The organism is Acetobacterium sp. (assembly GCF_030652775.1).
Classification (GTDB): Bacteria; Bacillota; Clostridia; order Eubacteriales; family Eubacteriaceae; genus Acetobacterium.
Map to the genome: position 1 here is coordinate 1 of NZ_JAUSPS010000056.1, position 57671 is coordinate 57671.

Consider the following 57671-nt stretch of genomic DNA (forward strand, 5'->3'; position numbering starts at 1 on the left):
TTGCGTCCTATGAAGGCATGATTGTTGGTTTGTGGCAAGCAAAAGCATATACAAACATGAAAAACGTTGTCAATCCAAAAGATGATGGAGTGCTATTGTTTGATGAAATAAAAAGTTATCAAGATGTTAATGTGACGAATGATTTCACTCGTTACAAGTATTTTATTCATGATTTAAATCTGGTCAATAAAGTGACGAAAAGTGTTAAGGGTCTTGGTTTTATCGCGATTACAACCCAAGAAAACTGTCCCAGACCAGAAGAAATCGACTTTAAAAATGGAGGAGTCAATATTTATGTAGCACTTGAAGATGCTGACATTGAATGGCGTGATGGTGACATACGCGTAACCGTTGATAAAAGCAACGAGATGAATATCTTAGGCATCGATCGCTTTGAAAATGGTGAATTTGCAGTTTATCAATCATTTAACCATTTATATGAAGAGAAAAACGCAGAAGATAAAAAATACTCAGTTCAAGAATTATATGATTATTCACTCGAAGATCAAGCATCAAAAAAGAGAAAATTCTTAGCAACACTTTTAGAAGAGTTAGGGACAAAGGGTTTTTTAAGAGTAACAAGTACGATTAGCTTGTATGACAATTTACTAGTTGGGCGAAAAAAAACAGTATCAACAAAAACTATCAGTCCAGTTGCACCAAATAATCCTCAAGTTTTAACAGGTGATATCGGGGAAAATGACTTCGAAGAAAATGAGCAATATGAAGAAATTGCAAGCTTGCTCAATTTTAATCCAAATATTATTTTGTATGGCCCCCCAGGAACAGGCAAAACATTTGCAACACAGCGTATCATTGATTGCTATGAGAAGAAATACTACAATTCAAATGGTAGCTACTATTCAGCCGAAACGGATGGTCGGGTCAAGTCGGTAACCTTTCATCAATCGTATTCTTATGAAGAATTTATTGAAGGGATTCGTCCGGTACTTAATGATGACGATGGCAGCAAGGTTGGGTATCGGTTAGAGAATGGTCTTTTTAAAGAGCTCTGCATTAATGCAGAAAAAGAACTCATAAAAAATAAAGATAATGCAAAGTATGTGGATCTGATTCATTCAGAAAGTACCATTTGGAATATTTTTTTGGGTGAAAGAAAATCAGATTCCATATTTGAAGAGTGCATGAAAACAAGCGACATCGCTATTAACTGGCTGCCAGATAAAGACCTAGGTGCTTCAACTTATGAAGATATTTTAGAAGCATTAGGTGATAATAGTGCTTTTGGGAATAAACCCATTCAAAATGCAAATTCAATTAATGCGTTTGTCAATGAAATGTCTACCGGAGATATTGTTCTTGTTTATGATGGTCAACAAACTATTCGAATGATTGGTGTCATAAAAGAAGGATATCGTTACGATCAAAAAGATTCCTTTCGCCATCGACGAAGCGTTGAGTGGTTTAGGGATTTAGATTATCCCATAAATATTCATCATTACAATGGTTATAAAAATCTCACTATGAAAACAATTTATCAGCTTTCAAGAATGTCGATTTCTGATGTGCTGGAAATGATAACCACACGAAGATTTAAGAAGCAGAGTTCTGAGGACAAAAAAGAAATAAAGCCATACTATATGATTGTTGATGAAATCAATCGGGGTAACATCGCAAAAATTTTTGGTGAATTGATTACGCTAATCGAGCAGGATAAGCGTGGTAAGTTTAAGGTTGTATTACCCTATTCAAAAAAGGTCTTTTCAGTTCCGCCCAATCTTGTAGTTATCGGTACAATGAATACCGCCGATCGATCGATTGCAGCTATCGACACAGCACTGCGAAGACGATTTACTTTCGTTGAATTAGAACCTGATGCAAGTATAATTACGAAGTATGACAATCCTATTGTCAATGACAGCATTGATTTAATAAAACTACTTAATGCCCTTAATGAAAAGATAATGATTCACTTTGATCGAGATCATCGCATCGGTCATGCTTACTTTATGGGTATAGACTCACTAAGCAATTTTTATCAAATATGGTATTATAAAGTATTGCCGTTGTTGAGTGAGTATTTTTATAACGATGTTGAGACTATTAGTGCAATTGTCGGTAAAAGTTTCATTGACAACCACGGTAATTTTATTAAATTACAAAAAGATATAAGTGAAAATGGGCTGTCTGCATTTGAAGAGAACATCATCAAAATTTATAAGGTCAGTCATGTTATCTGAAATCAAAATCATCAGAGTGTTTGAAGATCGTCAGCAAAAAGTAACCTTGAGCCCAAAAAACATGGAAGACCTCACGGGTATGCGGGATATTATTGGTGAAAATAATCTGATCATTCAGGCGGATGGTAAATTATTAATCAGACATTATGTTGGTTATGTACAATTAAATAAAACGAGGTTATTGGTTTATCCAAAGGTTGCTGCAGGTCTTGAAATGGATGGAGAGTTTAATCGTTCATTTGAAATCCTGCTTAAAATGCTCGTCTTTTCGGGATTTTGCGGTGTTAAAAAAATACCGGAAGAACAAAATATATCAAAATTTCAAAATGATATATTGGAGTTTTATATTGGAATGTTTGCAGACGAGCTGCGGACACAATTTCAAAGAGATATCAACCGCGGATATAATAATCAACTAGAAAACCAAAGCTTTATTAAGGGCAAGGTGGATTTTAATGAAACGGTTAAACATAATAGTTTTAAAAGACACCTTCATTATGTCAGATACGATGAATTTGATGAGAAGACACTGCTTAATCAAATTTTTAAAACCATCATTCAAATTTTGATAAAAAAAACGCGAGTAAAACACAATAAGATTAACCTAAAACAATTGCAAATGTGGCTTGAAGATGTCGAAACAATAAATATCGCAGAGGATACTTGGAAAGGCGTCAACTTTACTCGGCAAAATAAAAAATATGAAACCGCTTTTAATATGGCGAAATTGTTTTATAATCAGGCCAGCCCGAGGATTATCGATGGTAATACAACTGTTCTCAGTTTTCTGATACCAGTAAATCAATTATTTGAAACTTATCTCTATAAATTGTTAGAAAAAAGTATCAATTCAGATTATTTGCTCAAGTACCAGGGACCGATTGATTATTTAGCCGATTTAAACGGTAAGAGATTCCTTCAAATGAAGCCAGACATAACTGTATTGAAATACGGCAAAGTCGTTCAAATTATTGATGCAAAGTATAAAATTATTACCGATGATGATGACCATTTACTACTATCGCAAGGTGATGTTTATCAAATGTTGGCTTATAGCATCAGGTACCAATGTAATAATATTCTACTGATTTATCCCAAGAAATTAAATGATACTCAGACTGGGTTAGTTTCTTCTTTTTCAATCAAGAACTATGAGCAAACAGTTACTATAAATTTGATTAAGGTAAGCTTAGAAGCAGATCCGCTCAAAGTATCCCAAGAGTTATTTGAATTCATGAAACTTCAATAATAATGCTTGATCATCAGTTTTGAAAAAAGGTCAAGAAATATCAAAGGTAGAATTACTGAAGTTGAATGTGTTTACAATACCGGTATCATAGATGGAGAGCGTTATCTTTCATTTTCGACTTATGGTTCAAAGAATCGCGAATTTACTGGGTCAGCAAGTCAGGTTCTACATTTTAATAAAGAAAATGCCGAAGAGATGATACGTATTTTAAAGCAAGAATTCAATCTTTAATAATAAAAGTGATATGTTGAACTTTATCGAGGTTAGAACATGTTATATGAGGGGGGATCAAATGAAAAAACAACTAATCGCCGCAGTAATTAATAACAAGGACAGGATCTCGTACATTAATTTAAACGAAGACGCTCAATATCTGGGCTGGACTCATGATTTTAATATCATTTTTCCCGATGGGGTTAAGATGGGTCTCGATTTAAACAAGGAAGAAGATTTATTTCTTCTTTTCGTTTTGGCATCTGCTTGGTCGCGAACAGGTCAATGGGAAAATGCTGCATTTTTTACGACCTATCTAAAAACCAGAAAAAAATATCATCGCAACCAATGGCTTGATGACGATTTTGTAAAGAATGAAATGGCCGAAAAAGATAAAAATGCAGCTTGGATTGTTTCAGAATGTAGTGGAGTTGTTCCACGGAAAAAAGTTTGCTTTCGAAAAGACATTTATGCAAGTGTCATCGTCATTGCTAAAAATTGGAACATAATTAAGGAAAAACTTGAGCTTGCCGAGTGTTTAAACGATTATTCATTGTTCATTGACTATCTTGCTAGCCTTGATGGCTTGGGGACTGGTCAAAAACGCATGCGCATAAAGATTCCATTAATTCTCAGAGAACTCCGTTGTCAGGGTATTTATCCAAGTATCCCTGGTGAGTTTTGTTGCGTTCCAGATGAGCGTGTAAAAGCGGCTTCAAAAGAATTGGGAATTGTGCTGCCAACGATCAATTCGATCGACAGTCTATTTAAGGCATCCGCTATCATTTATCAGCAGTTTGGGGAGCTTTATGATATCCCTCTCTTTGCCTATAAAGATTTGCAAGTGTTTGGCGCATTTAAAACTGATAATTAGGTCAAACAATTGGTTGAAGAAGAAGAGGTTTTTAAATTCCCACATCGAAAATAGCAGTAGCAACATTAAGTTTGGGATGGTTTCAAGTACCAAACAATCACGGCCAAAACGGCTTTTATTCTAGTCCAATAAGCTGGTAGTGGATTTAACAAGGAGGATTATTTTGAATAATATTGAATTAACAGATCGTATTTTAACTGCATTAAATCAAGGTATGATTTATCAGAATCCCCAGAAGGGAACATCAAGAATAGCAAGTATAACACCAGAAAAAATTGTTTATATTCGTGGCAATTCAAGGATTACCCTCAATTTAGAAGCTATTCAAATCTGACGGTGCTTGACATCAATTTATAAACTTATTAAATTCGCAGAAAAAAAAGGGGGATAGTGAGCGGTCACCGTATTTGAAATTACAAATAATAAAGATCGCACGCTAAAACTGAACTGCGGGAAGTTTCAGGCTTTGACCCGGTTAAGAATGATTGCTGCATACCCACGCAGGTTATCCCGGATATCAATGAATTCCTTTGAAAGCAGGTAAAAATGAAAATCAATAAAATGCAATTATTCAAGATCGCCGCAGTTATAGTTTATCTGTTGTTTTTTTTACTGATGCAGGAGCTGTTTACCAACCTTGAAAATTCACCCTATACGATGATGACTTTGGACGTAAATTTTTATCGGCTATTAACGTTGAAGCTTGCGCTGACACATTTTTTCCAATGGTTCTTGTTGGGGGTGCTGCTGGCTTTTCTTAATCTCAATGATCGTCCCAGCTTTCATTTTACAAAGGCTCTTTTTCTGATTGCCATGGCCTGGATGGTTCTGGCTTTTATGGGATTGTATCCGAATGTTGTTATTATGAGTTTCCCGCACTCAAAATTTCTGGAATTATTGCGTAATGTGGTACCGATTTTTTCCGGTTTCTTTCTTTTTAAAAGCTTGTTTGACGAAGAAAAGATCACCTGTCCTGATCGGAACTAGATTGATGGTGCCTGAAATTAATTTATTTGAGCCTGATCTTTTGTTTAGAATTGAGTCGATAGCTGATGTCGCGGCACTTATCAAAGGCTAGGATTGACAGCCTAATAGAGATTGGAATGAAATTTCCCCATTATGCCGCTCTTCAATGAAAGAGGCGGTACGATAGGGAAACGAATATAGCTGGTGGCGGGGTAAGGAAAAATTATCTTGAAATTGGTTACTAAATCATCTACAATAAGTGTATCAAATAATAGATGATAAAATTTATATCGATAATTTAGTGGTGAATTATGAAAAACGAAAGACGTGAAAAAATAATAAAAGTGTTTCAGGTAAATGATTCAGTTGTGAGAACAAAGACACTGCGGGAACATAAAATATCCAGTCGTGATCTTTACGAACTCATCACGATGGGGGAGGTTGTTAAGGTCAAAACCGGCTACTATGCTCTGAATACGTCATTGGCAAAACTGACTGACTTTGAATGGGTTCATCAGCTGATCCCCAATGGCATTATCAGCGTATTTTCAGCGGCATCAGTTTATGAATTGACAACCGTTAATCCGATGGCGATCAGTGTAACCATCTCATCAAATATGATTAAACCATCGCTGCCAGACTATCCGCCGATTGAATTTTTCTTTTCTTCTGAAGCCAATCTCTTGATGGGAGTCAGTGATTTTCAAATGGATGGTAAATCGGTGACCATGTATAACCGGGAACGAACTGTTTGCGATTTTTTTAAATATAGTGCCAGAGTGGGCAATGATTTGGCATTGGAAGTACTCAAAAACTATATGGCCGGGAAAGAGAAGAATCTTTCGCTGCTGTTTGAATATGCGGTAAAACTCAGGGTTAAAAAATACATCAAACCTTATGTGGAGGCGTTGTTATGAGCAAAGCGGATAGTGTGAAAGCCAGACTGAAAAATCTGGCGATAAAGGAAGGCAAGCAGTTTGATTATTATATCATGCTATATTTTATTGAGCGTTTGCTTTATCGTTTATCTTTATCAAATTACACGGATACTTTTGTATTAAAGGGTGGTCTTTTACTATATACGATTTTAGATGAAAATGCCAGAGCGACTAAAGATGTCGATATGCTGGCAAAAACATACCGTGCCTGACATTAATTTATTAACTTATTATTCATCGTGTCAAACCCAGAACACCATCTATTGAAAAAGGAGGCCCCGCCCATGCTAACCACCCCCGCAACCCCAGCAATGATTGCCGAGTGGCAATCGGTTTTTAAAGCATATCAGTCCCGTCTGGCGCCTAATCGAAAAAGCGTTGATCAGGTGATTGCTTATCTGGCGGAGAAATATCCGCTGACCGCCTTGGACACCGCCGCCGCCCTGGCGGTGGTCACCGGCAACATTACCGGCAACCGGCCCTTTGCCGAAAAATGTCCCGCAGGACGGCCATTACAACCGCTTGTCTTTACCATCCCCCGACAGGGTGGCGGCGCCCTGCTGTATGCACAGCGGGAGGCCTTTTACGGTGACACGCCGATTATGGTCGGACTGGAGCACGAAACGGCCTTTGTGATGGTGGAAGGCAGCGGCGAGTTGGCGGATGAACTGGTGGCCTTTGCCGGTCTGGATGAAGTCGATCTGAACAACTACTATCTGGTTGCCAACTACATTGCCTGCATGGAAAAATTTAATTTAATAGACCAGATCATCCCAATCCCCAAGTAAGTACCAATTGATAACGTTTAATTTGAAAAGGAGAAACCTGATGAAAAGAAAAATGTTTATGGGTATGCTGTTGTTATTGGTCGTGTTGGGGGCGTTTACCGCCATCCCACTAGGGGTGCTGGCTGAGACCCCGCTAAATTCGGAGGCGCAGACAACCGGTGGCGCTGATAATCTGGTACCATTGCCAGAAGCGGTGAGCGTTGCGAATACCAGTGTGTCAGAGATGCAAACCTGTGTTTATCAGACCCACGTTCAAAACCAGGGCTGGCAGGATTGGCGGGCGGATGGAGTCATGAGTGGCACCGAAGGTTTGTCCTATCGGCTTGAGGGTATCCACATTAAAACCAATCTGGAAAATCTTGGGGTGACCTACCAGACCCATATCGAAAATATCGGTTGGGAAGCGGATACCGAACGGGGTTGGAAAAACGATGGCCAAATGTCCGGCACCGAGGGCTTATCGTATCGCCTGGAAGCGATTCAAATTAAACTGACCGGGGCTCAGGCGGCCAACTATGATATCTGGTATCAGGTCCATGCCCAGAATATCGGCTGGATGGGATGGGCTCAAAATGGCGAAAGTTCAGGAACAGCCGGTTTCGGGTATCGTTTGGAGGGGATCCGCATTGTGATCTTGCCAAAGGGGACAGCGGCACCGGGTTCTACGGACAGCGCCTTTAGCGAAAAATTACAGGTACCGATCATGGTGACCTATCAGGATGGCATCTATGACCCGGCTTACAATTATAAAACGGTTAACTTTAATTATCAGCGCCCGGTTTTTCCCGAAACCACCCCGGCCTTAGCCAATATCAATGCGACTTATGATGGGCTGGAAAACGAATGGCAAGCTAAAATTCCGACGTTTACAACAAAAGCGCTTGACTATTGGAATAACGACTCGACTACCCAAAAAAATTCGCATATAAAATATAACGCCCGCAGTCAGATGGAGGTAACCTGTAAAGAGGTTTACAACAAAAATTACCTGTTATCACTGCAACAGGATGTTTATTCAAACTATGTCGGTTCAACTCACGGCTATCACGAACTCACCGCCCATACCTTTAATACCAAAACCGGGACAGAATTACTGCTGGGGGATATCTTAAGTATTGATCAATCACAAATTAAGTCAAAACTGACCAATGAATTTGCCAAACTTAATCGGGATGATATCTACCTGGATGATGTTTACGAACAATTGGGACCGGCGGCCAAATATTATTTGACGGATGCTGGTGTTTGCGTCTACTTCAATCAGTATGAAGTTGCCTGTTATGCATCTGGTCGCCCGACCATCACCATTCCTTATTCGCGCACGGATTTACTAAAACCAATTGAAACGATGATCCCATAAGCTGAAAATGTTCGGTGGTGATCATCGCAACATTAACCATCACTAATTTATATGAAAGCGGATTCCATTAAGGCGAAACTAAAAATCCAGGCCACGGGTTGTGGCCAGTTTTATAAGGAATTTTTAGAAAATTAGGAGATCAGACGATGCGACGAATAATTATTTTGGTGGTAGCGGTTATCGCAGTTGGGATCACCGTTTACCTTGTCAGTACGATGAACTTATTTTCAGAAAATAACAATAATAAGCAAGATGCTGTTTCCCAGGCGACGGCTAGCCGCTATCAGGAACTGGAAATTCGTGAATATCAGGGGGTTCAACTGGATCCGGCCATCGGCCCCAGAGATAATTCAATCTCCGGGATTCAAGCGGTCGATCTTAATAGCTATCAGCTGCAACTAACCGGTCTGGTCGAGAATCCCATAAGCTACAGCTATCAACAGGTATTGGCAAAAGAACCGGCACAGCGCCTGATTACGCTGTATTGTGTCGAAGGATGGCAGGCCACGGTGCTCTGGGAAGGGGTGCGCATCACCGATCTGCTGGCTGATGCCGGGATTAAAGACGATGCCACCATCGTGATCTTTCACTGTGTCGATGGCTATACCACCTCGATACCCTTGGCAACTATTAAAGACAAAGATATGTTATTAGCCTATTCGGCCAACGACCTGCCATTGCCAGCGTCCATGGGTTTTCCTTTTATCGTTGTGGCCGAAGATAAATTGGGATACAAGTGGGCCCGGTGGGTGAATGAAATCGAACTGTCCAGTGATGAAAGCTACGAAGGTTACTGGGAAAAGCGTGGCTATTCCAACGATGCCACCGTGAATTGAAACGACGACCGGCGGAAAAAAACGCTTTAAATCAGGTTATATTTGTATAAAAAAATCGAAAGAGGTAAAAAAGATGAAGCAAGAAAAAAATCCCAAAAGCAATTCATTAAAGCCGGCGGCGCCGCTGTTACTCCATCTTGAATTGATCAACAGCTGGAGTACCAAGGAAGAAACCCAGTTGCTGATGCAGTATGCCGGTGCCACCAGGCGTGGAACCATCACCAGAGATATTCTGATTCCCGCCGAGATGACCCTGCATCAGTTGCATTATGCCATTCAGCGGCTTTTTGGTTGGCAGAACGCCCATCTGCGGGCGTTTCGTCTTGATGAAAAAGATTATGATCGGTTGACCCAAAAACGTTTCCGGGAATGGTCGGAGTTGGTGGGGGTACTGTTTCGGGGAATCGTCAATGATTTTGAAGATCAGTTCTGGGATGATGATTATTCCGGCGGCAGCCTGAAAACCTGGCTCCGAAAAAAGTATACCGGCCCCGCTGTCGATGGCAGTTACAGCGAAGATTTTGAGATCGCCCAGGACAGTGTGCGGCAACTGATTTCGCGCTTTCCGGAAATCGCCGTCAAAGAATCCTTTCATGACTATTATGAACGGATCAAGGATCACAAAGAGCGCCACGAGGAAAAACTCCAAACGATTCGGACAGCCCCGATTCTGGATCTCACCATCGCTGAGTTGGAGACCGCCATTTCATTTGATTCCGGCTTTGATGAACTGCTCGAACGCCTGGCCGTGAAAACGATACTGGGTACTAAAAGCCAGCGCCTGGCCGAGTACGATGAACTGACCCAAACCGCCACCGGCTCGATCACCCGACCGGTGACAAAAAAACTGGTTTATAATTATGATTTTGGTGATAACTGGATCGTTGAAATCACCCGACACCCATCCGTCAATACCCTGCCCGAACAGGATGACCTGAATGAAGCCTGGATCGCTGAAGCGATGACCATCGTCAACGAAAAACACCGTCCGGTCTGCATTCAGCAAAAAGGTGGTTATGTCATGGATGACGTTGGCGGCATCGGGAGCTTTGCTGCTTTTCTCGCCACCATCAATCAATCGCCTGACGCCGATGAACGACAAGAATTCCGTACCTGGGCAACATCCATGGGCTGGAGTAACCGCAGAATCGATCTACCTAAAATGCTGTGATGATAAAATGAGTTGTCAATTTGATTGCTGTTGTTTTTTTATATGTTCCATTTTTTATAAGCAGGTAAGCGGAAACATCGCTGCCTGTTTTTTTATGTCCATCACTATCAAAGAAGCCCAGCCCGTTGAGGGTTAAAAATAGGGCCCGTACCTGACATTAATTGAGTAGGGTAAATTAATTACTGCAAAAACAACGTATCGGTCAGAGTCTTTATCAAATTTTGGGGTATGTAATAAAGCATGTAGCATTTTAATTATATTTGACTGACTAACGGCAACTTATGCCAGTAAGCGAGGAGATATTATGCAGATTGTCATGGCACATGGATATTTTTTAAAGGGTACCGGCAGCAACCTTTTTGTCGAGAATAGCTGTCGGGAATTATGCAAAATGGGCCATCAGGTGAATCTTTTCTGTCAGGAAAATGAACCTGATAAATTTGATTTTATCGAAAAAGCCTTCGATTTTAATGATGAAAACAGTGAGAGTTGGATCGTTTACCAGAACGAAACACCCTATCCGGGAAAATGCCACCTGTATCGACCCAACCTGAATGGCTTTCTACCGGTTTATGTTTATGATGAATATGAAGGGTATCAGGTGAAAACCTTTACCAACTGCAACAAAATAGAAATTGAGACCTATCTTGAATACAACCGTCGGGCGATCAATACGGCGCTGATCAACAGCCAAACCGATATGGTTTGGACCAACCATACGATTATGCAGCCGGTTTATGTCGCCCGAAGTCATTTGGGTCAGGGTCAATGTCATCATGTCATGACGGTTCATGGCAGCTGTTTGAATTTTTCGGTCAGAAACAGTGCCCTGCTTCAGGATTACGCCCGGGAAGCCATCGCCAATGCGGACCGTATTGCTTTTGTCAGCCATTTTTCGAAAAATGAGTTTCTGGAATTTTTTGATAATGATGTTTGCATCAAAGAAAAATCAATAGCCATTCCCGGCGGCGTGGATCTGGAAAAATTCATGACGCTCTCTGATAGCAGTGAAAAACAACCGGTAATTGACAGCCTTGTGAATGATCTGAAAACTGCCGCCCAGCAGTTGCGCAGTAACCCGGATCGCGATGAAGGGCTCTGGAAAACCGATGCCGACATTATTGCTAAACTTGAAATAATTGATTTTAACAATGAAAAAATCGTTTTATATTATGGCAAATATTTGTGGACGAAAGGCGTGCAGCTGATCATTGCAGCTGCTCCGCTGATCATGATGAACCATCATCATGTCCGCTTTATGCTGGTAGGGTTTGGGTCATCCCGATCCTATTTTGAAGCGATGATTGAGGCCTTGGATCAAGGTGATCAAGTCGGTTTTATCAATCTGATCAACCATCCTGAAACCGTTGATGGTGACATCGATCCGCATTCAACCCGGTTCTTTACGGCCTTAATCAAAAAACTGGGAGATCCGGATTTTGCCAGGGCTTATTTTGCTGAGGCCAAAGAAAAAATTGGAACAGCTTTTGTCCTGACCGGTTTTTTAAACCACAATCAATTAAAAAGTCTCATCGCCTGTGCCGACATTACCGTTGCAACCTCAATCTTTCCGGAAGCCTTCGGTCTGGTGGCCGCCGAAGCCCTGTCATCGGGGATTATTCCAGTCCAAACCAACCACAGTGGGTTTTCCGAGGTGATTAAGCGTTACATCGATGAATTTGATGATATTTTTGACCGGCACAAGTTGAGGCCGCTGGTCTTAGATGATCAACTGGTCTTAAATTTGGCGACTAATATATCTGTTTTACTGACCTATTATCAGGCGATGAACAGCCAGGAAAGACAGCAGATTCGCAAACGGGCCAGAAAAATTAGTGTTGACAACTACTCCTGGGAGTCGGTGGTCAAAAACTACATCAAACTTGGCCAGGAAAGCAGGGCTAAATAATATGCGCATCTTAATTACGAACACGGGTCCCTGGGGGACAGGAAGCGGCACGGTCGCCGACGGTGTTATGACAGAGTTGAAACGTCGAGGCCATGAGGTGATGGCTTTTTTTCCAGATAGCGGGTTCCCCGGTAATGGTTATGAAAAATATTATGGGGATGAAGAAACCTATCGGATCGTAAAATTTCCGGTTGTCTATAAAGGCGTGCCATTATACACATTTCCGCTGATTATTGAAGATCCCAACCCCCGTAATCATAAAGATGCCTGGACTTTTAAAGACCTGTCCGAAGAAGAACTGGATGCCTATCTCAGTTATATGAAAGAAGAACTTGAAAAAGTAATTGCCGATTTTAAACCTGACGTGATTGAATGCCAGCATATCTGGGCATTGGATCATCTGCTGCATCAATTGGATCACCGCTATATTTGTGTGGCTCATCACAGCGATCAGCTGGGCTTTCATTACGATCAACGGATGCAGCAGCGAACCATTCAATCGGCAAAAAAAGCGGCTTATATTTTTGCCGTTTCGGACTATGTAAAAGAGGAAGTCCTCGATTTATATGATGTCGAGCCCGAACAGGTCATAGTCACCGGAAATGGCTACGATCAAACCATTTTCACACCAAACGCACAATTAAACCGACAGACCGTCATGGCCGAGATGGGATACCCAAATTTGGCGGAGTACCCGTTCATTACTTTTTGTGGAAAAATTTCCAAAACCAAAGGGATCGATGTACTACTTGAAGCAAATAAGCTGATACAGCAAAAAACCAAGGCTTATCTTCTGATTATGGGCAGCGGTAATCTTGATGTTTTAAGCAACAGCGAGCGCGAAAAACTTGATCTGGAGAATGTTCTGTTCCTTGGGCAGCGTTCGCAACGGCAGCTGGCTATGCTGCATAATATTGCCAGATTAAGCGTGCTGCCGTCCCGTTCAGAAGGCTTTGGAATTGCCGCCCTGGAAGCAATGGGCTGCAAAATACCGGTGGTCGTCACCCGGGTAGGGGGGTTGTCATCATTTGCGGTGGGAAAAATTGTTGAGCCTGATAACGTCAACGAACTGGCCGCAGGAATTCTGGAGATTTTGAACATGGATGAGGAGTTATACCGGGTGACCTGTCAAAAAGCATACACCACAGCCAAACACTACTCCTGGGAAAATATTGTCAATATCCGCATGCAGTATTACCAAAAGAATTCTGACAGACAGCGCATAAAAGCGTTAGAATGCCGATAGTCCTGATCTAAAAAAACGACCCACTGTTAATAGCAAATGAATTTTGTAAAGATTACAAGCCCTGTTTATAAATTGGAGATTGACAGAACGACCTGAATATCATAGAATGAACACAGTTCATTTGAAAATCGAGGAGGGATGTCAATGTCCAGGGTGATTGAAAATCCCAAACAGCTGATCTTAAGTCAAGCCAAGGAGATTCTGTATGGAAAAAGCTTTTATGAAAAATAGATGAATCTGGAAAAAGTGCGGAACGAAGAGGAGCGACGATGAAATATACAACCTTTTATTTTAGCGGCACCGGCAACACCCGCTGGGCCGTTTCGGAATTTACTAACATCATCCAGGAAAAGGGCCATCAGGCGGAGATGTTTGCGATTGATATTGGGACCCAGCTCACAGATGTTCAGATCCGGACGATTGTCAACGAGGCCGATAGTATCGGCTTCGCCAACCCCATTTATGGCGGCGATCTTCCGCCGATTATGCGGACCTTTTTAAACCGCATGGTGGGTTTGATCGGGCCACTGGCAACGGTCAAAAACGCCTATGTTATCAATACCTATGGCTATGTCAACGCCTTTGGGCCCAAGGAAATGCAAAAACTGCTAGCTGGTTCGGGCCTGACGCTGACCGCCTATGTCAATATTCAGCTCTGTAATAATGTCACCAGCAGCAAACCGCTGGACCGGACTAAGCTGGCTAAACGGATGGAACGGGGCCGCCATGAACTGAACCATCTGGCCGATTCCCTGATCGCCGGCCGTAAGCGGATCAAAGGCCACGGACCGCAGCTGCTGATCGGCGCAATGATCCGCCAAAAGGTACCAGAGGCGATTGCCAAATTTTATCAGACCCTCGGTGTCGACCGCACCACCTGCACACGCTGCATGGTCTGCGTCAAAAACTGCCCCACCGGCAGTATCCGGATGAAGGGCGACAAGTTTGTCTTCTCAGCTGGCTGCACCGCCTGCATGCGCTGTTATAATTTTTGTCCCACCGGTGCCATCACCATCGACGGCGTCGTTGCCGATCCCCAGAAGTTTCCCCGTTATCAGGGGCCGGAGGCATCAGCGCTACGTGACCCGGCTACCAGGCAAGATGATGTTTCTTAGCTGGTAGTCAGCGCCTCAGGCAGTCACCGCAATCATCAGCAGGTGCGGGCCTGAAACGATAAAAACCGTCAAACCGGGGTATATAGTGTCATATCAGAATCATCGGAATCCAAAAACTGTTGGAGAAAGAGGAAAAGCTATGAAACAGAATGACCGGAACTTTTTGTGGAAACGCATTGCCAAAAATAAGAACACTGCGGCCGGGAGCCAGGAAGTGACCATGGCCCCGAAAGTCAGGAAAGCCTGGCGGAGACGGCTGGGCGAAGCGGATTATCTGGAGATGATGGTGGCGTATAATTCCGAGGCCATGGCGCTGCTGGTTAAAACCGCAGACGGCTGGGTCTATTGTTATAACAACTGGGAGCACGAAAAAATGACCGGGTTCGGCCAGAAAGCGATTCGCAATCAGAATTTAAAAACCGTGCTCGGGGAAGCCTATTATGAGGTCTACGAAAAAAACGCCGACTGGTGCCGGGAAAGCGGGGAAACCATTCTTTTTAAGGGCACAGCCTGCTGGAATGGCGAAATCAGGGAGCGGATGTGTCGCATGACTCCGGTTGTAAACGATGCGCAGGACTTTATCGTGGTGACCGAGTTGAACACCAAAGTGCTGAAGGACTGGATGGCTAAAAACCATCTTGTTACGACCCGCTTTGACCAGATGTTTCAGACCCACACCGCCACCATGCTGCTGATCGAACCGGAGTCGGGGCTCATTGTCGATGCCAACCCGGCGGCCCTGGCTTTTTACGGCTATTCCCGGGAGGAGCTCAAGACCATGACCATTGACCAGATCAACACCCTGTCCCAAGCGGCGGTTCATGATCAGAGGCAGCAGGCGTTAGCGCGTCGGCAGCAGTACTTTCTGTTTCCCCACCGTCTGAAAAGCGGCGAGATCCGGATAGTCGATGTCCACGCCAGCCCTCTTGAGATTGACGGCCATCAGTATCTTTTTTCGGTCATAACCGATGCCACCGAACGGGAACAGAATGCCGCCGCCCTCTATCGAGAAAAGGAGCTCCAGAAAACCACCATGGATGCCATTCATGACGGGGTGATTACCACCGATGCCCAGGGTAACATCAGCTACCTCAATCCGGCGGCCGAGCAGGCCAGCGGCTGGCAGCTTTTGGAAGTGCTGGGCAAACCCTTTGATGCGATTTTCCCGATCTGTCATGAATATACCCGGGAGCCCCTGACGGGGCTGGTGGCCCAGGTTCTTGAGGACGGCCAGGTCCAGGAAATCACGGCGCCCACCGTGCTGTTTAACAAGGATGGGATGATGATTCCCATCGAAAACAGCCTCGCCCCGATCCGCACCAAAAACGGCACCATCGGCGGCGTGGTTATGGTCTTTCGGGATATTACCTTGTCCCGGGAAAAGAAACGCCGAATTGAATACTTAAGCTACCACGATGCCTTGACCGGCCTTTACAATCGGCGCTTTTATGAGCAGTATTTCAGTCAGAAGGAGATCAAGCTGATCCATCCGATGGCGTTTGTGATGGGTGACGTCAACGGCCTGAAGATGACCAACGACGTTTTTGGCCATGCCATCGGGGATCTGCTGCTTGAGTCGATTGCCAAAACCATCAAGGTCGGGGCCGGTTCACGCAATCAGGTGATCCGCTGGGGCGGCGATGAATTCATGATTGTGATGCCCGGGTCGGATCTGAAGGATGCCGAAGTGTTGGTGAAACGGATCAAGGAGCAGCTGAAGGACATTTGCATTAACGGCACCATTAAAGCCAGCGTCTCCTTTGGGATGGCGTTGAAAAAGAGCCGGGATGATGAACCCGGGGCGGTCCTTAAAAAAGCCGAGGAAATGATGAATCAGATCAAGTTGTTAGAAAGCAAAAGCATGCGGGGAACAACCATTAACGCCCTGCTGGCGGCCCTGGATGAAAAAAAGGCCGAAACCAAGGCTCATACCATGCGGTTGTCCGATCACGTCATGAAGCTGGCGGATCTGCTGGCCCTGAACGTCGAAGCAAAGAACCGCTTGATCCTGCTGACCATGCTACATGATATCGGCAAAGTGGGTATCCCCGATCACATTCTCGGCAAGCCCGGGAGGCTCACAGACGAGGAATGGCAGATCATGCAAACTCATTCAGAAATCGGCTATCGGATCACCACCAATGTGCCGGAACTCCATGTGGTGACGGAGGAAATCCTCCATCATCATGAAAAATGGGACGGAACTGGCTATCCTTCGGGGCTCAGCGGCGATAAGATCCCGCTTAACAGCCGGATTCTGGCAGTCGTCGATGCCTATGACGTGATGACCCATGATCAGGTTTACCAGCCAGCCCGTTCCCATGAAGACGCCATCCGGGAATTACGGAATCAGGCCGGTAGCCAGTTTGACCCCCGGCTGGTGGAGCGCTTCATTAACCAGATGTCCCACTGGTGATGATAACCGTAACGGGCCCATTTTGGGGCACTTGAAAAAAATGCCGAACGGGATGTCAGAATTTCGGCCGACTGTAACCGTTGTGGCAAGTGCGTCAGGATATGTCAGATGAAGAATCTCAAAATAACAGATCAAAGAATCGCACAGCTGAACCGCTGCACCCTTGGCTATCGCTGTGTCAATCAATGTCCTCAAAAAGCGATAACTGATGACCCGCTTGACAAACCCTGCAAGATATCATAAAATGAACACAGTTCATTTGAAAATAGAGGAGGGATGACAATGTCCAGGGTGATTAAAAATCCCAAACAGCTGATCTTAAGTCAGGCCAAGGAGATTCTATATCGTCAGGGTTATCAGAAGTTAAGCATGCGTGCGTTGTCAAAAGCCTGTAATATCGCTTTAGGGACAATCTACAATTATTATCCGACCAAAAAAGACCTGGTGGTTGAAATGATGTCCGACTATTGGCAGCGCTTCCTTGACTCAGTGGCGGAAATAATCGATTCGGATACGGATATTTATCTTAAATTAAACCATGTTTTCACCGAATTAGAGGTTTTTATCAAAAACTTTCGGCAGTATTGGCTGACGCCAGAGCTGTATGTCGACCAGGACTATGTCGAGGGGGGGTTACAAAAAGAGTCTGGTTTTATGGAAAAATTGATCGAACTAATTGCCACAGAGCTGACAAAAGAAGACGCCGCACATCATATAAAACTCAAGTTAGGAGCTCGCGAAACCGCCAATTTTATCATCATGAATTTCATCACCATCATTCAGATGCCGTTTTTTCGGTATCAGACTTTTGCGTTATTTCTAAAAGAACTACTGGAATAAATCATATCGTTTAAGATATGATTTTATTTTTAAATGCAAATGAACGTCGTTCAGATGACGAATCAATGTGATTTTGTCAGTGATATAAAAAAAATAAGTAGGAGGATTTATTATGTTAATTTATGCAATCATATCCATTACCTTGGCACTGGTATTCTATACGATTGGGGTCTGGAGCGAAAAAATTCAGGGTCAGCTTAAAGCCTGGCATTTAGTCGTGTTTTATATCGGACTGGTTTGTGATACCATGGGAACAGTGATGATGAGCAAAATTGCGTCCGGGGGATCGTTTTTGAATTTCCATGGCGTTACCGGGATGCTGGCGATTGTGCTGATGCTGTTTCATGCTGTTTGGGCAACGGTGGTCTTAGTTAAGGGTGACGAAAAAGCTAAGGCCAACTTTCATAAACTCAGTTTAATCGTCTGGTTGATCTGGCTGATCCCGTTTATTTCCGGCGCTATCTTTGGCGTGTCAATCTAGCCGCACAGTGCGGATAAAAGCGATCTAAATACGGCCGTTTTGACACCGAAAAAAGCGGAAAGACTGATTTCTATCTTGCGATTGTTGTTATTTATATTCCGTTTTTCCAAAACAGGTAAGCTGAAACATTGCGGCCTGTTTTTTTTAATGCTTATAAATTTTCGTCACTATCAAAGTCGCTCTGTCGCACCGGAATTTGGAAGGCCGCTGTTTTAGGCAAGGTTATTAGTTTGGTTGTTATTGATCAAAAAGTCTGTTCAGTGATGGATCGGATATGGTAAAATAATATGGTTAACCAAAATTCTCTAAATACAGATGAAAGTAGGCCGCAATGGGTCAAAAAAACACCGACGATACGAAAGAAAATAATGCGAAAGCACCCCTTCGCTGGGGCGAATTTCGGGATCCCGCATTGGAAAAAGAATTCTATAATGCTGAAATTGCTAAGAATTTAAATTATGTGAAATTTACCATTCTGGTTGCAGGCATGGTCTATTTCCTGTTTATTATCCCGGAGTATTTTTTGATCACAGCGGTCAATGATTTTATAGCTATTTTTATCACCCGCAGTGTTGTCCTGGCCGCCATGCTTTTTTTGTATTTTAAAGTCAATCGGGACATCCGCTATGATACGTTGATTTATTGGTTTACCGCCTTAGAAATTCTGATTTCGATGTCATTTATTTATATATCCAACCAATTCCCGAGCCCGAATATCCTGATTCAGGCGTTTGGGGTGATGATCATAATTCTAGCAATTTTTCTGATTAATAATCGCTGGCGCTTTTCTATTTTTACGTCTTTGTTTATCGGCATCGGCTATTTTGTCTTTGTGGCGGTCAGTTTTTCGGATATCAATATTTCTGAATTTCTGGCCGCAATTATTCATATTGCCATTGTCATTTTTTTAAGTAGTGTTTCATCTTACAGCGTCAATTATTATAAACGGATCCAGTACCTTCACAACATTGAGTTAGTGAAAATAGCTGAAACCGATGCCTTGACGGGGATCTATAACAAAGCCAAATTCAATCAGGAATATGCCCGGCTGGCAGATCATGCTAAGGCGACATCGCTGAATTTAGCCGTAATTATGTTTGATATTGACGACTTTAAAGCGATCAACGACAATTTCGGACATCTGGTTGGTGATCAGGTTTTAAAAGAACTCACCGCAATTGTACGCCGCAATATCAACAAAACTGACATTTTTGCGAGATGGGGCGGTGAAGAATTTGTCATCATTCTGCCGAATAGCCAGCTGGAGGAGGCGATGAAAGTTGCCCAGCGGCTCCGCATGATCGTTTCAGAGCATCAATTCCAAACCACCGGCCAGATTACCTGCAGCTTTGGTGTCGGTTCCTTTAAACATGACGATACTTTGGATACGCTTTTGCATCGGGTGGACGAACGCTTGTATCGGGCTAAAAAGTCGGGCAAGAACCGGGTCGAATAGTTAGCCGGGTTGAGGGGGAATTAAAAGCTGTTAATTCCCCCTCCGGATAGGGTATAATAAAGACCAATCCACCCGAAGGTGGTTAAAGGAGAAATGTGTAAATGAAAAGAAAAAAGATCGCCTTGTTGGTTGCTGTATTAGGCCTGGGCCTGATCCTGTCGGGATGTGGCGCCAAGAAAGATGTAACCGATTACTCAAAAGCTGAGCATTGGCTCAATGTTCCCACCAGCACTGACAAGGCGGTGGATGTCTTTTATCTCTATCCCACCACCTACTCCCCGGCTGATCAGACCAATCCCAGCATCAGCACCATTGATGACGCCGGCATGATGGCCAATGCCAAACTGGCTTATGACCGCCAGGCAACAGCCTTTGAAACGGTGGCCAATATCTATGCGCCGTTCTATCGCCAGGATAACCTGTCACCCGTCGATCGTGAGGAAACCATCGCCGGCATTCCGACCACCGATGCTACCGCCGCTTTTGAATACTATCTCGAACATTATAACAACGGCCGTCCCTTTATCTTAGTCGGCCATTCCCAGGGCGCCGACGTCACCAGCAACCTGCTGTCGGGCTATTTAAAAGACCATCCCGATGTCTACAAACGGATGGTGGTTGCCTATGTGGTCGGTTTTACCATCACCGAAGATTACCTGAATGCCAATCCCCATTTGAAATTTGCCGAAGGCCCCGATGATACAGGCGTCATTGTTTCTTACAACACTGAAGCCCCGACGGTTTTGGCACCGGGCAACCCGGTGATCACGGCTGGCGCCATGGCGATCAATCCGATCAACTGGAAGCGGGACCAAACGCTGGCCACAGCGGCCGAAAATTTAGGTTCAATCGGTCTGAATAAAGATGGCTCAGCCGCCCGCAATGCCGAAGGGATCATTGAACCAGTGATGAATTTTGCCGATGCCCAGATCGATCTGGAAAAAGGCGCACTGATCTGCAGCACCGTTAATGTCGATGTCTATTCGCCCGGCAGTGCCACTTTTGGCAAAGGCGTCTACCATACCTTTGACTATCCCTTTTATTATTTCAACCTGCGCCAAAATGCCGAGAACCGCAGCGACAAATATTTTGAAAAGAAGTGATGCCCAGGTCTAAAGGCCTGGCGAAAAGTATTTTGATTTAAAGCAGGAAGCCACAGTACCCTTCGCTTCCTAACCTATATTCAAAATATCATGGATATGATTGTTAGAGGAGGTCTTATTGATGAGTAAATTCGGTATGGAATATGGCGTTCAACTTAAACCCAGTGTTAATTTCTGTGGCACACGAACTCAGGTGTTAAAGAGCCGTGTTGACATAGCCCAAGGTCAAAATATCTTTATATACTCGCTGTTTTGCTGATCATTTCAGGGGCAATACTAGGCATTGTATCCCATCCTAGAAAGGGGGCGGTATCCTCATGAGAAAAAATATGAGTGTGGTTTTGGTGGCTATTCTCTTGGTTTTGTTCGGTCTACCGATAACGGTGTCGGCGGAGATGCTTGATAAGTACGCTGATCCGGCAGTGGTCGCATCGAGTGGTAGCTTTGAATCAACATATAATACCCACCTGGATTTCAGTCTTTCTGGGGGAACCCTTACAAGCGCCGAGTGGACGCTTATTCCCATGTACGCAATTTATGCGCCAAGTGGAACGATAAAAGAAGGAGAAGCCGTTTCGCTTTCTCTCACCGGTACACAACATCCGATACCTGCAGAAAAACTGGTGTTTAATAGTTTGAATATGAAGCTTACCTTTCTCGATGTCAATGATGAGATTATCGGAGAGGAGCAAACATACAGTTCTGGTAATGTAAAAAGCTCTCCGCTTTCTTATCAAATTGGCGCTTCGGTCCCGGTTGGTACGAAAACGGCAGTTATCACTGGAAATTTTAAAAGCCGCTGGACAACGTCTGTTGTTGTAGAAGAAACGGTGGCTGTTACGGTAACGCTCTTGGTTGAGGAAGAAGCCGTGGTCGGACTGCCCGTAGAGTCGGGGACTACTCAGACCCCCGATCCGGGCACTGATTGGGCAAGCGATGATTACGGCAGCGATAGCCAGGGATTTCCCATCGGGATCGTGATTGCGGTGGTCGCCGGGGGGATCTTGGTCATTGGCTTGGTTGTCGGCAAAAAACTGATCAAGCCTAAACCGACCCCTATCTCGGTTCCCAAAGACGTGATCATCACCGATCCGGCGACCGGGGCCCAAACTCGTTATGTCGAGGATCCGGAAACGGGAGAATGGGTCGATCCGGAACGCGGTGGGGTGCTAAAATCCGACCAGCTTCCCGAATCGCTGCGCCAGCGGCAAGCGGCCAGGGAATGGGTTGATCACCAGAATAAGAAACTACAAACCGGTAACAATGCGTTTGACAAAAAATTAGCCGAAGAGCGTGCGATGCAAGCAGCAACCAACAGTCAGATTGATGAATTGCTCCGGATCTCGCAACGGGCCGGCGCCCAGCCCCAGAGTGAGCTGACGTTTAAGATCCGCAAAAATGCTCAAAAGCTGGTTGGTAAACTGATCGAGGGTACCGAGCCGGTCTCGCCCGAGGCGATTAAACGGGTCTGCGGAGCCTTTATCAAAACCGCAACGGGGTCGATCATTACCCACGCCGAACTGCCGCAAGTACCGTCTGATTCGATGCTTTACGTCGCAGCCATTAACACCGAATTGGAAGAAGTCTCCCGTAACCAGACGGCTTCTGCCGTACTATTTCGGACAGTTTTTGCTTACACCACGCTGGGGGGATCGGAGCTGTTTTTTCAAACCCATAAGGGTTACCTGCGGATGCGCGACTACGTCGAAGATGGCGGTAATAGTGAATGGGGTGCCTTCTATACGGCCTCCTGGGGGGCGGTTAAGGATTATGCCGTCAGCAAAGCAGCCAACAAGATTCTTAAACCAACCAATCTCAGCGCGAACAGATGGGATCGTGCCATGATCAACAGGGCCGACAAGTTTATTGGTAGAGTGAAACCCTCGTTAGAGAATTCAAACAAAATCCTTTACAATCAAGGCAAACGATTTGTCAAGATTGGTATCAATACCACCGATAGAGTGACGTTGGATATCGACGGAAAAGTCCAACGGGCGATCAAACAAAAATATAAGTGAGCGGGAGAATAAGCGATGAATTTAGAGACAATCACGTTAACGGATGCACAGATCCAGGCGTTAGCCATAAACAGTCACATAAAACCGAATTTACTGTGCCTATTGCCGGATTTTGACAAGGCGGAAAGCGTTTCCCCGCCACTGTTGGATGCGGCACCGCAGGCGGTTTTGAATGCGCTCCTGCGGCCGCTGAACACCGCCGATATGGCGGTGCTTCTGGGAAATGACGGATTGATGCGGTTACAGCTCAGTCTCCGGGGCGAAACCGGCGTGCTATTAGGCCAGGCCGACGACGGCAATCAGTTACTGCCGGCCAGTGAGGGCGACGTTGCCACCATGGTGATGGCCTACCTGGCCCAGGGCGGCGAACCCCTGAAGCGGGCAGTTGCGCTTAATCTTTCCCAGCAGGCTTTTTTGCTGCTGCTGGCGGCTGCCGATGCGTATAAGACGAGTTATCTTGAAGATGTGCTGAAACATACCGTATCGGCGGCAAATCTGACGGCAAAGTCTCTTGCACGGGCCGTTGCCGAGGCCTATGAAAGCACCGACTTGCGGTGGCTTTTACCGTTTGCCTTGTTTCGACTCGAGGCAGCACCAAAGCTTGACGTGACATCCGCTTTGGCCGAATTGGCCGAAGTCGGCCTGATCGAGGCGGAGGGAGTGGTCTTAACGGAAGAAGGCGCCTTGTTTATCGATGACCTGATGTATCGAAAGGCCATCGCCGATGTCACCTCCCTTTATGTCCAGGATGCGGCGCTTGCGCGTTCACAGGTGATGTTCATCCGAACGGAACAGACCCTTTGGGCCGTTCAATTCGGTGACAATGATGCAGCGATCCGTTCGTTGTCAATCGACGAAGCATGCGAACTGATGGTTTCTCTGCTGATCCAGAAAGACGAACCAACAGTTCGATCCGCACCGCAAGCAGAAAGCCCCGCTGGTGCAAAGACGGAAGTTATAAACTGTTCCAAATGCGGTCAAAGACTGGCGCCCGGTACGAAGTTCTGTATCCATTGTGGTACCCCGGCACCACAGCCTTCGTCCCCCAAAGCCGCCGTGTTCTGCAAATACTGCGGTGCTAAACTTGTGCCAGGCAAGCATTTCTGTACAAAATGCGGAAAACCATGCGAGTAATAACAACTGCGCTCGATAATAAAAAGACTTCGGATGAGCTGAAGTCTTTTTAGGTCGTGTCAAAATAATCCGTTTCATGCGTTCAGAAAAAATCATCAAAAATGGCGTTGAGAAAGCCGGATGAATAATGCCAAATACCCGAAATGAAAATCAGTCAGAAGGTTAATGGTATACCGGAAGCGTTATCGATCTAAACGAACAACTTGTCTACGCCGAAAAAAGTCAGGTTTGTCAAAGATTTGTCGACACTAGTAAGGGCTGGCAACTAAAGTCGGAAAAGAAGCGATTTCATTGTCATGGCTGGCAGTTGACCGGGCAAAAAGCTATACAATATGATTAAAGTGTATGACAAGGATACATAAATGTTATAATAATGCATATGTTTTAAAGTGAGGGTATCGATGGAAAAATATCAGGCAACAATCAATAATCAGATTCGGATGACAATAGTTGGTCTTTGTTTACTAGGGACGATTTTTGTTGCGGTTTATTTCAATTACTTCAAGGGTATAGATGTGGTCTATACCCATCTGTTTTACGTTGTGATTGTGATGGTCGGGTTGTGGTACAAACGCTATGTGATCCAGTTGGCGATGTTTCTGGGATTATTCCATATCGTTATGGACTATCTCAGTTTTGGCGCATTTTTGCTGGCACCGATACTCCGAGCCAGCATCTTGCTGTTTGTCGCCTTCGGCATTTATTTTCTGATTAATCAACTGGAGAGCAGCCATAAAAATCTCGACCGGGTGATGAAAAGCGTCGGCGACGGCATCATCGTCGTGGATCTGGAGCAACGGGTGACGATGCTCAATCGGGTGGCCGAAGAGCTGACCGGCTGGACTAATGATGAGGCTTGCGGCAAAAGCTTTAATCTGGTTTTTAACCTGGCCCACGAAAACTGCGAATATCAGGTGCCCAATCCGGTCGATGAGGCGCTCAGAACCGATCAGAGTACCGCTTCGACCAACCACGCCGTCATCACTGATCGCCTGGGAAACCGCTTTAATATTGAAGACAGTGCCACCCCGGTCAAGGACGGTGAGGGCACCACCACCGGAGTGGTGCTGATTTTTCGCGACATTTCTGAGCGAACGGCGCAAAATGAACAAATTGAATACCTCAGCTACCACGACCATCTGACCGGGCTTTATAACCGCCGTTATTTTGAAGAAGAGCTCAAGCGCATCGATGGCCGTCGCCATTTTCCGTTGTCGATTATTATGGGGGACATCAACAACCTGAAAATGATCAACGATGCCTTTGGCCATCTGGCCGGGGATGAGTTGATCTTTGCCAGCGGCAAGATCATCAAAAAATTCTGTCGCCCCAACGATGTGGCGGCCCGCTGGGGTGGTGATGAGTTTGTCTTGCTGCTGCCCAATACCGATGAGGAAGCCACAGCCAAAATTGTCGAGCGGATGAACCAGGCTGTAGCGTTGGCGCCGGTTGATCGAGGTGTCCTTTCCATTGCTTTTGGCTGGGACACCAAAAAAAACCTGTCGGAAGATGTAATGGTGGTGTTTAAAAATGCCGAAAATTATATGTACAAGCACAAACTGCTGATGAAACCGCAGGTTCGGGATGATGCCATTCGGACAATTCTGGCGTCTCTGTACCTTAAAAACGGGATTGAAAAAAACCACGGCGAGAGTGTCAGTCGCTATGCCCGGCTAATTGCCGAGGAAATGCAGTTAAGCAACCGGGAAATTGAGACCCTTCATCGGGTGGCGCAGCTTCACGATATCGGCAAGGTTACCCTTAATCCGGGGGTGCTGGATAAAAAGGGGTCTTTGACCGCCGATGAGTGGGTGGCAATTAAACGCCATCCCGAAATTGGCTACCATATTACCAATACCTCAGCAGACACGGCCGAAATTGCCCTGGCGATACTGAGCCATCACGAATGGTGGGATGGCAGCGGTTATCCCAAGCGCCTGACCGGTCAGAAAATCCCCCTGTTGTCGCGGATTATCGCAATTGCCGAGGCCTATGATGCAATGCTGACCGACCGCCCCTACCAGCCGGCGATGGATCAAAGCCAGGCCGTCCAAGCCATTGTTCACGGTGCCGGCAGCCAATTCGACCCGAATATCGCCGCTGTTTTTGTCAACCGGGTGATTGGGAATTAGAATGGAACATTAAGATTTTTATGCTATAATAGTTATCATTACGCCAATGCAGCGAAGCGAGGGAGGCCGGAAATAAAATATGCTAAGTAATGATGTTAAAGCGATGATTAACTATGTTAATGCAATTTTAAATAATAAAAAGTTAACGAATGACATCCCCAGGATAGCCGAGGGTGATGCCGACTTTTTAGAACTGGAACAGAGCCTTCAGACCATCAAAAAGTGGGACAAGATGAGCAAAGACAGTGAAGATCGGCATCGTCTGATGACCGATAATGCCTGCGATATTATTGCAACAGTGGATCTGGCCGGGAATTTTACCTATATCAGTCCATCGGTTGAACGAATAACCGGGTATACTCCCGCAGAAATTGTCAACCATTATCGGGAAATTGGCTATTTTCTGCCGGGGGTACAAAAAGAAATGGATCGCCAAAGGGAGCGCATTAAAAAAATGGTGGAAAAGGGCGAACACTTTGATGCCATAAATTTTGAGCAACGGCAGGTTCGTAAGGATGGCGCAAGTATCTATACCGACACTGTCCTGTCGGGCATTTATGACGACGAAAATAATTTCCGGGAACTGCTGGCGATCAGCCGGGACATTACCAAAAAAGTGAAAATACGCCGGGAAATGATTGTCCTTTCAGAAACCGATAAATTGACCAGGCTCTATAATCGCATGAAGCTGGATGATACCCTGGAGCATGAATTGTATCGAGCCAAAACAACGGCCACAACGTTTGCTTTGATTATGATCGACGTTGATCATTTCAAACAGATCAATGATCGTTTTGGACATCTGGCTGGCGATGTGGTATTGGTTGAGCTGGCAAAGCTTTTTAAAGCGATGACCCGATCCACTGATCTGGTTGGCCGCTGGGGTGGCGAAGAATTTCTGGTAATTCTTCCGGACACCGATGAATGGGGGGCAATCGAACTGGCTGAAAAAATCCGAAGTGGGGTTAGTGAAAATTGCTTTCCCGAACAACAACAGATTACCATCAGTCTGGGGGTATCTGTTTTTAGCGGCGATGCGACGGTTGACAGCATCATTCACCGAGCCGATCAGGCTTTATATCAGGCTAAGAAAAATGGCAAAAACCAGGTTCATCTGATGTGATTTTTGTTTAGCTGGCCACATAAAAAGCAAATATCAAATATTGAATTGAAAACGGTTGAAATAGAGTTGTTTTAATAGTATACTAGTATCTATCTGAATATATTATCCTAAACGAATGAAGTACTCACTAAACTAAATCGACAAAATTTGGAGGGAAAAAGATGTTAAAAAATTACATGGAGGATGCGGTTGATGCATTTTTGCCACATATGCTCGAACAATATCCAGAAATATGCCGATGCGAGCTTTGTCTTGAAGATATTAAGGCCATCGCACTCAATAAGCTGAAGCCCGCTTATTTTGTTACCCATGAAGGACTGCTGTTTTCAAAAATTGATGAAATGGCCACCCAGCATAAGGCAGATCTGACCAGTGAACTGACCCGGGCGATTGACATCGTTTCAAAAAATCCCCGTCATCCCAAACAACAATAACAGGAGCTTTCCTGAATCAATAAGCCAGCATCGCAGACCGAGTGGTCTGCCATGCTGGCTTATTTTTTTAGGCAGGATTTCGTTTTTCGCTAACGCTTATAAATCAAAGGTTTCGGCAGTGGCAGTGACGGCCTTGTCCTTATCTTTGGAGGGGATGATGCAACTGATCCGGATTTCCGAGGTGGTAATCATCAGCATCTGAATATTGTTATCGGCCAACAGGGCAAAAAACTTGGCTGCGACGCCGGACTGGCTGCGCATGCCGACCCCGACCACCGACAGCTTGGAAACGGTATCGTTGATGATGACGCCGATGCCGGGATGTTTTTCCTGAAATGCGGCCAGGATTTTCTTGGCATCTTCCAGATCGGTAGTTGGTGCGGTAAATGAAATATTGATCAGATCATCGATGGGGGCACTTTGGCTGATCATATCGATGTTAATGCTTTTGGTGGCAAACTGACTAAAAAACTGAGAGGTGATATTCTTGTCAAAGGGAATATCACGAATGGTGATCATAATTTCGTCATTGTCAATGGCCACGCCGGTGATGGATTGTCCCTCCATGTATTGTTCTCCTTTTTTAATGATAGTGCCGGGGACGTCAAATTCGCTGGAGGCGACCCAGATCGGAGTGTCGTATTTACTGGCCAGCTCAATCGCCCGGGGATGCATAACGCCGGCGCCGAGGCTGGCCATTTCCAGCATTTCTTCATACGAGACGGCGTCCAGCTTTTTGGCGTTTGGATAAAGCCGGGGATCAACCCCATAAATGCCTTCGACATCGGTATAAATTTCGCAGGGGGCATCGAGCACGCAGGCCAGCGCTACGGCACTGGTGTCCGAGCCGCCGCGGCCAAGGGTGGTGACATCGTCATTTTCATTGACGCCCTGAAAACCGGCGATGATGACGATTTTTTCTTCATTTAGCGATTCCAGAATCTTAGTGGTATCAATGCCTTCGATCCGGGACTTGGTATGACGGCCGCTAGTGCGAATGCCGACCTGGGGCCCGGTGAAGGAAATGGCGTCATGACCGAGAGCCTGCAGCGCCATCGACAGCAGCGAAATGGAGATCTGCTCGCCGGTGGACAGCAGTCGATCCAGCTCCCGCTTGGGTGGGGAGGGATTGATGGCATAGGCCAGCTTGACCAGATCGTCGGTCGTTTTGCCCATAGCGGAAACCACCACGACAATCTGATGGCCGTCTTTTTTCTTAGCAATGATGCGCCGAGCAACATTTAAAATCCGTTCGGTGGAACCAACCGAGGTACCACCGTATTTCTGAACAACGATATTCATGAGATTAACCTCTAAAATCAGTAGCAGCTATGATTAATCGACTGTTATATGATCCTTTCTTAAGTGGAATGATGAGGGAGTTAGTCGTTGACGACCATCGCCATGTCGTAGAGGCCGGGGGCCTGGCCGACCAGGTATTGGGCGGCTTTGACGGCGCCTTCAGCGAAGACTTTTTTGGATAAGGCGATGTGGTTGACTTCGATAATTTCGTCGTTGCCGGCGAAGATCACCGAGTGTTCACCGGGGATGGTGCCGCCACGGATGGCGTGGATGCCGAGTTCGTTTTCGCTGCGTTTGGCATCCCGGCCGTAACGGCCGTAAGTGTAGTCCTTTTTGGTGACCAGGCCGTCGTTGATGGCGTCGGCCAGTAACAAGGCGGTGCCGCTGGGAGCGTCCAGCTTTTTATTGTGGTGCTTTTCGATGATTTCAATATCAAAGCCGCTTTCCAGCTTACCGACCATGTCGGTTAGCATCTTGGCGATCAGATTGATCCCCAGCGACAGGTTGGCGGTTTTGAAAACCGGGAACTCCTGGGAACCTTCTCTGATAGTCGCCAGATCCGCTTCGGACAAGCCGGTGGTGGCGATGACAATGGGGATCTTCCGGCTGCGGGCAAACCCGAAAATCGCCGGGAAGGCGGCAAAGTGAGAGAAATCGATGATTACATCAACCGCTTCAGTGCACGCCTCCAGATCGCTGTAGACCGGAAAGGGCAGGGTGGTGATATGCTGCTGATCAAATCCGGCGACCACCTGAGTGTCGGGGTTGGCGGCAATAATCTGCTGCAGGGTTCCGCCCATCGCACCGGAGACGCCGCTGAGTAAAATATTAATCATGGTTGCCTCCTATAATAAGCCGTAGCTTTTTAAATCGGCAATCAGTTTATCTTTGTTGCACGCTTCCATTTCAATCAACGGTAGCCGCATTTCACCGGTGTCCAGACCCATCAGACCCATCGCCGTTTTAACCGGAATCGGGTTGGTTTCATAGAACATTGCCAGATTAACCAGGTTGGTGCTAAATTGCAGTTCCCGGGCTTTGGCCAGATCTCCGGCCATAAAGCTGGCGACCAGATTGTGCATGTCTTCGGGAATAATATTGGCCGATACTGAGATCACACCCTTGCCGCCGACAGCCATAATTGGTAGTACATGGTCGTCATTGCCACTATAAATATCAATGTCATTGCCGCAAACCCGGGCAATTTCAGTAACCTGGCTGATATCGCCGCTGGCTTCTTTAACGGCCGCCACATTGGGGATCTTGCTCAGTTCTTTAATGGTCGACACGGCAATATTCATGCCGGTGCGGCTGGGGACATTGTAAATAATCACGGGAATCGTAATGGCATTGGCAATGGCGGAAATATGGGCGATGATACCCCGCTGGGTGGATTTATTGTAATAGGGGTTAATGATCAGCGCCGCATCAGCACCGGCTTTTTCGGCTTCTTTGGACAGCATGATCGAATAGGCGGTATCATTACTGCCGGTTCCAGCTACAAAGGGCACCCGGCCGTTAATGTACTTGCCGGCATCCCGGAGCAGTTCGAGATGCTCATCATCGGTCAGGGTTGAGGTTTCACCGGTAGTGCCGGCAATCAGAATGGCATCGGTTTTATTTTCAATCTGCCAGTCAATCAGTTTGTGAAAGCGTTCAAAATCAACTTTTCCATCTTTAAACGGGGTAACCAGGGCGACACAGCTTCCAGTAAAAATACTCATTTCAATCTCCTTTGATTGTGGTTTTGGGGTTTGTGTGAGATACCGTACCGACCAATTGTTAATCTGTTGTTCGCTACGGAATCGGACAGGCTAAGCCGTGTCCGCTCAGATGCGTACAACATGATGTAACAATTGTCGGTACTGGGATAGTGTTCTAAATAATTGTTCATCAAAGAGCCAACGGCACTAAATTTACAAGCCTTAGATCAATCCGCGTTTAATCAGTGCGAAGGCGATTTGGACGGCGTTGGAGGCGGCACCTTTACGGATGTTGTCGGCGACGACCCAGAGGTTCAGGCCGTTGTCAACGCTGAAATCGCGGCGCAGCCGGCCGACATAAACCTCATCGGTGTTTTCAGCCACTCGAGCCAGCGGGTAGACATTGTTGGCCGGATCATCCTGGAGTACAATCCCCGGAGCTTTGCTATAGATATAGCGGATGGAATCCAGCTCGAACGGTTTTTTCAGTTCCACGTTGATGCTTTCGCTGTGGCTGTAGAAAACCGGTACCCGCACCGTGGTGGCGGTGATCCGCAGGCTGTCATCATGAAGGATTTTCTGGGTTTCGTTGATCATCTTCATTTCTTCTTTGGTGTAGCCATTGTCCAGAAAGGAATCAATGTGGGGCAGCACGTTATAGGCAATCGGGTGGGGGTAGAAAGCATTGGCTTCGCCCTTGATCCCGTTTTCCAGATCGGCATAACCCTTAACGCCAGAACCGGAAACGGCCTGGTAGGTGGAATAAACAATCCGGTCAATCCCGAAGGCATCATAAAGCGGTTTTAAAGCCACGACCGCCTGGATGGTGGAGCAGTTGGGGTTGGCAATGATTTTTCCGTGCCAGTCCAGATCTTCCGGATTGACCTCGGGAACCACCAGGGGAACTAAGGGATCCATCCGGAAGGCACTGCTGTTGTCAATGACAATGACGCCTTTAGCGGCCGCCACCGGCGAAAACCGTTCGCTGGTGTCGCCACCGGCGGAGAATAGGGCAATATCAATATCCTGGTCAAAGGCTTCATCACAAAGCTCCTGAACCACGTAAGATTTTCCGTTAAAGATAATTTCTTTGCCGGCCGACCGTTTAGATGCCATCGGGTACAGGTTTTTGACCGGGAATTTAAGTTCCGCCAGCACCTGAAGCATTTTCTGTCCCACCATGCCGGTGGCACCAACTACTGCAACATTATAAGATTTCATATTACCTCCAAAAATTGAAATTATAGTTAATTGCGAAAGTGCCGTCTGCTTTGGATTCAGTTTCGCAATTTTCCATTTGAAATTAAAAAAAAGCCGGTAACGGGTACCGGCTAAAATACAAAGAAACACTCAAAAAGAGATTCCATTGGGTTTTAGATAGCACTCCATCATAAAAATGATGACAGTCCCACTGTTCTTAACAGTAAGCCCAGGAAAAGGTTGGCAAAACATTGTCCTTCGGCGAGCTTTCCTTTCACAACGCATCATCCCATTAGCCATGGTCACCGCCGTTAATCTTAAAGTCCGCACCTCTATCGTGTCTATTCGATTCTGACCATTGTAACAATTATAGCGACCGATTTCAAGGGGGTATTGTTAAAAATTTAAATTAAAATAAAAAAAACAACGCATTAATTAAAATACGTTGCCCAGACTGTCAAAATAAATAACCTAGTACCGACAATTGTTACATCATGTTGTACGCATCGGAGCGGACATGGCAGAGCCTGTCCGATTCCGCAGCGAACAACAGATTAACAATTGGTCGGTACGGTAGTTGATCGACAACCTTAAACTATTTTGTCAAATCAACCGCATCGATGGCGTCATTGATTGATTTAATTAAAGCATCAACATCGATGCCATGTGCTAAAGCACCTTCTTCAATACTTTCAAAACGTGCCGCCATACAACCAAAGCAATGCATTCCGTAAGCCTGGAATACGTTGACAGAATCCGGATATGCGTTAACAGCATCCATGATGCCCATATCTTTAGTAATCTTCATTTTTTTCACCTCCGCAAAGTGTTAATCTCATTTTACATATCATACATTATAAAACTTAAAAAAAGATTTTACAACAAAAAAAAGAAATAAAAGTCGTATGCTTGCTAAAATAGCATACTAAGGTTATAATAATAACATAGGGGAATTTTAAAGTAAAGGGGTGGATTATAGTGATAGTTGATAAAGTAATCGTTAATAACAAGGCCGGACTCCATGCAAAACCAGCCTCTCTGTTTGTACAAAAAGCTAATAATTTTAAAAGCGAAATTTATATCAAAACAGACGCAACCCGGGTTAATGCCAAAAGCATTATGGGTGTGATGATATTAGCCGTTCAAAAAGGCGACGAGATACAAATAGAAGCTAACGGTGATGACGAGAAACGAGCAGTTGAACAATTAAAACAACTGATTGAAGATCGTTTTGATTTTGTGGATGAAGTTTAGTTATCAATAAATGATATTAATTTAATGACGAAAATTCAGAAAACAGTGGCCGCATAAAGTATGAATGCAAATTCATGCTTTTCTTTTTTCGGGGTTAAACAAACCCGGATCAATTTTTTATTGGAGAGCAACATGCGAAAAATCTTAATAGCAATTTCCTTTTTTACCCGGATCCCCATTAAACTGACGGATGTCAGTGCCGAGGAGTTTTATGACGCAATGATTTTAATCCCCCTGGTGGGGGTTTTTATTGGCGTCATTCTATGGGGAGCGGCCGTTTTATTCTCGTTGATCCACTTTATTCAGCTCCAGGCACTGCTGATGGTGATTGCCTATATCTGGCTCACCGGCGGCCTCCACCTGGACGGCTTTGCGGACACCACCGATGCCCTGTTCTCGGCCAGAGACCGGGAAAAGATGATGGAAATCATGAAAGACAGTCGTTTGGGAGCCTTTGGCGCCATCGGTCTGATCTTGATCATTTTAACCAATTGGATGAGCTATACCATTATCCTGCCCGAATACAGCACCGCCCTGCTGGTGATGCCGGTGTTTGGGCGAGTGATGGCGATCATGTCCACCTGTTTTTCCACCTACGCCCCTGGCGGCGGCGGTTTGGGCAAACGCTTTGTGGAAATGACCCAACTGCACCATTTTATTATTTATCTGGTCTTACTACTGGGTTACGCCACCTTGATCCTGGGTCTGCCGGGTCTGCTGACGGCGGTGATCTGCCTGCTGCCAGCCCTGCTGCTGATGAAAAATCTCCAGCACAAAATCGGCGGCATGACCGGCGACACCATCGGCATGACGATCGAACTCAACCAGACCTTTTTTATGGTGGTCTTTGCCGTGATCTTGATTAACTTTCCCACGTACATAAATCTTTTTAGCAGTTTGTGATAAATTGATGTGAAAAATTATTAAGAAAGGGTATGAATGAAGAAGTCAATCAACGATTCCGGGCAAAAAGCCCGAATCGACAATCCTCCCAAAGAAAATAAGGGTTTTCTGCCGATGTCAAAAAGTGAGATGCGCACTCAGGGTATTGCCCAATGTGATTTTATTCTCGTAACCGGGGATGCCTATGTCGATCACCCCTCTTTTGGGGCGGCCATCATTGGCCGGGTGCTTGAGTCCCGGGGCTTTTCGGTGGGCATCATCGCCCAACCCAACTGGCAGGAAAACGACGATTTTAACAAGTTGGGAGCCCCCCGCCTGGGCTTTCTGGTCACCGCCGGTAACCTCGATTCGATGGTGAACCATTTTACGGTGAACAAAAAACGCCGCCGCGAGGACGTCTATGCCCCCGGTGGCCAGGCCGGACTGCGGCCGGATCGGGCCACCATCGTTTATTGTGGCAAAATCCGCGAAAATTTCGGGGAGATTCCCCTGATCATCGGCGGCATCGAAGCCAGTTTGCGGCGCTTTGCGCACTATGATTACTGGCAGGAAAAGGTCAGACGGCCGATTCTCTTTGATTCGCGAGCCGATCTGCTGGTATACGGCATGGGCGAACTGGCGATACTTGAGATTGCTGAAGGCCTGAACGCCGGAATCCCGGTGGCACAACTGACCCATATCAAGGGAACAGCGGTAATCAGCCGGGAACCAGAAGTCGGTGATGCGGTGATGCTGCCAGCCACCGAAGATGTCATGGTCGATACTCAGACCTATGCCCGAGCTACAGCACTGATTTACCAGAGTAACAATGCCCATGATCCGCAGACGTATCTGCAACCCACCGGTAACCGTTACCTGCAACAGAACCCGCCTCAGCAGCCGCTTTCTCAGGCCGAGTTTGATGCCCTTTATGATCTGCCCTTTAGCTACCGCTGGCATCCCGCCTATGATCAGGTGGGGGGCGTGCCGGGGCTTAACGAAGTGAAATTCAGCATCACCGCCAACCGTGGCTGTTATGGAAATTGTACTTTTTGCGCTCTGGCCATTCACCAGGGTAAATATGTCCAGATGCGGAGCCGCGATTCGATTGTCCGGGAAGCCGGACGGATGTCAAAAGATCCGGATTTTAAAGGCTATATCCACGATATTGGCGGACCCACCGCTAATTTTTCGCATCTGGCCTGTAAAAAGCAGGAAACCCGAGGCTATTGCCAGGATCGCGAATGTCTGGCGCCGGAACCCTGTAAAAACATCGATGCCAGCCATAAGCCTTATCTGGAGACCCTCCGAGCGGTTCGGAAACTGCCGGGAATCAAAAAAGTTTTTATCCGCTCGGGAATTCGTTATGATTATCTGGCGCTGGATAAGGACAAAGCTTTTTTCCGGGAACTGGTCGAGCATCATATCAGCGGGCAGTTACGGGTCGCCCCGGAACATGTGTCCGATGAGGTGCTGCGGCATATGGGCAAACCGGCCTTTAAGGTCTATGAAAAATTTGCCCGCAATTTCAAACAGATTGACGAACAACTGGGGAAAAACCAGTTTGTCTTGCCCTACTTCATCACCGGTCACCCTGGCTGCAGTCTTCAGGATGCGGTCAAATTAGCTGAATATATCCGGGATATGGGCTTTTTCCCGGAACAGGTTCAGGATTTTTATCCCACCCCGGGATCGGTCGCCACGGCGATGTATCACACCGGGGTCAATCCCCTGACGATGGAAGCGGTTTATGTGCCCAAGGGTCGCGAAAAAAACATGCAACGAGCCCTGGTTCAGTATAATAAGCGGGAAAACTATCTACTGGTTCATGAGGCACTGACCAAAGCCTATCGGGAAGACCTGATCGGGACGGGAAAAAAAGCACTGATTCCGGCCAAAGTCAAAAGTGCCGATCATCAGGCCCCTAAGTCTAATAAAACCAGTAAAACTAAACAACCAAATAAAACCAGATCAGCCAAGTCAGTGCCAGCGAAGCAGTCAAAAAATAAACCAAAAAGATAAAAGCAGAGGTAAAAATGGAAAAAAAATTAACTGAATCCATTGAGGATTATATCGAAACCATTTATCTGGAGAGTCAAAAACATGGTAAAGGCGTGCGGATTACCGACGTTGCCCTGGAACTTAAGGTCAGCAAGGCCAGCGCCAATGATGCGGTTCGTAAACTCAAAGAGTTGGGTTATGTAGAACATGAACGCTACGGCCAGATCTATCTCACCGAAATCGGTACAAACCGGGCGGTGAAGGTCTATGAAAAGCACCGGCTGATCACAGAGTTTCTGGTTCGGGCGCTGGATGTGTCACTACCCAATGCCGAGAAGGATGCCTGCGGCATTGAACATATTATCTCAGAAGAAACCTTCGATAAAATGAAGGCCTATCTCAATCAATAAAAAATAAGAAAATTAAGGAAGTAAGAATGAACGAAACAAGCAACCAGATTAAAGTTGGCGAGAAGTATACGATGGAATTAATGGATATTACCCATAGCGGGGAAGGGGTCGGGCGACTGGAAAACATGATCGTCTTTGTTGAAGGCGGCCTCCCTGGGGACGTCGTGGAAGTTGAAATCAAGAATGTTAAAAAAACCTATGCCCAAGCGAAACTGCTGTCAATCACAGAAGCCTCAGCGGAACGGGTCACTCCGGAATGTCCATATTTTGAGCAATGCGGGGGGTGCCAGATCCTGCATATGAGTTATGCCGGTCAATTGCGGGTTAAATCAAAAATGGTCAAGGATGCGCTCCAGCGGATTGGCGGACTCAAAGAAATTGAAGTGGCGCCGATCATCGGCATGGAAGATCCGAAACGTTATCGAAATAAGGCGCAATTTAAACTGGACAACAAAGGGATGGGTTTTTATGCTAAAAAATCCCATAACCTGGTTCACATCCAGGATTGTCTGAACCAACCGGAATCGGCCGCTGATGCGATCAAAACCATCAACGCCCTGATTCAGGAACTGAATTTAAGCATCTATGATGAACGCACCCATAAAGGTTATGTCCGGGGCGTGCTCCAGCGCACCAATCTGCAGGGCGAAAACATGATCACCCTGATCATTAACGGCAAGGATTTAAGCCAGCGCCAGGCGATTGTGGAAGGAATTCTGGCCGGAATTCCCAATGTCAAAAGCATTTATGTCAATATCAATCGGGAAAAAGGCAATGTTATTTTGGGCAAAAAAAGTCTCTGTGTCCACGGCGCCGCCCGTCTGGTCGAACAGATTGGCGATCTGAGTTTTTCGATCTCACCCAACTCCTTCTTCCAGGTTAATTCCAAACAGACCATCAAGCTCTATGATACCATCAAAACCTTTGCTAACCTGACCGGCAGCGAAACGGTCTTTGATCTCTATTGCGGCACTGGCACCATTGGTCTTTATCTGGCTGCTCAGGCCAAACAGGTCATTGGAATTGAAAGCGTCGGCGATGCCATTCTCGATGCCCGGGAAAATGCCGGACTCAATCAGATTGAAAATGCCAGCTTCCATCTCGGTCGGGCTGAAGATGAAATGCTCAAGATCATCAAAGAAGAAAGCATCAAACCGGATCTAATCATTCTCGATCCGCCGCGTAAAGGCTGTGAAGAAACCTTGCTGGCGACGATTATTGAACTGGGCACTCCCCGGGTCATTTATGTATCCTGCAACCCCTCAACCCTGGCTCGCGACCTTAAGTATATGACTGAAGCCGGCTATGCCATCAAAGCGGTTCAACCAGTGGATTTATTCCCGGGTACTGGCCACGTTGAGACGGTAGTATTGATGTCACGGGTGTAGAAATAAAACTAAAAAATGTATAAAATAAGGGGTTCTGCATGTTTTGCTGATTTGCAAAATGCAGGACCCTTTATAAAATAGCACTTCACAGAGCAATTTAGATGTCTTTCAGATCTACGTAGATATGGCAAATTATATTTATAGAGGTTTATTTATTGGATTTTATGAAAAAGGGGTGATGAGAGAATGGAATATAAAAAGCTATTGGATCACAGCGACAATTGGCTGAAATATGCGATTCAACTTCACTTGTTCGATGAGCCAAAGGACACCCTTGTAGAAATCAGAAATGTAGCATTGGTGGATGATCGTATTCAAAGGTACCTTTCTAGTGTTGCGAATTTTCACGGGAGTCTGGTGACAAATCATAAAAATCCTGATTTGCCGATCCACAAGCTCATGTTTCTTTTAGATCTCGGATTTGATACGGAAATTCCGGAAATAAAAACGGCCGTTGATGAAATTCTTAAGCATCGGGACGAGCACGGCATTTATCAGTCTCTGACAAATGTACCGAAACATTTTGGCGGAGCGGGTGTGGATGTTTATAGCTGGTGTTTGTGCGATGCCCCACTACTTCTGCTTGCGCTGTTAAAGGCAGGCATGGATTATCGTGAATACATCAAGCCCGGTGTTGACCATCTGGTATCCTTGTGTCGTGATAACGGCTTCCCGTGCGCCGTTTCCCCGGAGCTTGGCAAATTCCGCGGTCCCGGAAAAAAGGACGATTGCTGCCCATATGCAACGATGATAATGGCCGATTTATTATCATCCATACCGGAGTATCGGGATTCCCAAGTTGCTCATTCCTGCGTTAATGCACTACTAAGTCTCTGGGAAAACAGCCTTTATCAGCATCCGTATGTGTTCTATATGGGGACGGACTTCCGTAAGTTGAAAGCGCCATCGTGCTGGTATGACATTGTCAGCATGGCAGGAGTTCTTAGTAAATACAAATTAGTGCATCAAGATCGGCGATTCACGGAAATGATAACCCTGATAAGAAACAAACAGGATAAAGATATATTTTTTACGTCTGAATCGGTGTATATGAAATTGAAAGATTGGGATTTTGGGCAAAAAAAAATGCCATCTCCTTATTTGACCTACTTATGCTATCGAATTTTTGAGCGTCTGGAATAATGACAGTAAGAAAAGATTGATAAGTAAGCAATCAGAACTTAAATACTGAATAACTAATCGATTGACATTTAAATTATGTGATAAAAAGGGCGTTTTTTCGTCTGATCCGTTTAAGCGGGATCGGATCGGAAAAACGTTCTTTTTTAAAGTGTTTTTAGAGTATGATTCGGCGTCATAATTTATGATGAAACGGACTATAAATACTGAATTGTTCGAAATATTAACGGCCAAATCATTTTTTTGTTTAAAATGAATAAATCGGTGTATAAACAACAGGGAATGGACCCTGATTGGGTTTAAATGAAATTGACGTGTTGACCGATCTGGTGGTCATACTATTTAGGCTATTTAAGTTGGTGACAAACCGGGCAGGTGTTTTGTGCGGATGAATGATTCAAAATAGTTTCAGAAAACCGAAGTACGTGAGGTGAAGAATGTGACAAAAAATTTCGAAAACGAACCGATGATGGAGGTCTACATCTTTGAAACGACCCAGAATCTAGAACAGCTGGAGCAGGTTATCATTTGCAGCGAAAAAAACGGCGGCTTTAGTCCCGATGATGTCAGCGAGATTTTCCGATTTATGCATACCATCAAGGGATCTTCAGCGATGATGTTGTTCAACAACATCGAAAAGGCGGCTCATGCGGTGGAGGATATTTTCTATTTTATCCGGGAGCAAAAACCCGAGGGCTTGGATTTTTCGGCAGTATCCGATCTGGTGCTGGAGTGTGTGGATTTTATTAAGGCCGAAATTTACAAAATCACCAATAAAAATGAGGCTGATGGTGACCCCACCAAGCTGCTTGATTCCTTCAACTTATTTCTAAATGAGTTGCGGCGGATCTTTGGGGAAGAAGATCCGCAAAGTCGTGGCCAGCCCCAAAAACAGCAGTACTACATCCCCCAGGAGAAAAAACAAGGCCCGCCTGCCGATGAAGATCGGTTAAATAAAGAAACCGGGGATGGTTCCTGCTATCAGGTCATTATTCAATATGAAGACGACTGCACGATGGAAAACATCCGCGCTTACACCCTGGTGTTTGGTCTGGCTGAGCTGGTTGAAGAGATTTATTATCTACCCGCTGATATTGCCGAAAATCACGATACTGCCGCCTACATCCGCGAGAATGGCTTTGAAATTTATTTCAAAACCGAGCTGGGCTATGAAGAGATTAAGGCTCATTTTGAAAACGTTATTTATGTCGAACAGCTGCTGTTTCGGGAAATCGAAGATGAACGACTGGATCCTTTCCGCAGGAGTCAGAACAGGGGACAGCCCCGGGAGACTTTCGTCCTATCGGAACAGGAGAGCAGTAAGCCGGCCAATCCCAGCCCGGCTTTTTCCGAAGACACCCAGAAAAACAATCCCAGCGCCGCTCAGAAGATGATCAGCGTCAATGTTGATAAGCTCGATAATCTGATGAATCTGGTGGGGGAACTGATGATCACCGAATCGATGGTGACTCAGTGTCCCGAGGTGGAGATGATCCAGTCGGAAAACTTTCACAAGGCTTCCATCGAACTCCATAAGATTACGGTGGAGCTCCAGGATATGGTGATGGCGATCCGGATGGTGCCGCTATCGACCACCTTTGTAAAAATGAACCGGATCGTCAGGGATATGTGTAAAAAGTTGAACCGTGAGGTGGTGCTGGATCTATCCGGTGAAGAAACCGAAGTGGATAAGAATATCATTGAACACATCTCGGATCCGCTGATGCACATTATCCGCAATGCCATTGATCACGGCATCGAAAGCGAGGATGAACGGCTGGCCATGGGCAAGGAAAAAGCTGGCCACATCCTGCTGGAGGCTAAAAATGTCGGCAGTGATGTCCTGATTGTGATCAAGGATGATGGTCGCGGCCTGAACAAGGCTCGGATCCTCGAGAAAGCCCGACAAAATGACCTCCTGACCAAACCGGAAGAAGAAATGAGCGATCGAGAGATCTACAAACTGATCCTTCTGCCGGGATTTTCGACAAAAGAAAGCATCACTGAATTTTCTGGTCGGGGAGTCGGTATGGATGTCGTCACTAAAAATCTGGAAGAGGTGGGGGGCACGGTACTGGTCGATAGCGAAATGAATCGGGGCACCACCATTACCTTGAAAATTCCGCTGACTCTGGCGATTGTCGAAGGGATGAATATCCGGGTCGGAAAATCCCGCTACACCATCCCGATTACTACCATTTCCGAATCCTTTCGGCCAGATCAACAAGATTGTCTGATGGATCCGGACAACAATGAAATGGTGATGATCCGGGGACAATGTTTCCCGATCCTGAGACTGCACCAACACTACCACATCAAAAATGCCGAAACCGATCTGACCAAGGGCATTCTGATTATGGTCGAACAGGAGGAAAAGGTGGTCTGCGTATTTGCCGACGAGCTCTTGGGTCAACAGCAGGTAGTGGTCAAATCGCTGCCTAATTATGTCAATTCAATGAAGAAAATTCTTGGACTGGCCGGCTGCACCCTCCTCCCCGATGGCAGCATCAGCCTGATCATGGATATCAGCGGTCTGACTGGTTTGCGGGTTCAATGACAGTATTTAATCTGATTTAGATAGGAGTTGTACGATGATCAAAGAAATAGCTGAAGAGCTTGATCAGGACGACGATCAGCAAGGGATGTATTTAACTTTTGAGCTGGCCAATGAGTATTATGGATTGTGGGTCGGTTATGTTACTGAGATTATCGGCATCCTGCCGTTTACCGAAGTGCCGGAACTGCCAGCCTATGTCCGGGGGATCTTTAACCTTCGCGGCCGGATTATTCCGTTAATGGATATGCGGCTGCGGTTTCAAAAGAAATTCGTAAAATATGATGAGCGGTCGTGTGTGATTGTCATCGATGTGGCCGAAAATACTGTCGGATTGATTGTCGACAGTGTCTCCGAGGTGATTACCTTTTCCGAAGCGGACATCATTGAACAGCCGATGCTCAGCTCCGGAGTCTCCAACCAGTTTGTCAAAAGCATCGGCAAGGTGGGCAATGAGGTCAAACTGCTGCTGGACTGCGACAAATTATTATCCAATCATGAAATTGAAACAATAATAAATGAGAAAGATGAGGGGTACGTAGATGAAATGGTTTTATAATCTGAAAATTGGCACAAAATTGATTCTCGGTTTTGTTATAGTCGCATTGATTGCCGGCGGGATTGGGGTGATGGGAGTAATCAACATCAAGACAGTCGACCGCCAGGATACCTATCTTTATGAAAGAATGACCGTGCCATTTGGCGAACTGATTTATATAACAGAATCGATTAAAGTGATCGGTAATGATATGGATGATATTATTTTATCCGGAAATAGTGATGAAATCGCCCGGCTTGAAGCCAGTATCCAGGAACAGAATACAGTGTTTGACACCAATTTGAAGAGTTTTCAGACAACTTTGGTTTCTGAAGAAGGCGTCAAACTGATGGAAAGCCTTTTTTCTCAAAAAGAAAAGATGGACAAGGCCATAGCTGAAATAATTACCCTGGTCAGACAGGGCAAGCAGGCTGAAGCCATTGCCCTGATGAAAAACGGCGATTTTGCCAGTGCTGCTGCTCAGATGGATAGCGATTTTGCACGAATAATTGAAATCAAACTCAAGGTGGCCGCAGAAACTGCCGCCGGTAATACCGCCATTGCCAATTCGTCCACTTTCATGACCATTGTATTAATTGTTATTGGGATGATCCTGTCCATTGTTTTGGGTATTTTTATTGCTTCAACCATTAAAAAACCCGTTCTTAAAATAGTTGATGCCTCCAAACGCATGGCCGACGGGGATCTGGATGTAACCATTGATATTGGTACCAAAGACGAAATGGGTGATCTGGCTAGTGCCTTTAATCGCATGGCCGCCAATATCAATGAGGTGATGGTCAATATCAACGAAGCCACCGAACAGGTTGCCTCGGGTTCCCGACAGGTTTCTGATTCCAGTATTTCGCTATCGCAGGGTGCCACCGAGCAGGCCAGTTCGATTGAAGAACTGACCGCATCCATCGAAGAGATTGCTTCCCAGACCCGGCTTAATGCCGAGAATGCTGATCAGGCCAATCAGTTGGCCGAAGATACCAAAGAGAATGCCAGTCAGGGAAACAGCCGGATGCAGCAGATGCTGGGCTCCATGGAAGATATCAGCGAATCATCCAACAATATCTCTAAGATCATTAAGGTGATTGATGAAATCGCCTTCCAGACCAATATTCTGGCTCTTAATGCGGCCGTAGAAGCAGCCAAGGCCGGACAAAACGGCAAAGGTTTCGCCGTGGTTGCGGTAGAAGTCAGAAACCTGGCCGCCCGGTCAGCCAGTGCGGCCAAAGAAACCACCGCCCTGATTGAAGGCTCGATTAAAAAGGTCGAAGGCGGTACCAAAATCGCCAATGAAACCGCTGCAGCGCTCGTCCGAATTGTCGATTCCATTGAAAAGGTCTATGGCTTGGTTACCAATATTTCAGTAGCTTCCAATGAACAGGCCATTGGGGTGGAACAGATCAATCAGGGTATTACGCAGATTGCCAATGTCGTTCAGGCCACCTCGGCTACCTCCCAGGAAACCGCCGCCGCCAGCGAAGAACTGGCCAGTCAGGCGGAAATGCTCAAAGAGCAGGTAGCCCGCTTTAAATTAAAACGGGGGGGCTTTAGGGGTGCCGAAAGCTATGAAAATATGAGCCCGGAAATGCTGCGGATGTTCGAAAACATGAAAGAACAGAACCGTCAGACCGTAAAAAAGCGAAGTGACTATGGCGGTCATGTGCCGGCGGCCAAAACCATCATCCTCAGTGATGATGAGTTTGGCAAGTACTGAACCGCAAATCATGGCACTATTATTATCTAAAATCTATTTGTCTGGAGAAATCTAATGGACGAAATGAGACAGCATATTGAGAAAAAGGATAAAGCCTGGCTGGTATCAACTCTGAATAGCGCTGGTGATGCGATCATGACTTGTGAGGTGGATGATCGGTTGGATTTTGCCAATGCCGAGGCATTAAAGATTCTCGGCTTGGATTTGTCTGAAATACTGGGTAAGCCGTTTTTGGATGTCTTCAAAGTATACCGGGATGGTCATGAAGGGTTGGTTCAACTCTGGCCTCGGGAGCAAATGGACGGAGTGCTGGATAATATCGGCTTGCCGAGACGTTCTTACTATTTAAAACCTGATCGTAGCAAATGCTATCTGTCCGCCCACTTGTCCCCGCTGTTATCAGAAAGTGGGGACTACATGGGAAAGGTGGTGGTATTTCGGGATATTTCTAAAATCATTGAAACCGAAAAAGAAATCAAAAAAGAACGAAATAATTTAAAAATAATGTTTGATCTGCTGCCCACCAGCATGATGGTTGTAGATGATGACCGTTTAATCAATCGGGTCAACCGGGCTTTTCTTAAAACCTTTAATCTCGACGCATCCCAGGTCATCGGAAAGGCCTTTGGTGATGCCCTGGGATGCGTATTCTGTACAAATGGCGGCTGTGGTTATTCGCTTAACTGCCAATTCTGTCATTTCCAGAATACCGTTATCGGCGTTCTAGAAAATAACAAAATGGTCCGGGATAAATCCATCAAAGTCAATTTTATGAATGGTCGCAACGAAGAAAACCGCTATTTAAATGTCAGTGTCCTGCCGATTATCACCGCCAAACATAGCGAGTACATCGTTACGATGGAAGATATAACCGAGCAGGTTTATTATGAAAAGGGATTGAAAGAAGCGCGGGAATCCAGTCTCGCAATTTTAGACAGTTTACCGGTGATGATTTATCGGATCGACCGCGATCATCGTTGTGATTTTATTAATCAGACCTTTAAGGCTTTTATGAATATTTCACGGGAGTCCTTTCTGGCAGATCTGCGCCTCCACATGAATACTACAGATCATAGCCGTTTTATTGATACCCTAAAACGGTTCCTCAAAGAAAAGTCGAATTTTTATATGGAATTAGAACTGCTGGCGCCAAATAACACCTACCGTACTTTTCGGGTGATGGGACGGCCTTTCTATGATAAAAATCAGGAATACGCTGGGATGATTGGCCTGTTTTTGGATATTCATGATGAACGGTTTGCTGAAGAGCTGTTTATTAAAAGTCAGAAAAAGTATTTTTCGCTATTCAAATATATGGATAGCAGCATTTCCTATTTTAAAGCACTATATGATGGCAATCAAAAACTCATCGATGCCGAACTGGTGGAAATGAATCTGGCCACCGAAAAACTATTTGGGGTTAAACGAGACGCAGTGATCGGTCACAAGCTGTCCGAAATGGGCTTTCTGGAAATTGAAGAAAGCCAGGGACTGTTCAATCGCTTCCAGGAAGTCCTCGCTCACGGCGAAAATATTCATCTGGAAGAATACTACATGATCCGCTTAAAAAAATGGGTGGAAGGTTCCATTTACAGTCCCGAAGCTGGTTACATTGCCGTGCTGGCTTCGGATATGGACAGCAAGAAAAAAACCGAAATCAAGCTGAAACAGGCGATTGAACGATCAGAAGAAGCCAATCGGGCAAAAAGTGAATTTTTGGCCAATATGAGCCATGAAATCCGTACCCCACTGAACGGGATTGTCGGGATGATTGATCTGACTGCCCTGGAACCCCTTTCTGAAGAACAGCAGGATAATCTGCGAACCGCTAAGGGTTGCGTGACTTCACTGATCGGGATTATTAATGATATCCTGGATTTTGCCAAAATGGAGGCTGGCAAACTGATGATCAATCCGGGCAGCTTCAACCTTATGGATCTGATCGAATCCACGGTCAAAGCTCATAAAAAACACGCCCTCGAAAAATGTCTGGAGATGACCATCAGCTATGAAAACATCATCTCGAATTATGTTATCGGTGACAGCATGCGGATAAAGCAGATTATTAATAATATCCTCAGCAATGCGATTAAATTCACTAATGTCGGATCCGTTAAAATCACCGTCAGTCAAGAAGTGCTGCCTGATAAAATCGATGAAATCATTCAGAAGATCACCATCACTGATACCGGAATTGGGATCGCAGCCAAGGACTATTCGATGCTGTTCAAGAGCTTTACCCAGATTGATGGTTCCTACACCAGGGAATATGGGGGTACCGGTCTGGGGCTGGTCATTACTAAACAACTCCTCGAAATGATGGATGGGAGTGTGACCTTTAGCAGTCAATTAGGGGTTGGTAGCACTTTTTCTGTTTTGCTGCCGATGTTTACCACCAAAAAACTGGGCGAGACAGTCACGGAATTTTGCGAGGCGGTCAGCTTTTCCGGGGATCGGGTGTTACTGGTTGAAGATGACCGGGTCAATCAGCTCGTCATCACAAAGATGCTCGAAAGTTTTGACGCAACCGTTGATGTGGCCGAAAACGGTTTAGCCGGTGTTAAAGCAGCGTCACGAAAAAGCTATGACATCATTCTCATGGATGTCCAGATGCCAGTGATGGACGGGATCAAAGCGACTCAGCTGATTCGCAGATTGGAGAAAAAAACGGAACCTGATTTTACCGCAGACGAAGTGGAATCGCCACTGAATCGCAAAACCCCGATTATTGCCCTGACGGCCTTTGCCCTCAAAGGGGATGAAGCGATTTTTAAAGCCAGCGGTATGGATGGTTATTTATCTAAGCCCCTGGATCGCTACCAGATGCAGATACTCTTAAAAGAATATCTTGGGAAGAAGGAAAAAGACGAGATAAAACAGCTTCAAACGATGATCAACAGCTTTTATGAAAAAGAAAACGAACGCATTGGATCTGGTTCGGCCGGGGCGTTAACGGTTGATGAAAAAGAAAAACGGGATGTCGATCAGAAAATTGACAGCCTTAAGCTGCTGTTGCAACAGGAAAACCTTGTTTTAATGGAAGTCATTGCCCATCAGCTGAAAGGGATCTTTGAAAAAATGAATGCCGAGGAATTAAAAAATCTGGTTTTTAAAATGGAGCTGGAAATCAGAAAAGACCGGGTCGAAAAAATAACTGGGTATTTAAACCAAATTGAAGAAAGCTGGCGGCTGATGCATGCCGGTAGCGAGTGGGAGAATTGAGATGAAACGAATTTTAATCGTCGAAGACGATATGGTCAGCCGGAAATTTTTAATGAAATTTTTAAGCCAATACGGTGATTGCGATCTGGTAGTCGATGGTCTGGAAGCCATTGATGCTTATCTTTTGGCTCTCAAAGACGGGTTACCCTATGATCTGATCTGTCTTGATGTGATGATGCCAAAAATCGATGGTATGCAAGTTTTAAAAACGATCCGGGATCTGGAACGACAGAAGGGCATCCCGGAAAATGAAAAAAGTAAAATTATCATGACCACGGTGCTGGGGGAAACTCAGATTGTTCAGTCAGCCTTTGATTATGGCTGCAATGCCTATGCATCAAAACCGATTGATATGCCAAAAATGACCGAGGTACTGGGTAAGATCGGTTTTATTGAAGAGCTGGTTTAGCGGGGGGGTGCCACTCTCCACACATAAAAAAAAACCGTAATCTCAGACGAGACTGCGGTTTGCTTTTTAGAGGGTTTTAGCGTAGGTGCCGATTTTTTTATCCATGGTGGAAATATGTTTGGTCAGCCAATCAACGATCATCTGATTGGCACTGATGATCAGGGTAATGTTTCCGCCAGATGCCTGGAAATCCTTTTTAAGTTTTGCTAATTCGGCAATAAAATTTTTATGAAGGGTCTTTTGTTCTTCAATACCAGGGTAGTTAATTTTTGTCATGTAGGCTTCTTCGTCGCGGAAGTGCTGTTTGGTATAGTCGTCAAGAAAATCAAACAGCTGAGCAATAACTTCCTTGGATTTTCCGGTTTTACCGGCTTCAAAAAGCTGATCCGCCTTTTCAAACCAGATTTTATGTTGTGAATCAATGTTGTCTACGCCGACTGATAATGCAGGTGTCCATACGATTGCCATGTTCATTCTCCATTCTAAATTAGATTTATTCTATTATAGCTTTTATTATGGCGGATGACAAGCTTAATTTCGATAAAGTATGGGGATTACTTAGCAAATTCAGTATTTACTTTAGCGATGGGCTGGGGTAAACTATTCTCAGGTTTCACCAATACTTCTGCCCTTTCAGGCCATGAGTGAAGCAATGAAAACAGGATTGAGGATGTGGGAAAATGATTCAAATCACCGAAAAAGAATTTGCGATGTTAACGGAGTATATTCACTGCGAATATGGCATCGAGTTAAAAAAAGAAAAGCAACTCCTGCTCATGGGCCGGCTTCATAAGCTGCTGGTCGAGCTAGGATTTGATAGCTTTACCGACTATTATCATTATTTGATTTCAGATACGACCGGGGAAGCCAGTTCGGTGCTGATCGATAAGGTTTCGACCAACCATACTTTTTTTATGCGGGAGCCCGAGCATTTTGATTATTTCAAAAATACGGTTTTGCCATACCTCAAGAAAAAGAAGGAACAAGAGAACAATCGCGATATCCGCTTGTGGTGTGCGGCCAGTTCCACTGGCGAGGAACCCTACACCCTGGCGATGATTATGGCCGAGTATTTCGGAGCCGACGCTCATCATTGGGACAAAAAGCTGCTGGCTACAGATATCTCAAATAAGGTTCTGGATACCGCTAAGAAGGGTATTTATGACAAGGAGCGGATTCAAGCTCTGCCCCCCAACTGGAAACTGCGATATTTCAAGAACTTTGATAGCAGCCAGATGGTGGTGGTGGATGAGATCAAGAAAGAGGTGATTTATCGCCGCTTTAATCTGATGACGCCCACCTTTGTATTTAAGAAAAAGTTCGATGTCATTTTCTGCCGCAACGTGATGATTTACTTTGATCAGGCCACCAAGGATCGACTGGTGGAAAAAATGTATAATTACACCGAACCAGGGGGGTATCTGTTTATTGGTCATGCAGAATCCCTTAATCTGAAACAGACAAACTATAAATTTATTATGCCAGCTGTCTATCAGAAGCCAATTTAAGGTGCCTGATATCATTTGGTGGGTGCAAAGAGATACAAAGATATGGAGGAATCGGTTATGAAACAACAGAATATAACAGCAGCAGGGGATTGGACTAAAAAGCAATATCGGCTAGTCGATCGTTTTTTACCCTTGTCTGGAGCGCCGCTGGAGTGGCCGCTCTTGTTAACCATTATCCGGAGGGTTGCCCCTCAAAAGAAGAGCGTTGCAGAGCTGACCCGGGAGGCACTGTTAAAAGAATATGCCCCGGCGGGGGTGTTGGTAGATCACCTGGGAAATATTTGCTATGTTCATGGACATACCGGATTGTTTCTGGAACCGGCTCAGGGTTATTACGGGTTAAGTAACGTCTTAAAAATGGCTCGCAAGAAATTGCGCCGAGATTTAAATACCACCCTGTATAAGGCTGTTACCACGCAGTTAGCGGGGGAGTCCCCATTACTGTCAGTGAAACGAAACGGCGAAACCATCAACCTTAAAATCAGGGTGGTTCCGCTGCTGAAGAAAGCGTCAATGGATCAGGATTTTTATCTGATTATCTTTGATCAGCGACCCGATCAAAAAGCGCAACCGGTATTAACCGACAGCATTGCCGAAAGCATCAACCCATTACCTGTCAACCGTGAACTGATGCGAATCAATCACGTTATTGAAACAAAAGAAATGGAATTGTCAAGTTTAAACAACGAGTTGGAAACCACCCGACGAGAACTGGAAATTTCCAGAGATAAATTAAATGTGGTAAAGGCGAATATCCAGGCATCGGAAACGGAATTGCTGACCCTCTGCGAAAAAGTTGATGAATCCAAAGATGCGCTGCAGATTCTCAGCGCTGAGTTATTCGACGCTCGAAGTGAACTTGAAGCCAACCAGCCCGTTGCCGAAATCATAACCCCGGAACTAAATCCTGTCCGCGAAGAACTGGCCACCTTAAAAAACGAGTTCATCTTGATGAACCAGACGCTGGATGATAAAAAAGAGGTTTTGGGAAAATTGGATGCGACCCCTAATACCACCGCCGACTGGCCATTAGCCGTTGATCTGAAAGCGGTTGGCGAGCCTGAAAAAGAACTGCTTTTTAACAATGCTGCGGAATTTCAGGCGGCGGCAAATCACGGATACCGCCATGACAATGAGATAAAATCAGTGCATATTCCTGAGGGCGTTGAGGTTGTCAAGCGAAGCATGTTTTATAAGTGCACCCAATTGGAAACGGTAACCTTTCCCAGTACCCTGAAAGCCATTGAAGATTTTGCCTTCTACGGTTGCGAAGCCTTGAAACAAATCGACCTGAACCGATGCAAAGTGCTGGAAGTTATTGGCACCTCGGCCTTTGAAGGCTGTAAATCGATGGCTGGACTGGTAATTCCGGATGCTGTGATCGCAATTGAAGAGGCGGCATTTTTGGGTTGCCAAGGGCTCGAAACAGTGGAATTTCCCGGTGACAGTCAATTGGAAGTCTTAGGCAGTCATGCGTTTAAGGATTGCGAAAAAATAAAATCAATCATCCTGCCAGAGCAGTTAAAGCACATCGGCATCAGCTGTTTCTACAGCTGTAAAAAGCTGTTTGAGATTCACCTGCCCAGAGAATTGGAGACGGTCGGGGAATATGCCTTCTTTGGCTGTAACGCCTTGGAAAAAATCAATTTACCTAATAAAAAAATAGTTAAGCAACCGGGATTTTCAATCGGATTTCCAGAAGGCGTCAAAATCTAGGTGGATAAAAAATCAGCTGAACTGCATGATAATTGACAAAAGTTAAAAAATTCAGCCGTTCGACAGATAATTTAGCCAAGGCGATATGCGGTTAAATAAATTACCGGAGAAAAAAGTAGAATCTTAACTACGGAAATGTTACAATGTACAGTGTGTTCTGGGATAATTAGGAATACATTTTGATTGAATCTAAGATTAAAATAATTTTGGAGGTTGAGGCTTAGTGAGTAAAAATATGAGCGTGGTTAATATTGAAACAATTAATGAAGATAATAGAAAAAAAATAGAAGAACAGTCATTTGAAGAGGCTGTCCTAGCTTTGACTGAAAAATTGGAGTTAGCAAATAGTCTGCTGAAGACGATTCTTGAAACAACCCATGAATTTCTAGTTTTTGGACTGGATCGGGAATACCGTTACCTGAGCTTCAATAATCGCCATAAAGCCATGGCGAAAGAGCAATGGGGCGTTAATATTGCCATCGGAACCCGGATTCTGGATATCATTGATAGTAATGAAGAACGTGAGAACTTACGGGGTTTTTTTGACCGGGTGCTGGCCGGAGAGCAGTTTTCTTCCCTTGAAGAATACGAAAGCGAGAACGGCAATGTGGTGGTGGGAAAAAACCATTGGGCGCCGATCAAAAAAAGCAATGGCGAAATCATCGGCCTTGTCTGCTTTATTCAGGACGTGACCGAGAATAAGAATTTTATTAAAGATATGTTAAAAGAGAAAAACAGCCTCGATCAGAACATGGAATCATTGTCTTTTTACGACCAGCTGACCGGGGTTTATAATCGCCGATTTTATGAAAAAGAACTGGAACGCATGGATGAAGAGCAATATTATCCATTATCCATCATTTTCATGAATATCAACGGCATGTCCAAGATCAATAACGAGTATGGGCATGCAGTCGGCGATATTCTAATGCGAAAAGCTGTTCAGGTTCTCAAATATGGGGTTCGGGGCGATGATGTTGTGGCTCGCTACGAAGGCGACGAATTTGTTATTCTGATGCCCAGAACTGAAGGTGCCAAGGTTGAACGGGCTTTGGAACGGTTTAAAAAGAATATGGATGAGGTCAAGGTTCAATCGATTAAATTATCAGTCTCTTTCGGATTCTATACCAAGTATGACGAAATGGATAAAACTGACGATGTTATCAAAACGGCGCAGCGGCAGCTGGAACGACAAAAAGAAATAGACGACATTTAGTCACTCAAGCAATCGATTCAAGAAAAGCTATTTGATATTAAAAAATCAAGTGTTCAAATTCAACCTCTGATAAATAAGATTTAACAATTCTTTATCTTTGCGTGCGTTGCCCTGGTGCTGACGCACGCTTTTTATTTTGGAAAAAGAGGGTATAATTCTTTGTTGCGAAAAAACATGGTTATTTGGTAGCATATATTGATTATTTTGCATCGTACTGTTAAAATAATAGCAATAAACAGAAGAGTATGTCGGTAAGGTAACAGGGCGACTGGCATCGCATCGAAAAAACAATCCTAACGAACAACCGTAACAAAAGAGGGAGGGATAAAATGGGTCAGGAAATCGGCAATGTACTAAAAGACATGATTAAAGAAAAAAACATGACAATTTTTTCACTCGCTAAAGAGGTAGGCGTGGATCGCTCAACCTTCCAGCATTTTCTGTCAGGTAAACGCAAAATGAATTTAGAAGATCTGCGAAAAATAATGCTCACCCTAAACCTGACTAAAGATAAAAAAAAGCAGTTGTATACGCTCTATGAAAATGAATATGATGATCGGGAAGTATTAAAAAACAGCCAGGATATTTTTGCTCTTTTTGGTGAAATCTGCAATCAGGTTAATCCCGAAAAAAACTGGGTGGAAACCGAAGAATATTTGGTAAAAAATCAGTTGACTTCCGACAAAGCCCGCATCATTAAGGGTCAGGTTAAAATTGAGGGGATCATCCGCAGCTGTTTTATGGAAGAAATGGGCAAACGTGAAAATTCCCATATCATCATGTCCATCAATTTCAAGCATCATTTCCTTTATGATCTGATTATGCGGGTCAATGGTCAAAACCAGGGCGGAAAAATTCAAAATATTATTCCATTGGTCAATAAGAAAAAGCTGGGAAATAATCTGGACATCCTGAAAACAGTTCTGTCATTAAAAAGTCTGGATAATATTGAATATGAACCCTATTATTTCTACTCGGGGACTAAAATATATGACGATATTAGCATTATTGTCCCCAATTATTTTATCACCTCAAAGCATGTGATCACCATTGATCGAGATTTTGAAAGTGCCATTATTTATGAAGATCCGGAAATACTCGACTACTACCGCGAAAAATCCCAATCCATTCTCAGTAAATGTGCCTTATTTGTCGAAAAAGCGCCGCAAACTTGGCTCAATGATACCCTACCTTCGTTTGAAAAAATCAAAAAAAATAATATTATCGAAAAATACATTGCCTTTGATCAACTCGACAGTCTCCTTAATTTTAATACCAGTGCGGAGGATAAAGCTACCGTCTCCGGCCAGTCGCTGGAAAAAGCTGGTGTTCGCATTTCTGACATTTTTGTGCTGAGAGATGGACTGATCACCTGTGCCAAAAATTTATGTGTCCGATATCTGGTCAATGAAGAACGGGTTGAATTTATCTTGGTCAATGAGACTAACCATCTGATGATGAAGCTGACCATAAAGGAAATTGGCATCGTGATTGTGTTTAGGGAATTTTTCAATTACCTGCCGAACAGTATTCATGTCTGTTCACCTGAAGAAATTAAAAACGGCTTGCGTAACATCCAAAGTGTCACCGAGGGGATTAATAATATATAAATGAAGCTTGACAAAAGGCCATAAACAATGTAGAATACTCAACGTAGAGTATTGGAGGTGGACAATTTGACACGTGTGCTTGTCCTGGGTCTTCTTGATGTACAACCCATGTCCGGCTATGATATTCAGCAGATGCTGCGAATATCCGATGCGGAACGTTGGGGTGGTGTGCTCATCGGCTCCATTTATCATGCCTTAAAAAAAATGGAAAAGGAAGGTCTGGTTGTTGTTGACAGCATCGAACAAACCGGACACCGGCAAAAGGCGATATATAAAATAACCACGATGGGAACAGAACACTTAAGCCAATTGGTAGGCGAATCACTGGAGAACTCATCTGTTAATTATCCCTCGACCCTGTATTCCGGGCTGTCTTTTATAGAAAAAGTATCTCCGGAAAAAGCTTTAACGGCGTTGAATAATCAATTAGTGGCGCTGGAAAAAGAATACCAGGCGCTTGAGAGTGGCTTCCGTCTCAAAGATATCGCCATGCACCAGAATATCCCACCGATGACAAAACTGATCTTTGACAATATGTATGCGATTGTCAATCAGCAAAGAGCCTTTATTGAAAATGCCATAAAACTATTGGAATCACAGCAATCTAACCGTTAATAACTTCTCCCTCAGTCATGGGGGAGAAAAAAATAACCATATACTCAACGATGAGTATACAAAGATAAACAAGGGGAAAAGGAGAGCAAGATGAATTTAATTGAAGGAAAAAAACTGGTCAAGAATTTTAAGAACAAACAGGTCATTCAGGGGATTGATTTCGAAATCAGGCAGGGTGAGATCCTGGCCCTGATTGGCCCCAATGGGGTGGGAAAATCGACCACCATCGCAATGCTGCTGGGGATATTAACGCCAGATGCGGGTTCAATTTCTTATTGGCGGACTGATTATAAAGATCATATCGGTGCCCAACTCCAGAGCACCCCGTTCTTCGAAGGCTATTCGGCCAAAGAAAATCTCAAACTATTCGGAGCCTTATATCACACCAATCTCAGTGACGAGGCGATTGAAAAAAAGCTGACTGATTGCCATTTAGAGAATGCCGGTAAGACCCCGGCTGTTAAGCTGTCGATCGGTCAGCAGAAACGGCTGGCCATCGGCGTGACCACTGTTCATCATCCCGAGTTGGTGATACTGGACGAGCCGACGGCCGGTTTGGATCCCCGTTCCCGCCACGAAATCAAGGAAATGATTGATGGCCTGGCCAAAAACAATCAGACCGTACTGTTTTCCTCCCATGATATGGAGGAAGTGGAAAAATTGGCCGATCGCCTGATTTTCATGAACCATGGAAAAATAATGGATCAGGGAAGTCCGGGAGAGCTGATTGAAAAACATCAGGTTGAAAGTTTGGAAATGCTCTATTTGAAACTCACTGAAAAAAATTAAGGAGAAAAAATGAATACAATCTTTAGTCTATCACTCAAATCTGCTGCCCGGGAACCGTTCTTATTGTTCTGGTCGATTCTTATACCGATTGGCGGAACCCTAATATTGGGCTTCCTGGTTGGCAACCCCGACTATACTATTAATATAACAACCGGTATGATGGCCATGGGGATTTTGTTTTATGCCTTTACCACTACCGTGTTTTCGCTGCAGGGTCAAAGACGGCGGGGTGTATACCAATTGTTAAAAGTAACACCAATGCCCTTGTCCCGCTATATTATCAGTGTATCCGGCGCCTGGACGCTGGTGTCACTAATCTGTGCGATGCTGGTTCTGATCGTGGGTGTTGTCTTTTTTCATCTCGAGCTATCCTTTGCCAGCGTTGTGAAGATGGGAACGGTCTGTGGCCTGGGGGCGATGGGCTATGTTTTTTTCAGTTTCTTTGTTTCCGGATTATGCAAAACTGAAGCGCAAACCAGTATTGCCACCAATCTGATTGCGATGCCCTTATTGCTGGGCAGCGATGCCTTTTACTCGCTGGCGGCAGCACCTGCCTGGGTCAAGACGGTGATTTTACTGAATCCCTTTCAGTGGTTGCTAAATGGTCTGCGCAGCGGCTTCAGTGGTAATAATCGGGATTGGGCCGCCAGTCTTGTGGCGTTACTAATTTTTCTGGGGATTACCTTATTTCTGGCAGTCGGCTCATTTAAATCCGCCGATTAAAAAATTGCCGGCAATGAAATTGTGAGGTATAATGTTTAGTATATTTTTCAAAGGAGTGATTGACTTGGACAATGAACAATTGAAACTGGAAAACCAATTGTGTTTTCCCCTTTATGCCAGCGCTAAAGAAGTGGTCAAACGCTATAAACCTTATTTGGATGAAATCGGGCTGACCTATACCCAATACATTGCCATGATGGTTTTATGGGAACACCAAACCATCAACGTAAAAACCCTGGGGGAGTATCTGCATCTCGATTCTGGAACCCTGACCCCCTTGCTAAAACGCCTGGAAGCAGCAGGATTTATTAAACGAAAACGGGATTCCAAGGACGAGCGCAATGTGATTATTAAACTGACTCCAGCGGGCGAAGCACTCAAAGAGCCAGCTAGTCTGATTCCCGAGAAAATCAAGCAATGCCTGCCCATCTCTGATGAGGAAGCAATTACCCTGTACCGATTATTATATAAAATACTGGGTAGTAACTAAGCACCATTGGATCGGAGAGGTCTAAATGGCGCAGGACTTAACCAAATTATTTTTGTGTAAACGCCCCATAAAAATGCCCAGTTGTTAAAACTGGGCATTTTAAATACACTTAAGTGTAAAAACGGTAAGTTTGTTAAAATAAAACAGCAAAACTATCCTCTTGATTAATGAATTAGAATGTGTTAATGTGTAATCAATTAGCATTTAGAAACTAAATAAAGGAGGAATAAACTCAGGCTATTCAGCAAACCAGCGATTTTATGGAGTATCAGAGGGAAAATTACAAGCGTTCAATGACAACCAAATCCAAAATAATTACCGGATTGATTGATGCTGGTTAAATATTTTGAAGTACAAGAAAAAAATTATGCTTGACATATTAGAAAAGTCTAATATAATAATGTTAGGCTGATTTATTATGTTAACACAAGGAGAAAATTTCATGGAAATGGATTTGAAAGATCACGAGATAACGGCAGAGATTCTAAAAGCTTTGGGACATCCGGTTCGTCTCTGTATCACTAAAGGGCTGATCGCAAACGGGCGATGTAACGTTTCCTATATGGAAGAGTGTCTTGAAGTTTCCCAGTCAGGGGTCTCGCAGCATTTATCCAAGCTGAAAAATGCTGGGATAGTCAAGGGATACCGGACGGGAAATGAAATTTATTATGAAGTCATCAGTAAGCCAGCCAAAAATATTATTCAGGCTTTATATGGAGAGGATTTATAATGAAAAAGATATTAATTGTTGGAGGTGTCGCCGGCGGTGCCACTGCTGCTGCGCGTCTGCGTCGTTTAAGTGAAGAAGATGAAATCATTTTGTTCGAGAGAGATGAATACATCTCTTTTGCTAACTGTGGTTTACCTTATTACATCGGAAATGTGATTAAAGATCGTCAGAAATTACTGGTACAAACCGTCGATGGTATGTCGAAGCGATTTAATTTGGATATAAGAAATTTTAATGAGGTCATCGGGATCGATCCGATTGCTAAAACGGTGGAAGTTAAAAACCATCAGACCGATGTGGTTTATACTGAAAGCTATGATAAGCTTATTCTATCACCCGGGGCAAAACCGATTGCACCGCCTATTCCGGGACTGGCAGAAGCCGAAAATATATTAACCCTACGAAACATCCCAGATACTGACAAAATTAAGGCAATCGTTGATGCTGGCAATGTAAAACGAGCTGTTGTTATCGGCGGTGGTTTTATTGGGGTAGAAATGGCCGAGAACTTCCAGGAACTGGGTCTCAATGTTACACTT

Annotated in this window: 51 protein-coding genes and 1 riboswitch (1 of these 52 running past the window's edge); of the genes, 45 read left to right on the forward strand and 6 right to left on the reverse strand. The window is 44.8% G+C overall.

What is annotated here, in order from left to right:
* The 24 genes from Q7J41_RS10130 to Q7J41_RS10245 form a co-directional block, all read left to right on the forward strand.
* Positions 1 to 2201, forward strand: a 2201-nt coding sequence (locus Q7J41_RS10130) for an AAA family ATPase (protein WP_304887696.1), incomplete at its 5' end; no start/stop codon positions are given.
* Positions 2191 to 3450 carry an McrC family protein gene (locus Q7J41_RS10135; RefSeq protein ID WP_304887698.1) on the forward strand — a complete coding sequence of 420 codons (1260 nt, stop codon included), beginning with the start codon at positions 2191 to 2193 and terminating at the stop codon, positions 3448 to 3450. The genes Q7J41_RS10130 and Q7J41_RS10135, both read left to right, overlap by 11 nt.
* A gap of 292 nt (positions 3451 to 3742) precedes the next feature.
* Entirely contained in the window at positions 3743 to 4537 is a 795-nt protein-coding gene (locus Q7J41_RS10140; RefSeq protein ID WP_304887700.1) for a hypothetical protein, read from the forward strand.
* A gap of 163 nt (positions 4538 to 4700) precedes the next feature.
* Positions 4701 to 4871 carry a hypothetical protein gene (locus Q7J41_RS10145; RefSeq protein ID WP_304887702.1) on the forward strand — a complete coding sequence of 57 codons (171 nt, stop codon included), beginning with the start codon at positions 4701 to 4703 and terminating at the stop codon, positions 4869 to 4871.
* A 212-nt stretch (positions 4872 to 5083) separates the two neighbouring features.
* Entirely contained in the window at positions 5084 to 5524 is a 441-nt protein-coding gene (locus Q7J41_RS10150; protein ID WP_304887704.1) for a hypothetical protein, read from the forward strand.
* Positions 5525 to 5814: 290 nt separating this feature from the next.
* Positions 5815 to 6420: a type IV toxin-antitoxin system AbiEi family antitoxin domain-containing protein gene (locus Q7J41_RS10155; protein WP_304887705.1), complete on the forward strand. Its 606-nt coding sequence runs from the start codon at positions 5815 to 5817 to the stop codon at positions 6418 to 6420.
* Positions 6417 to 6653: a nucleotidyl transferase AbiEii/AbiGii toxin family protein gene (locus Q7J41_RS10160; RefSeq protein WP_304887708.1), complete on the forward strand. Its 237-nt coding sequence runs from the start codon at positions 6417 to 6419 to the stop codon at positions 6651 to 6653. The genes Q7J41_RS10155 and Q7J41_RS10160 overlap by 4 nt, the downstream gene beginning before the upstream one ends.
* Before the next feature lie 72 nt (positions 6654 to 6725).
* Positions 6726 to 7229, forward strand: coding sequence for a hypothetical protein (locus Q7J41_RS10165; RefSeq protein WP_304887710.1), 504 nt, complete (start codon positions 6726 to 6728; stop codon positions 7227 to 7229).
* Positions 7230 to 7269: 40 nt separating this feature from the next.
* Positions 7270 to 8589: a DUF3298 domain-containing protein gene (locus Q7J41_RS10170; RefSeq protein WP_304887711.1), complete on the forward strand. Its 1320-nt coding sequence runs from the start codon at positions 7270 to 7272 to the stop codon at positions 8587 to 8589.
* Positions 8590 to 8735: 146 nt separating this feature from the next.
* A complete protein-coding gene (locus tag Q7J41_RS10175) occupies positions 8736 to 9425 on the forward strand; it encodes a molybdopterin-dependent oxidoreductase (protein WP_304887712.1) in 690 nt (229 codons plus the stop codon).
* 73 nt (positions 9426 to 9498) lie between these two features.
* Positions 9499 to 10596: a hypothetical protein gene (locus tag Q7J41_RS10180; RefSeq protein WP_304887714.1), complete on the forward strand. Its 1098-nt coding sequence runs from the start codon at positions 9499 to 9501 to the stop codon at positions 10594 to 10596.
* A 304-nt stretch (positions 10597 to 10900) separates the two neighbouring features.
* The gene (locus Q7J41_RS10185; protein WP_304887716.1) at positions 10901 to 12505 is read left to right on the forward strand and encodes a glycosyltransferase family 4 protein; all 1605 of its coding nucleotides are present in this window, start codon (positions 10901 to 10903) and stop codon (positions 12503 to 12505) included.
* A gap of 1 nt (position 12506) precedes the next feature.
* Positions 12507 to 13751: a glycosyltransferase family 4 protein gene (locus Q7J41_RS10190; protein ID WP_304887718.1), complete on the forward strand. Its 1245-nt coding sequence runs from the start codon at positions 12507 to 12509 to the stop codon at positions 13749 to 13751.
* A 269-nt stretch (positions 13752 to 14020) separates the two neighbouring features.
* Positions 14021 to 14866 (forward strand): EFR1 family ferrodoxin, encoded by an 846-nt coding sequence (locus tag Q7J41_RS10195; RefSeq protein WP_304887720.1) that lies wholly within the window; start codon positions 14021 to 14023, stop codon positions 14864 to 14866.
* 139 nt (positions 14867 to 15005) lie between these two features.
* Positions 15006 to 17282: an HD domain-containing phosphohydrolase gene (locus Q7J41_RS10200; protein ID WP_304887722.1), complete on the forward strand. Its 2277-nt coding sequence runs from the start codon at positions 15006 to 15008 to the stop codon at positions 17280 to 17282.
* 282 nt (positions 17283 to 17564) lie between these two features.
* A complete protein-coding gene (locus Q7J41_RS10205) occupies positions 17565 to 18122 on the forward strand; it encodes a TetR/AcrR family transcriptional regulator (RefSeq protein WP_304887724.1) in 558 nt (185 codons plus the stop codon).
* A 112-nt stretch (positions 18123 to 18234) separates the two neighbouring features.
* Positions 18235 to 18603, forward strand: a complete 369-nt coding sequence (locus Q7J41_RS10210) for an HsmA family protein (protein ID WP_304887727.1) — start codon at positions 18235 to 18237, stop codon at positions 18601 to 18603.
* Between the two features lie 331 nt (positions 18604 to 18934).
* Complete coding sequence (locus Q7J41_RS10215) at positions 18935 to 20059, forward strand: GGDEF domain-containing protein (RefSeq protein ID WP_304887729.1); 1125 nt, start codon at positions 18935 to 18937, stop codon at positions 20057 to 20059.
* A 101-nt stretch (positions 20060 to 20160) separates the two neighbouring features.
* On the forward strand, positions 20161 to 21162 hold the full coding sequence (locus Q7J41_RS10220; protein WP_304887731.1) for a DUF3089 domain-containing protein: 1002 nt from the start codon (positions 20161 to 20163) through the stop codon (positions 21160 to 21162).
* Positions 21163 to 21479: 317 nt separating this feature from the next.
* A complete protein-coding gene (locus Q7J41_RS10225) occupies positions 21480 to 23180 on the forward strand; it encodes a hypothetical protein (protein ID WP_304887733.1) in 1701 nt (566 codons plus the stop codon).
* A gap of 15 nt (positions 23181 to 23195) precedes the next feature.
* Positions 23196 to 24314 (forward strand): zinc ribbon domain-containing protein, encoded by a 1119-nt coding sequence (locus Q7J41_RS10230; RefSeq protein WP_304887735.1) that lies wholly within the window; start codon positions 23196 to 23198, stop codon positions 24312 to 24314.
* Positions 24315 to 24715: 401 nt separating this feature from the next.
* The gene (locus Q7J41_RS10235) at positions 24716 to 26446 is read left to right on the forward strand and encodes an HD domain-containing phosphohydrolase (protein ID WP_304887737.1); all 1731 of its coding nucleotides are present in this window, start codon (positions 24716 to 24718) and stop codon (positions 26444 to 26446) included.
* Between the two features lie 79 nt (positions 26447 to 26525).
* Positions 26526 to 27569 carry a sensor domain-containing diguanylate cyclase gene (locus Q7J41_RS10240; protein WP_304887740.1) on the forward strand — a complete coding sequence of 348 codons (1044 nt, stop codon included), beginning with the start codon at positions 26526 to 26528 and terminating at the stop codon, positions 27567 to 27569.
* Between the two features lie 161 nt (positions 27570 to 27730).
* Entirely contained in the window at positions 27731 to 28003 is a 273-nt protein-coding gene (locus tag Q7J41_RS10245) for a late competence development ComFB family protein (RefSeq protein WP_304887742.1), read from the forward strand.
* Positions 28004 to 28099: 96 nt separating this feature from the next.
* On the opposite strand, the gene Q7J41_RS10250 is transcribed toward Q7J41_RS10245, so the two are convergent.
* The 5 genes from Q7J41_RS10250 to Q7J41_RS10270 form a co-directional block, all read right to left on the reverse strand.
* Complete coding sequence (locus Q7J41_RS10250) at positions 28100 to 29305, reverse strand: aspartate kinase (protein WP_304887744.1); 1206 nt, start codon at positions 29303 to 29305, stop codon at positions 28100 to 28102.
* Between the two features lie 80 nt (positions 29306 to 29385).
* Positions 29386 to 30141, reverse strand: a complete 756-nt coding sequence (dapB, locus tag Q7J41_RS10255) for a 4-hydroxy-tetrahydrodipicolinate reductase (RefSeq protein WP_304887745.1) — start codon at positions 30139 to 30141, stop codon at positions 29386 to 29388.
* Between the two features lie 9 nt (positions 30142 to 30150).
* The gene (gene dapA, locus Q7J41_RS10260) at positions 30151 to 31029 is read right to left on the reverse strand and encodes a 4-hydroxy-tetrahydrodipicolinate synthase (RefSeq protein WP_304887746.1); all 879 of its coding nucleotides are present in this window, start codon (positions 31027 to 31029) and stop codon (positions 30151 to 30153) included.
* A gap of 201 nt (positions 31030 to 31230) precedes the next feature.
* On the reverse strand, positions 31231 to 32229 hold the full coding sequence (locus Q7J41_RS10265; protein ID WP_304887748.1) for an aspartate-semialdehyde dehydrogenase: 999 nt from the start codon (positions 32227 to 32229) through the stop codon (positions 31231 to 31233).
* A gap of 149 nt (positions 32230 to 32378) precedes the next feature.
* Positions 32379 to 32551: riboswitch (Lysine riboswitch) on the reverse strand.
* A 252-nt stretch (positions 32552 to 32803) separates the two neighbouring features.
* Entirely contained in the window at positions 32804 to 33016 is a 213-nt protein-coding gene (locus Q7J41_RS10270; RefSeq protein ID WP_304887750.1) for a DUF1858 domain-containing protein, read from the reverse strand.
* 170 nt (positions 33017 to 33186) lie between these two features.
* Between Q7J41_RS10270 and Q7J41_RS10275 the strand changes: the two genes are divergently transcribed.
* From Q7J41_RS10275 to Q7J41_RS10325, 11 genes are all read left to right on the forward strand, one after another.
* Entirely contained in the window at positions 33187 to 33462 is a 276-nt protein-coding gene (locus Q7J41_RS10275) for an HPr family phosphocarrier protein (protein ID WP_304887752.1), read from the forward strand.
* Positions 33463 to 33594: 132 nt separating this feature from the next.
* Positions 33595 to 34365 carry an adenosylcobinamide-GDP ribazoletransferase gene (gene cobS / locus Q7J41_RS10280; RefSeq protein WP_304887753.1) on the forward strand — a complete coding sequence of 257 codons (771 nt, stop codon included), beginning with the start codon at positions 33595 to 33597 and terminating at the stop codon, positions 34363 to 34365.
* A 36-nt stretch (positions 34366 to 34401) separates the two neighbouring features.
* Positions 34402 to 36366 carry a YgiQ family radical SAM protein gene (locus Q7J41_RS10285; protein WP_304887755.1) on the forward strand — a complete coding sequence of 655 codons (1965 nt, stop codon included), beginning with the start codon at positions 34402 to 34404 and terminating at the stop codon, positions 36364 to 36366.
* Positions 36367 to 36380: 14 nt separating this feature from the next.
* Entirely contained in the window at positions 36381 to 36755 is a 375-nt protein-coding gene (locus Q7J41_RS10290) for a metal-dependent transcriptional regulator (RefSeq protein ID WP_304887757.1), read from the forward strand.
* Positions 36756 to 36781: 26 nt separating this feature from the next.
* Positions 36782 to 38143 (forward strand): 23S rRNA (uracil(1939)-C(5))-methyltransferase RlmD, encoded by a 1362-nt coding sequence (gene rlmD / locus Q7J41_RS10295; protein WP_304887759.1) that lies wholly within the window; start codon positions 36782 to 36784, stop codon positions 38141 to 38143.
* A gap of 186 nt (positions 38144 to 38329) precedes the next feature.
* Positions 38330 to 39286 carry a hypothetical protein gene (locus tag Q7J41_RS10300; RefSeq protein WP_304887761.1) on the forward strand — a complete coding sequence of 319 codons (957 nt, stop codon included), beginning with the start codon at positions 38330 to 38332 and terminating at the stop codon, positions 39284 to 39286.
* Between the two features lie 463 nt (positions 39287 to 39749).
* Positions 39750 to 41840 carry a chemotaxis protein CheW gene (locus tag Q7J41_RS10305; RefSeq protein WP_370651008.1) on the forward strand — a complete coding sequence of 697 codons (2091 nt, stop codon included), beginning with the start codon at positions 39750 to 39752 and terminating at the stop codon, positions 41838 to 41840.
* A 34-nt stretch (positions 41841 to 41874) separates the two neighbouring features.
* Positions 41875 to 42396, forward strand: a complete 522-nt coding sequence (locus Q7J41_RS10310) for a chemotaxis protein CheW (protein WP_304887765.1) — start codon at positions 41875 to 41877, stop codon at positions 42394 to 42396.
* Positions 42380 to 44104: a methyl-accepting chemotaxis protein gene (locus Q7J41_RS10315; protein WP_304887766.1), complete on the forward strand. Its 1725-nt coding sequence runs from the start codon at positions 42380 to 42382 to the stop codon at positions 44102 to 44104. Before Q7J41_RS10310 ends, Q7J41_RS10315 begins: the two co-directional genes overlap by 17 nt.
* Positions 44105 to 44158: 54 nt before the next feature.
* Positions 44159 to 47326 (forward strand): PAS domain-containing protein, encoded by a 3168-nt coding sequence (locus Q7J41_RS10320; protein WP_304887769.1) that lies wholly within the window; start codon positions 44159 to 44161, stop codon positions 47324 to 47326.
* Between the two features lies 1 nt (position 47327).
* Positions 47328 to 47735, forward strand: coding sequence for a response regulator (locus Q7J41_RS10325; RefSeq protein ID WP_304887771.1), 408 nt, complete (start codon positions 47328 to 47330; stop codon positions 47733 to 47735).
* A gap of 66 nt (positions 47736 to 47801) precedes the next feature.
* On the opposite strand, the gene Q7J41_RS10330 is transcribed toward Q7J41_RS10325, so the two are convergent.
* The gene (locus Q7J41_RS10330) at positions 47802 to 48203 is read right to left on the reverse strand and encodes a bacteriohemerythrin (protein WP_304887772.1); all 402 of its coding nucleotides are present in this window, start codon (positions 48201 to 48203) and stop codon (positions 47802 to 47804) included.
* Positions 48204 to 48415: 212 nt separating this feature from the next.
* Here Q7J41_RS10330 and Q7J41_RS10335 point away from each other — a divergent pair, with 212 nt between their 5' ends.
* The 10 genes from Q7J41_RS10335 to Q7J41_RS10380 form a co-directional block, all read left to right on the forward strand.
* Positions 48416 to 49243 carry a protein-glutamate O-methyltransferase CheR gene (locus Q7J41_RS10335; RefSeq protein ID WP_304887775.1) on the forward strand — a complete coding sequence of 276 codons (828 nt, stop codon included), beginning with the start codon at positions 48416 to 48418 and terminating at the stop codon, positions 49241 to 49243.
* Between the two features lie 57 nt (positions 49244 to 49300).
* Complete coding sequence (locus Q7J41_RS10340) at positions 49301 to 50959, forward strand: leucine-rich repeat protein (protein WP_304887777.1); 1659 nt, start codon at positions 49301 to 49303, stop codon at positions 50957 to 50959.
* A gap of 223 nt (positions 50960 to 51182) precedes the next feature.
* A complete protein-coding gene (locus Q7J41_RS10345; RefSeq protein ID WP_304887778.1) occupies positions 51183 to 52175 on the forward strand; it encodes a sensor domain-containing diguanylate cyclase in 993 nt (330 codons plus the stop codon).
* Positions 52176 to 52504: 329 nt separating this feature from the next.
* Complete coding sequence (locus Q7J41_RS10350) at positions 52505 to 53785, forward strand: helix-turn-helix transcriptional regulator (RefSeq protein WP_304887780.1); 1281 nt, start codon at positions 52505 to 52507, stop codon at positions 53783 to 53785.
* Between the two features lie 75 nt (positions 53786 to 53860).
* Positions 53861 to 54400 (forward strand): PadR family transcriptional regulator, encoded by a 540-nt coding sequence (locus tag Q7J41_RS10355; protein WP_370651009.1) that lies wholly within the window; start codon positions 53861 to 53863, stop codon positions 54398 to 54400.
* A 90-nt stretch (positions 54401 to 54490) separates the two neighbouring features.
* Positions 54491 to 55189, forward strand: coding sequence for an ABC transporter ATP-binding protein (locus Q7J41_RS10360; protein WP_304887784.1), 699 nt, complete (start codon positions 54491 to 54493; stop codon positions 55187 to 55189).
* A gap of 9 nt (positions 55190 to 55198) precedes the next feature.
* Positions 55199 to 55912: an ABC transporter permease gene (locus Q7J41_RS10365; RefSeq protein ID WP_304887786.1), complete on the forward strand. Its 714-nt coding sequence runs from the start codon at positions 55199 to 55201 to the stop codon at positions 55910 to 55912.
* A 64-nt stretch (positions 55913 to 55976) separates the two neighbouring features.
* Entirely contained in the window at positions 55977 to 56402 is a 426-nt protein-coding gene (locus tag Q7J41_RS10370; protein WP_304887788.1) for a MarR family winged helix-turn-helix transcriptional regulator, read from the forward strand.
* A gap of 442 nt (positions 56403 to 56844) precedes the next feature.
* Positions 56845 to 57132, forward strand: coding sequence for a helix-turn-helix transcriptional regulator (locus Q7J41_RS10375; RefSeq protein ID WP_026395660.1), 288 nt, complete (start codon positions 56845 to 56847; stop codon positions 57130 to 57132).
* Positions 57132 to 57671, forward strand: the beginning of a protein-coding gene (locus Q7J41_RS10380) for an FAD-dependent oxidoreductase (protein WP_304887791.1). The gene runs 1962 nt beyond the window's last position; 540 of the gene's 2502 nt are visible here — the first part of the coding sequence; it begins with the start codon at positions 57132 to 57134; the stop codon falls past the right edge of the window. Before Q7J41_RS10375 ends, Q7J41_RS10380 begins: the two co-directional genes overlap by 1 nt.

Excerpts from the sequence above, each read along its gene's own strand:
- Q7J41_RS10135 (WP_304887698.1), top strand. The coding sequence starts at position 2,191 with ATGTTATCTGAAATCAAAATCATCAGAGTGTTTGAAGATCGTCAGCAA.
- Q7J41_RS10140 (WP_304887700.1), top strand. The coding sequence starts at position 3,743 with ATGAAAAAACAACTAATCGCCGCAGTAATTAATAACAAGGACAGGATC.
- Q7J41_RS10150 (WP_304887704.1), top strand. The coding sequence starts at position 5,084 with ATGAAAATCAATAAAATGCAATTATTCAAGATCGCCGCAGTTATAGTT.
- Q7J41_RS10155 (WP_304887705.1), top strand. The coding sequence starts at position 5,815 with ATGAAAAACGAAAGACGTGAAAAAATAATAAAAGTGTTTCAGGTAAAT.
- Q7J41_RS10160 (WP_304887708.1), top strand. The coding sequence starts at position 6,417 with ATGAGCAAAGCGGATAGTGTGAAAGCCAGACTGAAAAATCTGGCGATA.
- Q7J41_RS10165 (WP_304887710.1), top strand. The coding sequence starts at position 6,726 with ATGCTAACCACCCCCGCAACCCCAGCAATGATTGCCGAGTGGCAATCG.
- Q7J41_RS10170 (WP_304887711.1), top strand. The coding sequence starts at position 7,270 with ATGAAAAGAAAAATGTTTATGGGTATGCTGTTGTTATTGGTCGTGTTG.
- Q7J41_RS10175 (WP_304887712.1), top strand. The coding sequence starts at position 8,736 with ATGCGACGAATAATTATTTTGGTGGTAGCGGTTATCGCAGTTGGGATC.
- Q7J41_RS10180 (WP_304887714.1), top strand. The coding sequence starts at position 9,499 with ATGAAGCAAGAAAAAAATCCCAAAAGCAATTCATTAAAGCCGGCGGCG.
- Q7J41_RS10185 (WP_304887716.1), top strand. The coding sequence starts at position 10,901 with ATGCAGATTGTCATGGCACATGGATATTTTTTAAAGGGTACCGGCAGC.
- Q7J41_RS10190 (WP_304887718.1), top strand. The coding sequence starts at position 12,507 with ATGCGCATCTTAATTACGAACACGGGTCCCTGGGGGACAGGAAGCGGC.
- Q7J41_RS10195 (WP_304887720.1), top strand. The coding sequence starts at position 14,021 with ATGAAATATACAACCTTTTATTTTAGCGGCACCGGCAACACCCGCTGG.
- Q7J41_RS10200 (WP_304887722.1), top strand. The coding sequence starts at position 15,006 with ATGAAACAGAATGACCGGAACTTTTTGTGGAAACGCATTGCCAAAAAT.
- Q7J41_RS10205 (WP_304887724.1), top strand. The coding sequence starts at position 17,565 with ATGTCCAGGGTGATTAAAAATCCCAAACAGCTGATCTTAAGTCAGGCC.
- Q7J41_RS10210 (WP_304887727.1), top strand. The coding sequence starts at position 18,235 with ATGTTAATTTATGCAATCATATCCATTACCTTGGCACTGGTATTCTAT.
- Q7J41_RS10215 (WP_304887729.1), top strand. The coding sequence starts at position 18,935 with ATGGGTCAAAAAAACACCGACGATACGAAAGAAAATAATGCGAAAGCA.
- Q7J41_RS10220 (WP_304887731.1), top strand. The coding sequence starts at position 20,161 with ATGAAAAGAAAAAAGATCGCCTTGTTGGTTGCTGTATTAGGCCTGGGC.
- Q7J41_RS10225 (WP_304887733.1), top strand. The coding sequence starts at position 21,480 with ATGAGAAAAAATATGAGTGTGGTTTTGGTGGCTATTCTCTTGGTTTTG.
- Q7J41_RS10230 (WP_304887735.1), top strand. The coding sequence starts at position 23,196 with ATGAATTTAGAGACAATCACGTTAACGGATGCACAGATCCAGGCGTTA.
- Q7J41_RS10235 (WP_304887737.1), top strand. The coding sequence starts at position 24,716 with ATGGAAAAATATCAGGCAACAATCAATAATCAGATTCGGATGACAATA.
- Q7J41_RS10240 (WP_304887740.1), top strand. The coding sequence starts at position 26,526 with ATGCTAAGTAATGATGTTAAAGCGATGATTAACTATGTTAATGCAATT.
- Q7J41_RS10245 (WP_304887742.1), top strand. The coding sequence starts at position 27,731 with ATGTTAAAAAATTACATGGAGGATGCGGTTGATGCATTTTTGCCACAT.
- Q7J41_RS10250 (WP_304887744.1), bottom strand. The coding sequence starts at position 29,305 with ATGAATATCGTTGTTCAGAAATACGGTGGTACCTCGGTTGGTTCCACC.
- dapB (WP_304887745.1), bottom strand. The coding sequence starts at position 30,141 with ATGATTAATATTTTACTCAGCGGCGTCTCCGGTGCGATGGGCGGAACC.
- dapA (WP_304887746.1), bottom strand. The coding sequence starts at position 31,029 with ATGAGTATTTTTACTGGAAGCTGTGTCGCCCTGGTTACCCCGTTTAAA.
- Q7J41_RS10265 (WP_304887748.1), bottom strand. The coding sequence starts at position 32,229 with ATGAAATCTTATAATGTTGCAGTAGTTGGTGCCACCGGCATGGTGGGA.
- Q7J41_RS10270 (WP_304887750.1), bottom strand. The coding sequence starts at position 33,016 with ATGAAGATTACTAAAGATATGGGCATCATGGATGCTGTTAACGCATAT.
- cobS (WP_304887753.1), top strand. The coding sequence starts at position 33,595 with ATGCGAAAAATCTTAATAGCAATTTCCTTTTTTACCCGGATCCCCATT.
- Q7J41_RS10285 (WP_304887755.1), top strand. The coding sequence starts at position 34,402 with ATGAAGAAGTCAATCAACGATTCCGGGCAAAAAGCCCGAATCGACAAT.
- Q7J41_RS10290 (WP_304887757.1), top strand. The coding sequence starts at position 36,381 with ATGGAAAAAAAATTAACTGAATCCATTGAGGATTATATCGAAACCATT.
- rlmD (WP_304887759.1), top strand. The coding sequence starts at position 36,782 with ATGAACGAAACAAGCAACCAGATTAAAGTTGGCGAGAAGTATACGATG.
- Q7J41_RS10300 (WP_304887761.1), top strand. The coding sequence starts at position 38,330 with ATGGAATATAAAAAGCTATTGGATCACAGCGACAATTGGCTGAAATAT.
- Q7J41_RS10305 (WP_370651008.1), top strand. The coding sequence starts at position 39,750 with ATGATGGAGGTCTACATCTTTGAAACGACCCAGAATCTAGAACAGCTG.
- Q7J41_RS10310 (WP_304887765.1), top strand. The coding sequence starts at position 41,875 with ATGATCAAAGAAATAGCTGAAGAGCTTGATCAGGACGACGATCAGCAA.
- Q7J41_RS10315 (WP_304887766.1), top strand. The coding sequence starts at position 42,380 with ATGAAATGGTTTTATAATCTGAAAATTGGCACAAAATTGATTCTCGGT.
- Q7J41_RS10320 (WP_304887769.1), top strand. The coding sequence starts at position 44,159 with ATGGACGAAATGAGACAGCATATTGAGAAAAAGGATAAAGCCTGGCTG.
- Q7J41_RS10325 (WP_304887771.1), top strand. The coding sequence starts at position 47,328 with ATGAAACGAATTTTAATCGTCGAAGACGATATGGTCAGCCGGAAATTT.
- Q7J41_RS10330 (WP_304887772.1), bottom strand. The coding sequence starts at position 48,203 with ATGGCAATCGTATGGACACCTGCATTATCAGTCGGCGTAGACAACATT.
- Q7J41_RS10335 (WP_304887775.1), top strand. The coding sequence starts at position 48,416 with ATGATTCAAATCACCGAAAAAGAATTTGCGATGTTAACGGAGTATATT.
- Q7J41_RS10340 (WP_304887777.1), top strand. The coding sequence starts at position 49,301 with ATGAAACAACAGAATATAACAGCAGCAGGGGATTGGACTAAAAAGCAA.
- Q7J41_RS10350 (WP_304887780.1), top strand. The coding sequence starts at position 52,505 with ATGGGTCAGGAAATCGGCAATGTACTAAAAGACATGATTAAAGAAAAA.
- Q7J41_RS10360 (WP_304887784.1), top strand. The coding sequence starts at position 54,491 with ATGAATTTAATTGAAGGAAAAAAACTGGTCAAGAATTTTAAGAACAAA.
- Q7J41_RS10365 (WP_304887786.1), top strand. The coding sequence starts at position 55,199 with ATGAATACAATCTTTAGTCTATCACTCAAATCTGCTGCCCGGGAACCG.
- Q7J41_RS10375 (WP_026395660.1), top strand. The coding sequence starts at position 56,845 with ATGGAAATGGATTTGAAAGATCACGAGATAACGGCAGAGATTCTAAAA.